The 54695-nt window shown below is 63.8% G+C and carries 60 protein-coding genes and 1 tRNA gene (2 of these 61 only partly in view); 33 read left to right on the top strand and 28 right to left on the bottom strand.

Annotated features, from left to right (window positions below; genetic code table 11):
• Nucleotides 1-1853 carry the 3' portion of a sodium-translocating pyrophosphatase gene (locus tag LB535_RS25955; protein WP_224530671.1) on the top strand. 289 nt of this gene lie to the left of the window's left edge, so 1853 of the gene's 2142 nt are visible here — the last part of the coding sequence; its start codon lies beyond the left edge, outside the window; it ends in the stop codon at nt 1851-1853.
• An 82-nt stretch (nt 1854-1935) separates the two neighbouring features.
• Here the strand turns inward: LB535_RS25955 and LB535_RS25960 are convergent, their stop codons facing one another.
• From LB535_RS25960 to LB535_RS25970, 4 genes are all read right to left on the bottom strand, one after another.
• On the bottom strand, nt 1936-2625 hold the full coding sequence (locus LB535_RS25960) for a glycosyltransferase family 2 protein (protein WP_263490946.1): 690 nt from the start codon (nt 2623-2625) through the stop codon (nt 1936-1938).
• On the bottom strand, nt 2622-2924 hold the full coding sequence (locus LB535_RS28915) for a glycosyltransferase family 2 protein (RefSeq protein WP_318012351.1): 303 nt from the start codon (nt 2922-2924) through the stop codon (nt 2622-2624). The genes LB535_RS25960 and LB535_RS28915 overlap by 4 nt, the downstream gene beginning before the upstream one ends.
• 1 nt (nt 2925) lies before the next feature.
• Nucleotides 2926-3471 (bottom strand): dTDP-4-dehydrorhamnose 3,5-epimerase family protein, encoded by a 546-nt coding sequence (locus tag LB535_RS25965; RefSeq protein ID WP_176477025.1) that lies wholly within the window; start codon nt 3469-3471, stop codon nt 2926-2928.
• Between the two features lie 138 nt (nt 3472-3609).
• Complete coding sequence (locus LB535_RS25970) at nt 3610-4134, bottom strand: outer membrane protein assembly factor BamE (RefSeq protein WP_095767674.1); 525 nt, start codon at nt 4132-4134, stop codon at nt 3610-3612.
• Nucleotides 4135-4251: 117 nt separating this feature from the next.
• On the opposite strand from LB535_RS25970, the gene LB535_RS25975 reads away from it, so the two are divergent.
• The 7 genes from LB535_RS25975 to LB535_RS26005 all read left to right on the top strand — a co-directional run bounded on the left by LB535_RS25975 (nt 4252) and on the right by LB535_RS26005 (nt 9031).
• Complete coding sequence (locus tag LB535_RS25975; RefSeq protein ID WP_140541296.1) at nt 4252-4794, top strand: ubiquinol-cytochrome C chaperone family protein; 543 nt, start codon at nt 4252-4254, stop codon at nt 4792-4794.
• Nucleotides 4795-4805: 11 nt separating this feature from the next.
• Nucleotides 4806-5354 (top strand): YceD family protein, encoded by a 549-nt coding sequence (locus LB535_RS25980; protein WP_224608409.1) that lies wholly within the window; start codon nt 4806-4808, stop codon nt 5352-5354.
• A gap of 129 nt (nt 5355-5483) precedes the next feature.
• Entirely contained in the window at nt 5484-6551 is a 1068-nt protein-coding gene (gene plsX / locus LB535_RS25985) for a phosphate acyltransferase PlsX (RefSeq protein ID WP_224634204.1), read from the top strand.
• A gap of 9 nt (nt 6552-6560) precedes the next feature.
• Entirely contained in the window at nt 6561-7532 is a 972-nt protein-coding gene (locus tag LB535_RS25990) for a beta-ketoacyl-ACP synthase III (protein ID WP_095767671.1), read from the top strand.
• A gap of 104 nt (nt 7533-7636) precedes the next feature.
• Nucleotides 7637-7960 carry an integration host factor subunit alpha gene (locus LB535_RS25995; protein WP_040983242.1) on the top strand — a complete coding sequence of 108 codons (324 nt, stop codon included), beginning with the start codon at nt 7637-7639 and terminating at the stop codon, nt 7958-7960.
• Nucleotides 7961-8091: 131 nt separating this feature from the next.
• Nucleotides 8092-8631, top strand: coding sequence for a MerR family transcriptional regulator (locus LB535_RS26000; protein WP_140842716.1), 540 nt, complete (start codon nt 8092-8094; stop codon nt 8629-8631).
• Nucleotides 8632-8728: 97 nt separating this feature from the next.
• Nucleotides 8729-9031: a YqjD family protein gene (locus LB535_RS26005; protein ID WP_095767669.1), complete on the top strand. Its 303-nt coding sequence runs from the start codon at nt 8729-8731 to the stop codon at nt 9029-9031.
• A gap of 71 nt (nt 9032-9102) precedes the next feature.
• On the opposite strand, the gene LB535_RS26010 is transcribed toward LB535_RS26005, so the two are convergent.
• Nucleotides 9103-9363: a hypothetical protein gene (locus tag LB535_RS26010; RefSeq protein WP_095767668.1), complete on the bottom strand. Its 261-nt coding sequence runs from the start codon at nt 9361-9363 to the stop codon at nt 9103-9105.
• Between the two features lie 302 nt (nt 9364-9665).
• Nucleotides 9666-10274, bottom strand: a complete 609-nt coding sequence (locus LB535_RS26015; protein ID WP_224634205.1) for a hypothetical protein — start codon at nt 10272-10274, stop codon at nt 9666-9668.
• 298 nt (nt 10275-10572) lie between these two features.
• Here LB535_RS26015 and LB535_RS26020 point away from each other — a divergent pair, with 298 nt between their 5' ends.
• From LB535_RS26020 to LB535_RS26050, 7 genes are all read left to right on the top strand, one after another.
• On the top strand, nt 10573-10839 hold the full coding sequence (locus tag LB535_RS26020; RefSeq protein WP_095767666.1) for a helix-turn-helix domain-containing protein: 267 nt from the start codon (nt 10573-10575) through the stop codon (nt 10837-10839).
• A 189-nt stretch (nt 10840-11028) separates the two neighbouring features.
• Entirely contained in the window at nt 11029-11487 is a 459-nt protein-coding gene (locus LB535_RS26025) for a YbaK/EbsC family protein (RefSeq protein WP_224634206.1), read from the top strand.
• Nucleotides 11488-11729: 242 nt separating this feature from the next.
• The gene (locus tag LB535_RS26030; RefSeq protein WP_224530637.1) at nt 11730-13058 is read left to right on the top strand and encodes an NAD(P)H-dependent oxidoreductase; all 1329 of its coding nucleotides are present in this window, start codon (nt 11730-11732) and stop codon (nt 13056-13058) included.
• A gap of 2 nt (nt 13059-13060) precedes the next feature.
• Nucleotides 13061-14092, top strand: coding sequence for a thiamine pyrophosphate-dependent dehydrogenase E1 component subunit alpha (locus LB535_RS26035; RefSeq protein WP_224634207.1), 1032 nt, complete (start codon nt 13061-13063; stop codon nt 14090-14092).
• Entirely contained in the window at nt 14092-15090 is a 999-nt protein-coding gene (locus LB535_RS26040; protein WP_224634208.1) for an alpha-ketoacid dehydrogenase subunit beta, read from the top strand. Before LB535_RS26035 ends, LB535_RS26040 begins: the two co-directional genes overlap by 1 nt.
• A gap of 3 nt (nt 15091-15093) precedes the next feature.
• Nucleotides 15094-16467 carry a pyruvate dehydrogenase complex dihydrolipoamide acetyltransferase gene (locus LB535_RS26045; RefSeq protein WP_224634209.1) on the top strand — a complete coding sequence of 458 codons (1374 nt, stop codon included), beginning with the start codon at nt 15094-15096 and terminating at the stop codon, nt 16465-16467.
• A gap of 127 nt (nt 16468-16594) precedes the next feature.
• The gene (locus LB535_RS26050) at nt 16595-17761 is read left to right on the top strand and encodes a DUF930 domain-containing protein (RefSeq protein ID WP_224634210.1); all 1167 of its coding nucleotides are present in this window, start codon (nt 16595-16597) and stop codon (nt 17759-17761) included.
• A 1-nt stretch (nt 17762) separates the two neighbouring features.
• Here LB535_RS26050 and LB535_RS26055 read toward each other — a convergent pair whose 3' ends face one another.
• Nucleotides 17763-18434: an HAD family hydrolase gene (locus LB535_RS26055; protein WP_224634211.1), complete on the bottom strand. Its 672-nt coding sequence runs from the start codon at nt 18432-18434 to the stop codon at nt 17763-17765.
• 89 nt (nt 18435-18523) lie between these two features.
• A complete protein-coding gene (locus tag LB535_RS26060; RefSeq protein WP_140541309.1) occupies nt 18524-19165 on the bottom strand; it encodes a hypothetical protein in 642 nt (213 codons plus the stop codon).
• Between the two features lie 189 nt (nt 19166-19354).
• Between LB535_RS26060 and LB535_RS26065 the strand changes: the two genes are divergently transcribed.
• The 5 genes from LB535_RS26065 to ptsP are packed head-to-tail and all read left to right on the top strand — an operon-like array spanning nt 19355 to nt 24071.
• The gene (locus tag LB535_RS26065) at nt 19355-19792 is read left to right on the top strand and encodes a transcriptional regulator GutM (protein ID WP_095767894.1); all 438 of its coding nucleotides are present in this window, start codon (nt 19355-19357) and stop codon (nt 19790-19792) included.
• Nucleotides 19793-19844: 52 nt separating this feature from the next.
• Entirely contained in the window at nt 19845-20612 is a 768-nt protein-coding gene (locus LB535_RS26070) for a PTS glucitol/sorbitol transporter subunit IIC (protein ID WP_224608379.1), read from the top strand.
• Between the two features lie 15 nt (nt 20613-20627).
• On the top strand, nt 20628-21632 hold the full coding sequence (locus LB535_RS26075; RefSeq protein ID WP_224634212.1) for a PTS glucitol/sorbitol transporter subunit IIB: 1005 nt from the start codon (nt 20628-20630) through the stop codon (nt 21630-21632).
• 25 nt (nt 21633-21657) lie between these two features.
• The gene (locus tag LB535_RS26080) at nt 21658-22038 is read left to right on the top strand and encodes a PTS glucitol/sorbitol transporter subunit IIA (protein WP_140842734.1); all 381 of its coding nucleotides are present in this window, start codon (nt 21658-21660) and stop codon (nt 22036-22038) included.
• 47 nt (nt 22039-22085) lie between these two features.
• Nucleotides 22086-24071, top strand: a complete 1986-nt coding sequence (gene ptsP, locus LB535_RS26085) for a phosphoenolpyruvate--protein phosphotransferase (protein ID WP_224634213.1) — start codon at nt 22086-22088, stop codon at nt 24069-24071.
• Nucleotides 24072-24087: 16 nt separating this feature from the next.
• On the opposite strand, the gene LB535_RS26090 is transcribed toward ptsP, so the two are convergent.
• The gene (locus LB535_RS26090) at nt 24088-24864 is read right to left on the bottom strand and encodes a hypothetical protein (protein ID WP_224634214.1); all 777 of its coding nucleotides are present in this window, start codon (nt 24862-24864) and stop codon (nt 24088-24090) included.
• A gap of 153 nt (nt 24865-25017) precedes the next feature.
• Between LB535_RS26090 and LB535_RS26095 the strand changes: the two genes are divergently transcribed.
• The gene (locus tag LB535_RS26095) at nt 25018-26031 is read left to right on the top strand and encodes a sugar-binding transcriptional regulator (protein ID WP_224634215.1); all 1014 of its coding nucleotides are present in this window, start codon (nt 25018-25020) and stop codon (nt 26029-26031) included.
• A gap of 63 nt (nt 26032-26094) precedes the next feature.
• Here LB535_RS26095 and LB535_RS26100 read toward each other — a convergent pair.
• The 5 genes from LB535_RS26100 to LB535_RS26120 all read right to left on the bottom strand — a co-directional run bounded on the left by LB535_RS26100 (nt 26095) and on the right by LB535_RS26120 (nt 30875).
• Nucleotides 26095-26171: transfer RNA gene (locus LB535_RS26100), tRNA-Pro, on the bottom strand.
• Nucleotides 26172-26225: 54 nt separating this feature from the next.
• On the bottom strand, nt 26226-27473 hold the full coding sequence (locus tag LB535_RS26105; protein ID WP_224634240.1) for an O-antigen ligase family protein: 1248 nt from the start codon (nt 27471-27473) through the stop codon (nt 26226-26228).
• A gap of 65 nt (nt 27474-27538) precedes the next feature.
• Entirely contained in the window at nt 27539-29074 is a 1536-nt protein-coding gene (locus LB535_RS26110; protein WP_224634216.1) for an undecaprenyl-phosphate glucose phosphotransferase, read from the bottom strand.
• A gap of 96 nt (nt 29075-29170) precedes the next feature.
• The gene (locus LB535_RS26115; protein WP_224634217.1) at nt 29171-30301 is read right to left on the bottom strand and encodes a glycosyltransferase family 4 protein; all 1131 of its coding nucleotides are present in this window, start codon (nt 30299-30301) and stop codon (nt 29171-29173) included.
• 10 nt (nt 30302-30311) lie between these two features.
• Nucleotides 30312-30875, bottom strand: a complete 564-nt coding sequence (locus LB535_RS26120; protein ID WP_095767646.1) for a polysaccharide biosynthesis/export family protein — start codon at nt 30873-30875, stop codon at nt 30312-30314.
• A 263-nt stretch (nt 30876-31138) separates the two neighbouring features.
• Here LB535_RS26120 and LB535_RS26125 point away from each other — a divergent pair, with 263 nt between their 5' ends.
• The gene (locus LB535_RS26125) at nt 31139-33370 is read left to right on the top strand and encodes a GumC family protein (protein ID WP_224634218.1); all 2232 of its coding nucleotides are present in this window, start codon (nt 31139-31141) and stop codon (nt 33368-33370) included.
• Nucleotides 33371-33739: 369 nt separating this feature from the next.
• Here the strand turns inward: LB535_RS26125 and LB535_RS26130 are convergent, their stop codons facing one another.
• Entirely contained in the window at nt 33740-33976 is a 237-nt protein-coding gene (locus LB535_RS26130; protein WP_073989633.1) for a hypothetical protein, read from the bottom strand.
• 122 nt (nt 33977-34098) lie between these two features.
• Nucleotides 34099-35328, bottom strand: coding sequence for a GNAT family N-acetyltransferase (locus tag LB535_RS26135; RefSeq protein WP_224634219.1), 1230 nt, complete (start codon nt 35326-35328; stop codon nt 34099-34101).
• Nucleotides 35329-35418: 90 nt separating this feature from the next.
• Between LB535_RS26135 and LB535_RS26140 the strand changes: the two genes are divergently transcribed.
• The gene (locus tag LB535_RS26140) at nt 35419-36477 is read left to right on the top strand and encodes a polysaccharide deacetylase family protein (protein ID WP_224634220.1); all 1059 of its coding nucleotides are present in this window, start codon (nt 35419-35421) and stop codon (nt 36475-36477) included.
• Nucleotides 36478-36529: 52 nt separating this feature from the next.
• Here LB535_RS26140 and LB535_RS26145 read toward each other — a convergent pair whose 3' ends face one another.
• On the bottom strand, nt 36530-36745 hold the full coding sequence (locus LB535_RS26145) for a DUF2842 domain-containing protein (protein ID WP_040999884.1): 216 nt from the start codon (nt 36743-36745) through the stop codon (nt 36530-36532).
• Between the two features lie 151 nt (nt 36746-36896).
• On the opposite strand from LB535_RS26145, the gene LB535_RS26150 reads away from it, so the two are divergent.
• A complete protein-coding gene (locus LB535_RS26150; RefSeq protein WP_224634221.1) occupies nt 36897-37988 on the top strand; it encodes a COX15/CtaA family protein in 1092 nt (363 codons plus the stop codon).
• Nucleotides 37989-38040: 52 nt separating this feature from the next.
• Here the strand turns inward: LB535_RS26150 and argC are convergent, their stop codons facing one another.
• Both argC and speB read right to left on the bottom strand, forming a co-directional pair.
• Nucleotides 38041-38973: an N-acetyl-gamma-glutamyl-phosphate reductase gene (gene argC, locus LB535_RS26155; protein WP_224634222.1), complete on the bottom strand. Its 933-nt coding sequence runs from the start codon at nt 38971-38973 to the stop codon at nt 38041-38043.
• Nucleotides 38974-39002: 29 nt separating this feature from the next.
• Nucleotides 39003-40004, bottom strand: a complete 1002-nt coding sequence (gene speB / locus LB535_RS26160) for an agmatinase (RefSeq protein WP_140842756.1) — start codon at nt 40002-40004, stop codon at nt 39003-39005.
• Between the two features lie 124 nt (nt 40005-40128).
• Here speB and LB535_RS26165 point away from each other — a divergent pair, with 124 nt between their 5' ends.
• Both LB535_RS26165 and LB535_RS26170 read left to right on the top strand, forming a co-directional pair.
• Entirely contained in the window at nt 40129-41343 is a 1215-nt protein-coding gene (locus tag LB535_RS26165) for an acyltransferase family protein (RefSeq protein WP_224634223.1), read from the top strand.
• Between the two features lie 83 nt (nt 41344-41426).
• A complete protein-coding gene (locus LB535_RS26170; protein ID WP_224634224.1) occupies nt 41427-42485 on the top strand; it encodes a glycerophosphodiester phosphodiesterase family protein in 1059 nt (352 codons plus the stop codon).
• A 312-nt stretch (nt 42486-42797) separates the two neighbouring features.
• Here LB535_RS26170 and LB535_RS26175 read toward each other — a convergent pair whose 3' ends face one another.
• Nucleotides 42798-43670, bottom strand: coding sequence for an aldo/keto reductase family oxidoreductase (locus tag LB535_RS26175; RefSeq protein ID WP_224634225.1), 873 nt, complete (start codon nt 43668-43670; stop codon nt 42798-42800).
• Between the two features lie 95 nt (nt 43671-43765).
• On the opposite strand from LB535_RS26175, the gene LB535_RS26180 reads away from it, so the two are divergent.
• A complete protein-coding gene (locus tag LB535_RS26180; protein ID WP_224548238.1) occupies nt 43766-44674 on the top strand; it encodes a LysR family transcriptional regulator in 909 nt (302 codons plus the stop codon).
• Nucleotides 44675-44731: 57 nt separating this feature from the next.
• Here the strand turns inward: LB535_RS26180 and rpsI are convergent, their stop codons facing one another.
• The 4 genes from rpsI to LB535_RS26200 form a co-directional block, all read right to left on the bottom strand.
• Nucleotides 44732-45202 carry a 30S ribosomal protein S9 gene (gene rpsI, locus LB535_RS26185; RefSeq protein WP_040983171.1) on the bottom strand — a complete coding sequence of 157 codons (471 nt, stop codon included), beginning with the start codon at nt 45200-45202 and terminating at the stop codon, nt 44732-44734.
• Nucleotides 45202-45666, bottom strand: a complete 465-nt coding sequence (rplM, locus tag LB535_RS26190; protein WP_040983169.1) for a 50S ribosomal protein L13 — start codon at nt 45664-45666, stop codon at nt 45202-45204. The genes rpsI and rplM overlap by 1 nt, the downstream gene beginning before the upstream one ends.
• Nucleotides 45667-45937: 271 nt before the next feature.
• Nucleotides 45938-46588, bottom strand: a complete 651-nt coding sequence (locus LB535_RS26195; RefSeq protein WP_224634226.1) for a LysE family translocator — start codon at nt 46586-46588, stop codon at nt 45938-45940.
• A 41-nt stretch (nt 46589-46629) separates the two neighbouring features.
• Nucleotides 46630-47094: a PaaI family thioesterase gene (locus tag LB535_RS26200; RefSeq protein WP_224634227.1), complete on the bottom strand. Its 465-nt coding sequence runs from the start codon at nt 47092-47094 to the stop codon at nt 46630-46632.
• A 138-nt stretch (nt 47095-47232) separates the two neighbouring features.
• On the opposite strand from LB535_RS26200, the gene LB535_RS26205 reads away from it, so the two are divergent.
• From LB535_RS26205 to LB535_RS26220, 4 genes are all read left to right on the top strand, one after another.
• The gene (locus LB535_RS26205) at nt 47233-48054 is read left to right on the top strand and encodes an enoyl-CoA hydratase (protein WP_224634228.1); all 822 of its coding nucleotides are present in this window, start codon (nt 47233-47235) and stop codon (nt 48052-48054) included.
• 117 nt (nt 48055-48171) lie between these two features.
• Nucleotides 48172-48693, top strand: a complete 522-nt coding sequence (locus LB535_RS26210; RefSeq protein WP_224634229.1) for a CoA-binding protein — start codon at nt 48172-48174, stop codon at nt 48691-48693.
• A 157-nt stretch (nt 48694-48850) separates the two neighbouring features.
• A complete protein-coding gene (locus LB535_RS26215; protein WP_224634230.1) occupies nt 48851-50131 on the top strand; it encodes an O-acetylhomoserine aminocarboxypropyltransferase in 1281 nt (426 codons plus the stop codon).
• A gap of 1 nt (nt 50132) precedes the next feature.
• Entirely contained in the window at nt 50133-50477 is a 345-nt protein-coding gene (locus LB535_RS26220) for a cupin domain-containing protein (RefSeq protein WP_224634231.1), read from the top strand.
• A gap of 13 nt (nt 50478-50490) precedes the next feature.
• Here the strand turns inward: LB535_RS26220 and LB535_RS26225 are convergent, their stop codons facing one another.
• The 3 genes from LB535_RS26225 to LB535_RS26235 form a co-directional block, all read right to left on the bottom strand.
• Nucleotides 50491-51198: a transporter substrate-binding domain-containing protein gene (locus LB535_RS26225; protein WP_224634232.1), complete on the bottom strand. Its 708-nt coding sequence runs from the start codon at nt 51196-51198 to the stop codon at nt 50491-50493.
• A gap of 51 nt (nt 51199-51249) precedes the next feature.
• A complete protein-coding gene (locus LB535_RS26230) occupies nt 51250-52488 on the bottom strand; it encodes a cytochrome P450 (protein ID WP_224634233.1) in 1239 nt (412 codons plus the stop codon).
• 172 nt (nt 52489-52660) lie between these two features.
• Nucleotides 52661-53389, bottom strand: coding sequence for a hypothetical protein (locus LB535_RS26235; RefSeq protein WP_224609087.1), 729 nt, complete (start codon nt 53387-53389; stop codon nt 52661-52663).
• Between the two features lie 110 nt (nt 53390-53499).
• Between LB535_RS26235 and LB535_RS26240 the strand changes: the two genes are divergently transcribed.
• Complete coding sequence (locus LB535_RS26240) at nt 53500-53844, top strand: DUF6949 family protein (protein WP_224630403.1); 345 nt, start codon at nt 53500-53502, stop codon at nt 53842-53844.
• 19 nt (nt 53845-53863) lie between these two features.
• Complete coding sequence (locus LB535_RS26245; RefSeq protein WP_224634234.1) at nt 53864-54391, top strand: gamma carbonic anhydrase family protein; 528 nt, start codon at nt 53864-53866, stop codon at nt 54389-54391.
• A gap of 28 nt (nt 54392-54419) precedes the next feature.
• Here LB535_RS26245 and LB535_RS26250 read toward each other — a convergent pair whose 3' ends face one another.
• Nucleotides 54420-54695, bottom strand: partial view of an ankyrin repeat domain-containing protein gene (locus LB535_RS26250; RefSeq protein ID WP_224634235.1) — the 3' end only. Its footprint extends 276 nt past the window's final position; only the last 276 of its 552 coding nucleotides appear in the window; the start codon falls outside the window, past its right edge; its stop codon occupies nt 54420-54422.

Consider the following 54695-nt stretch of genomic DNA (forward strand, 5'->3'; position numbering starts at 1 on the left):
TCTCGGTGCGCGCCAATGTGCGAACCGCGCAAGCCGCTTCGAACAGCCTTGCCGCCGGCCTCGACATCGCCTTCAAGTCGGGCGCCATCACCGGCATGCTGGTCGCGGGCCTGGCGCTGCTTGGCGTCTCGATCTACTATTTCATCCTGACCGGCCCGATGGGCCTGCAGCCGAACGACCGCGTCGTCATCGACTCGCTGGTCGCCCTCGGCTTCGGCGCCTCGCTGATCTCGATCTTCGCCCGTCTCGGCGGCGGCATCTTCACCAAGGGCGCCGACGTCGGCGGCGATCTCGTCGGCAAGGTCGAGGCCGGTATCCCCGAAGACGATCCGCGCAACCCGGCCACCATCGCCGACAATGTCGGCGACAATGTCGGCGACTGCGCCGGCATGGCCGCCGATCTGTTCGAGACCTATGCGGTGACCGTCGTCGCCACCATGGTGCTCGCCGCCATCTTCTTCGGCGGTACCGCGATGCTGGGGGCCGCGATGCTCTATCCGCTGGCCATCTGCGGCGCCTGCATCCTGACCTCGATCGTCGGCACCTTCTTCGTCAAGCTGGGTTCCAACGGCTCGATCATGGGCGCGCTCTACAAGGGCCTGATCGTCACCGGCCTGCTGTCGATCGTCGGCCTCGCCGCCGCTACATCGGCCACGCTCGGCTGGGGCGAGGTCGGCACGGTCGCCGGCATCGTCATCACCGGCAAGAACCTGTTCATCTGCGGCCTGATCGGCTTGGCTGTGACCGGCTTGATTGTCGTGATCACGGAATACTACACCGGCACCAACAAGCGTCCGGTGAACTCGATCGCTCAGGCGTCGGTGACCGGCCACGGCACCAACGTGATCCAGGGCCTCGCGGTCTCGCTGGAATCGACGGCGCTGCCGGCCATCGTCATCGTCGGCGGCATCATCGCCACCTATCAGCTCGGCGGCCTTTTCGGCACAGCGATCGCCGTCACCACCATGCTCGGGCTGGCCGGCATGATTGTGGCGCTCGACGCTTTCGGCCCGGTCACCGACAATGCCGGCGGCATTGCCGAAATGGCCGGCCTGCCCAAGGAAGTCCGCCACTCGACCGACGCGCTCGACGCGGTCGGCAACACCACCAAGGCGGTGACCAAGGGCTATGCCATCGGCTCGGCCGGCCTCGGCGCGCTGGTGCTGTTCGCCGCCTACTCGAATGATCTCAGGTTCTTTGCCGCCAATGGCGATAAGTACCCCTACTTCCAGGGCATGGGCGAGATCTCGTTCGATCTCTCCAACCCGTATGTCGTCGCCGGCCTCATCTTCGGCGGCCTGATTCCCTATCTGTTCGGCGGTATCGCGATGACCGCGGTCGGTCGCGCCGCCGGCTCGATCGTCGAGGAAGTGCGCAAGCAGTTCCGCGAGGACAAGGGCATCATGGCCGGCACCTCGAAGCCGAACTATGCGCGCGCCGTCGACATCCTGACCAGGGCGGCGATCCGGGAAATGATCATTCCGTCGCTGCTCCCGGTGCTGGCGCCGCTCGTCGTCTATTTCGGCGTGCTGCTGATCTCGGGCTCGAAGGCCTCGGCCTTCGCGGCGCTCGGCGCCTCGCTGCTCGGCGTCATCGTCAACGGCCTCTTCGTCGCCATCTCGATGACCTCCGGAGGCGGCGCCTGGGACAACGCCAAGAAGTCGTTCGAGGACGGCTTTACCGACAAGGACGGCGTCAAGCACCTGAAGGGTTCGGAAGCGCACAAGGCCTCGGTCACCGGCGACACCGTCGGCGATCCCTACAAGGACACCGCCGGCCCGGCCGTCAACCCGGCGATCAAGATCACCAACATCGTCGCGCTGCTTCTGCTCGCCGTGCTCGCGCACGGCTGATTGCGGCTATTCCACGACAAAGCCCGCGGGAGTGATCCCGCGGGCTTTGTGTTTCGGCATGACATCATGCATTCCGGGGCACTCAACCGGCTTCCGGCCTTTCGCCGTCACGGCGATAGCGGGCCAGCAACGCGTTGGCGTCTGGTTCTCGTTCGGGCATCGGCGGCAAGCCGCGTGTCCGGCGCAACATGGCAATGAACGCGCCGCGGCGATATTGGCGACGGAAGGACCGCGCCCGCGGATGTATGCCAAGCATCGCCAGAAGCCTGCGTTTGAGATAGCGGGAGCGCTTGAGGGGGGCGGGTTCCTCGGCGTTGCCTAGAATCCTGACCCGCAACGCGTCTGGCGCATCCATCGCGTCCATCAGTTCTTCCTGCTCCCGCGCCGTATCTCGCGCATAGCTGCCTTCGCGCTTGCCCGAATGCAGCATGAGCACGGTCAGATGGGGCATTGTTGCAATCACCGCACCCTTGCGCCAGGCACGGAACAGCCAGTCCTGGGAACTCTCGCAAACGCACTGGCTGGCCGGGCGCCATGGCCCAAGCCTTGGCAGCGACGCGCGCCGGATCATTTGCGCGGAGCCGAATCCGACAGTGGTGACTGGGTCGTAGAAGCCGTCCCGGCCCATCCCGAGGATCATATGCCTGGAGCCTTTGCTCGCGGACGACTCGATGACTGCACCTCGGGCGATCAGCACATCGGCACCGGTGGCGTCGATCCAGCCGCACATGGACGCCAGATGGTCGGGAAACCACAGGTCGTCATGGTTCAAGATGGCGATGAAGCGGCCGCGGGCCGAGCAAAGCCGATATTGTTCGGACCCGACTGCTCGCCGAAGTTCACGGGAAGGTCGATATAGCAGATGCGGGCGTCTTCGAATGCAGCGACCGTGGCCGCGGTGTCAGGGCGGCACGCGTCACCGATGACTATGGCTTCCCAGTCCTGCAGGGTCTGACCAATGAGGCTCTTCAGCGCCTGATGCAGCACCGCCGGACGATTGTGCGTCGCCATCACGATCGAGACCAGCGGTTCGATCGGTCCGATTGGCGCGCCTTGACCGGCCTGTTCCACACTACACCAGCTTGTAGGGGATTTGTTCCGTATCGGGCGGCAGGCGCCAATGGTCGGGCGCGTCATAGGCGTAAGCCTTGTCGACGAGGTTGAGCAGCAACGCTGTCTCCGGTCCGAGGGCGACGACACCGTGCCAGACGCCGGGCGGAATGGTGACGATTGCCGGTCGCGATGCGCCCACGATCTTGTGCCAGACCGTGCCGAAGCTGGGCGAAGCCTTGCGTCCGTCGAAAAGCGATATCCGCACGCTGCCGGCGCAGCAGAACAGGCGGTCGAGAGTCACCGCATGTGCGTGCCAGCCCGTCACTGCGCCCGGATACATTGTGCGCTGAAACACTTGCCCGACCGGCGATTGATCGAGAGCCCATTCCTCGCGAAAGATCTCGGTCAGGTAGCCGTTGGAAGTCGCGACGGGTCTGATTTCCTTGAATGTGACGCCCTCGATCGGCGGCGCATCGACGGCGAGCCAGTCCGGCGTCACCGTCTGTTGGTCAGGCGTGCCGGTGGCCATCCAGCCCTGCGGTACGGTACGATCGTTGTTGCTCATATCCAGCCCCCCGGAAATCGCCAAAGCGTCATACGTGGCTATACGGGCATAGGCAAGCGCAGTCGGACGGTCGCCGGCAGGCGACGAAAGACCGTCGATCGAAGTCTTTCGTTCAGTCAGGTTGCCGGGCGAGCGAACTCAGGGCGTACCGCCGCTACCGCCGCCGGGAATGCCGGGCGCCAGCTTGCTGGCGCCACTGATGACCTGGCTCAGGAAGTTCTGGTCCTTGCCGCCGGTCGGCGTCGTCCGCGAGATGAAGTCGAAGACCTTGCCGTCCTTGAGGCCGTAATTGGCGATCTGGGTGACGCGGCCGTCAGCGCCGAAATAGACCGCCAGCACGTGCTGGTCGATGATGCGCGGGTTGTCGAAGGCGACGTAGCGCTTGCGCGTTTGCGAGATGTAGTAGAAGGCCTCGTTGTCGAAGGTCGCCGTCGTCGACGGCGTGCCCAGCGCCAGAAGCACCTGCTCGCGGCTCGATCCGACCGGCACCGAATCGATCGCCTGCTGGTCGATGACGTAGCCTTTCGTCAGCGTCTCGCTCGGATGGAGATCTCCGAACATCTTGGACGAATTGCAGGCGGAAAGCGCTGACACCATTACCAGCAGCGAAGCCGCGCCCACTGGGGCGGGCGCAAAGAACGACTTGAATTTCAGCGCACCCAACAACAAATCTCCATCACATCCCCGCAACTTGCGCTGGGCCGCAAAACCGGTAAACCAGCTTGCATGCCGATGCAACAAGGCCAAATCAAACAACAGGTCCCCGGGAGACCGCCCTCAATGTTCCAGCGCCTTTTTGGCCGCGAACGCAATGCCAACCGCGCTATCACCGACGCGCTCTACGCACAAATCGTGGCGGCGGCGCGGCAAACGGTGTTTTATTCCGACTGGAATGTGCCGGATACGCCGCTCGGCCGCTTCGAGATGCTGTCGCTGCATATGTATCTCGTCCAGCACCGGCTGCATGGCGGGCAAGGCGTGGCCGCCGAGGTCGCGCAAGTGCTGATCGACGAGTTCTTCCTCGATGTCGAGCATTCGCTGCGCGAACTTGGCATTGGCGATGTCGGCGTGCCCAAACGCATGAAGAAGCTGGCAAAGATGTTTTACGGCCGTACGGCTGCCTATGACGAGGCGCTCAAGGAAGACGATCGGGTGGCGCTTGCGGCGGCGCTCGCCCGCAACGTCAGGCCGGACTCCGGCCCCTGGCCGCAGGCGCCGCTGCTGGCGGACTATGTCTGCGAGGCCTCGCACAAGCTTGCCGCCCAGCCGACCGAATCGATCGCCGCCGGCACCGCCGCGTTCCCGGCGGCGGGGGCAGCGTGAAGGAGGCCGGCATGAAAGACGCCGAACTGCGCAGCCCGGTATCCTTCGTCGCCAATGTCGCGCGCTTGCCGCAAAAGGGCTTGCCTGTCCTTGTCGAGGCCGATGAGCGCCAGCGCGAGGCGCTTGCCGCCGACTATGATCTGCTTTCGGTCGAGAGCTATCGCGCCGAACTGCTTGTGGTCCCCTGGAAGCGCAATGGCGTCAAGGTCACCGGTCGCGTCGCGGCCGACATCACGCAAGCCTGCATCGTCACCCTGGATCCGGTCGCCGCGCATATCGACGAGCCCGTCGAGGCGCTGTTTCTGCCCGAGCAGTCGAAGCTTGGGCGCGAAGGTTTCGAAGGCGGCGGCGAGATCGTCCTTGACGCCGACGGGCCGGACAGTCCGGAGACATTTTCCGGCGACACCATCGACGTCGGCGGGCTGGCCGAACAGTTTTTCGGTCTGGCCATCGACCCTTATCCTCGCAAGTCGGGAGCCTCGCTCGACGTCGCCGGCGACGATCAGACCGAGGAAAGCGAATTCCAGAAAAAGCTGCGTTCGCTACTTGGAAAATCCTGAGGTGGTCCGGATTTTGGAAAAGTTGGTTGTGCGCAGGCACAAAACCGTTATTTTCGCCGAACCTTCGCGAGGCCCCTTACCTCGGCAGGCGTCCGCCGCAAGCCAGGCAAACCGTGAGAAAAGCACTACGTGATCAGGATTTCCATCGATGCCATGGGCGGCGATCACGGACCAAGCGTGGTCATCCCGGCGCTGATGACCGTCGCCATCCGCCGCCCTGACATCCGCTTCGTCGTCTATGGCCGCGAGGACGTGGTGCGCCCAGAGCTCGCCAAGTTCCCGAAACTCGCCGAGATATGCGAGTTCGTCCATTGCGAGATCGCCGTGCGCATGGATGACAAGCCGAGCCAGGCGCTTCGCCACGGCCGCTGGAAGTCGTCGATGTGGAAGGCCGTCGAAGCGGTCAAGAACGGCGGCGCGCAGGCCTGCGTCTCGGCCGGCAACACCGGCGCGCTGATGGCGATGTCGAAATTCTGCCTGCGCACGATGGCCACCATCGACCGTCCGGCGATCGCGGCGCTCTGGCCGACGACGCGCGGCGAAAGCGTGGTGCTCGATGTCGGCGCCACCATCGGCGCGGATGCGCACCAGCTTATCGATTTCGCCATTCTGGGTACCGGCATGGCGCGCTCGGTGTTTGGCGTCGAGCGGCCGAGCGTCGGCCTGCTCAATGTCGGCGTCGAGGAGATCAAGGGCCAGGAAGAGGTCAAGGAAGCCGGCCGCATGTTGCGCGAGGCCAACATGGCCTCGATGAATTATCGCGGCTTCGTCGAGGGCGACGATATCGGCAAGGGCACGGTCGACGTGGTGGTCACCGAGGGCTTCGCCGGCAACATCGCGCTCAAGACCGCCGAGGGCACCGCAAGGCAGATCGCCGGCTATCTGCGCGCCGCCATGAGCCGCACGCTCATGGCCAAGATCGGCTACGTCTTCGCCAAGGGCGCCTTCGACAGGCTGCGCGAGAAGATGGATGTCGGTCGCTCCAATGGTGGCGTCTTCCTGGGGTTGAACGGCATCGTCGTGAAGAGCCATGGCGGCGCCGATTCGGACGGATTCGCGGCCGCCATCGAGCTCGGCTACGATATGGTACGCAACAATCTGCTTGACCGGATCGAGGCCGACCTCGATCTGTTCCATGCGCGCAACCCGACCGCGCAGGCAAACAGGAAGTCCGGCGTCGCCGACGCCGAGGGATAGGAAAGAGCCTTGATCAGATCAGTCGTGCGCGGCAACGGTGCCGCGTTGCCCCGCCGCATCATGAAGAATGCCGACTTCGAAGGCATGGTCGAGACCTCCGACGAGTGGATCGTCCAGCGCACCGGCATTCGCCAGCGCCACGTCGCCGCCGACGACGAGACGACTGCCTCACTTGGAGAGGATGCGGCGCGGGCCGCGCTCGACAGCGCCGGCATGACGCCGGCCGATATCGATCTCATCATCCTGGCGACCTCGACGCCCAACAACACGTTCCCGGCGACGGCTGTCGAAATCCAGAACCGGCTCGGCATGCATCACGGCTTTGCCTTCGACATGCAGGCCGTGTGCTCTGGCTTCGTTTACGCCGTTGCCACTGCCGATCTCTATATCCGCGGCGGCCTGGCCAAACGCGTCCTGGTGATCGGCTCGGAGACATTCTCGCGCATCCTCGACTGGAGCGACCGCTCGACCTGTGTGCTGTTCGGCGACGGCGCCGGCGCGCTGGTTCTCGAAGCGGAAGACGGAGCCGGCGCGATAACCGATCGCGGCGTGCTGGCCGCGAGCCTGCGCTCCGACGGCGTGCACAAGGACAAGCTCTTCGTCGACGGGGGTCCTTCGACCACGGGAACGGTCGGCCATCTGAGGATGGAAGGCCGTGAAGTGTTCAAGCATGCCGTCGGCATGATCACCGACGTCATCGAAGCGACCTTCAGCGAGGCCGGCATAACGGCCGAGGACCTCGACTGGTTCGTGCCGCATCAGGCCAATAAACGGATTATTGACGCTTCCGCCAAGAAGCTCGGGATTGCAGAGCAGAAAGTGGTGGTCACCGTCGATTTACACGGTAACACCTCGGCTGCCTCGGTGCCGCTCGCTTTGTCGGTGGCCGTCGCCGACGGTCGCATCAAGAAGGGCGACCTGGTTCTTCTCGAGGCGATGGGTGGAGGCTTCACCTGGGGCGCGGTGTTGCTCCGCTGGTAAGTGCCGAACTCGCCGGTTCGGTCCTTGACCTTGCCGGATCAATTACTTAGGCTCAGCCTTTGCCTGTATCGATTTACGTTTTTGCGAGCAGATGGGACGGTCGCATGGGGGGAAAGACACTTACGCGTGCCGACCTTGCTGAAGCCGTTTACCGGAAGGTTGGTTTGTCGCGAACGGAATCGGCGGAACTCGTCGAGGCTGTGCTGGACGAAATCTGCGAAGCCATCGTTCGCGGTGAGACGGTCAAGCTGTCGTCCTTCGCCACCTTCCATGTCCGCTCCAAGAACGAGCGCATCGGCCGCAATCCCAAGACGGGCGAGGAAGTGCCGATCTTGCCGCGCCGGGTGATGACGTTCAAGTCCTCGAACGTGCTCAAGAACCGGATCCTGCGTTCGCATCAGAACAGCAAGGGCAAGGGCGGCAAGTAGTTTGCTGGCGAATGCGGTTGAAAACCGCTGGCGGTTTTGAAGCTGGGCTTGAATATCGTTTCATAAATCGCTGAAATAAGGCGCGATTCGGCACCATGCCAGGATCGTGGTCCAGTGTGGAGGATTGGCCCATGGACAAAAGCCCCGATGCTTTCCGCACCATCAGCGAAGTCGCGGAAGATCTTGACCTGCCGCAGCACGTGCTGCGTTTTTGGGAGACCCGCTTCACCCAGATCAAGCCGATGAAGCGTGGCGGCGGCCGGCGCTACTACCGGCCGCAGGACGTCGAGCTCATCAAGGGCATCCGGCATATGCTCTACGATCAGGGCTATACGATCAAAGGCGTGCAGAAGCTGTTGCGCGAGAACGGCAACCATTTCCTGGTCGCCATCGGCAATGGCGACATGGCCGCGGTGGAGGCCATCGCCCAGCGCCGCCAGGCCGAGCAGGTGCCGCTGACGGCGGCCGCGCAGCCGCGCGGCGACGAGGACGCGCTGGTCGGCCAGCCGAAAGTGAAGCCCAGCCGCCGTTTCTTCGGCCTCGGCAAGAGCGACGACGAAGGTCCGGTTCAACCCGACTCGTCGAGATTGTCGCGTGACAATCGCGCCTTGCTGCAGGAGGCGCTGTTCGACTTGCTGGAATGCAAGCGCCTGCTCGACCAGGTTCGTTGAACGGTCATATTCGACTTGACGGTGCTCGGTCGGTCGGTCGGCCGGAACGGGCTCTTCGCCCGTGCGTTAGGCCTTCTCGAAGAGAAGGACAACAAGCATGGCATCGTTTTCGACCCTCTCCGACGTTGATATCGACAAGCAGGTCGCGGCACTTTCGCGACAACTGCACGACCTGAAGAAGGTTCTGGCCAGGCGCGGCGACGCCTACTACGAGGATGGCCGCGAGGCGGCGTCCGACTATTATTCGCAACTTGCCGATCGCCTCCACGAGGCGCTTCCGGCAATAAGGCGCAGGGGCAGGGCGATCGAGCGCACGGCGCGCGATCATCCGGCGACGGCCGCCGCCGTCGGGCTGGTTGTGGTCGGACTGCTTGCCGGCCTTTTGATCGGCCGGCGCTGATCGACCGACGGGAGATAAACAGAAATGGCGGCCGTTCTCGACGGCCGCCATTTCCGTGCCGCTACAGGTGATCAGTTCGCAAGCTTGAGCCGCGTCTTCGGGTCGACCTTCATGACCTGGCTGCACTTGCCGTAGACGGTGCCGTTCTTGTCGGTGGCATCGGTATAGGTGCCTTTGCAATCCAGCTGCAGCACCAGGCAAGAGCCATGGCCCTTACAGACCGCGCCGCCGTCGCCGGTCGGATGCGTGCCAGCAAAGGCCGGAGCCGAGACCGAGCCGAAAGCCGAGACGACAAGAGCCGCGGCCAGGGTGATACGCTTGAAGTTGGTCATTGAGCATTTCCTTCCATTGGTTTGGGATCGCCGTCCTGGCGTCCCGTTGGGGTGAGGAGCACCTTGCGGCGCCCATGACCGCTTAGTGCTGCGGCCAATGGAAAGGTTCATATGCCGCGCGATTTTTTCATTTGACCGGCGATATCGGCGGATTGGGAAAAGCCGGGCGCGGCTCTCCTCGGCGCGCGCCACGCATCCGGCGCGCGGCACCCGAAATGGAGGCGGCTCACTCCGCGATGCCGCCGCCTCAGATAGGCCGAGTGTTCAAGCGGTCAAAGCTGTTCGAGCCGCTCGCTGCCTCCTCACATCGGCGGCGCGATGCCGTGATTCCCGACAACGACCCGGTTCGCGACCAGCTTGCCGTCGCCGCCATGCTCGGCATTGACGAACACTGCGATGCCCGGCGTGAGATCTGCCGGCGTGGCGGTGGCGAATGTCACGATCGGTGTCGTCTGCGGGATAGCGATCTGCTTCTTCTGGCCGTTGTCATAGGTGAGCGTGACGGTGCGGCCTTCGATCTCGGTGACATCGGCGACGGTGCCGTTGGTCATGCGGCTGTTGGGCTGCAGATCCCAGTCGCGATCGCCTTCTCCGGTACCCTTCAGAGCAGCCGGAAAGATCACGACTTCCAGCGCGCCGCTGCCGCCGTCGGCCTTGGATATCGAGGCGATGCCGAGAAAATCGCCCTGTTTAATGTCGGCTGCCGAGGCCGTGGCTACGCCTGAAATCTTCCACCCGTTGCCGAGCGTGATCGCATTGGTTTTGCCATCGCGATCCTTGACCGTCAGCGTCGATCCGGCAACGCTGACGACAGTGCCTCGAACACGTATGGCATCCGCGGCCCACGCTTGCGTCGCGCCGATGACGCTTGAGACTGTGCCGAGCACAATTGCGAACGATTTCAAATTCATGGCATCCGATCCTTCTGAGAAACGCCCGGCGTCGGCCTGTCTGCCGCCGGTGACGGCAAGCTAACGAATCGAGACGTCGAAAATGCCGGCGGATCCGGCCGCGGACCTTCAAAAGAACTTGATTGAGCGCTGCGCGACCTTACATGTACGCAGCCCGAGGCATCAGCCGAAACGCAGCTTCACGAACGCGTGACGCCGCATGGGTGCTCTTGGCAAATCATTTGTTAACGAGCATTCTCCCGCCCGTCTCAGGCAACACCACATTTCATCCGACCCTGTTTCATCTCAAGGAGTTGCCATGCCCAACACCGTACGAAACGCTGTTTCCAACGACATTATTGCCGCGTCCGGCCTCAACCCGTTCAAAGCCGCGCGCGAAACCAGGGGATACACGATCGAGGAACTCTCTTTGACCTGCGGCCTCGCCGTGGGCGAGATCGTCGACATCGAGGACGGCAAGGATGCCGACCCCGCCAAGCTTCGGCGCATCGCTTCCGCCCTGCAGGTGCCGGAAGAGGAATTGATCAGAGTGCCGGCCGCCGAGAACCGGCCCACGCAGCAATAGGACGCAAGCAAGCGTCCATGTGAAAGCCCGCCAAGGCATGCCTGGCGGGCTTTTTGATGCATGTCGCCCAACTATGCGCTGCGGTTTTGGGGAAACGGGATGCGCAACGCACGGCCGTGGCTCTTGTCAATGACCGCGCCGCCATGCGATTCGCCAGCCGGTGTTCGACAGGTCTGACGAGGGGTCGCCATGAGTTTGGAATCGGCTCGCGCCTTTTTTGCCGAGCATGCGCCCGATGTCGAAGTCATCGTCACCGAGGCAAGTTCGGCCACGGTCGCGCTTGCCGCCGAAGCCCATGGCGTCATGCCGGCGCAGATCGCCAAGACGATCTGCCTGCGCGTGGGCGACGAGGCCATGCTGGTCGTGACCAGCGGCATCGCCAGGCTCGACAACCGCAAATTCAAGGACAGCATGGGCGGCAAGCCGCGCATGCTGGGCGGCGAGGAGGTGCTGGCAATCACCAGCCACCCGCCTGGCGGCGTCTGCCCGTTCGGCCTGCCGTCGCCGCTACCCGTCTATTGCGATCTGTCGCTCAAGGCCTTCGACGAAGTCGTTCCCGCAGCCGGCGCCACCAATGCCGCGGTGCGCATCACACCGCAGCGCATGGCCGATCTGGTCGGCGCCGTATGGGTCGACGTTTGCCAGTAGCAATTGCCGCCTAGATATCCCGTCATGGTTCGTCGCGGGCCGTAGCGCGGCTTTGACCGACATTCGGCGCGGCCCGCTCATTTGGTTTGGTATAGGCATCCGCGCCTTTCGCCGTCGCGCGTCAACCGACTCGAAAAGCGTCGAAGACGGTCAAAGATTTGGACATTAGTCTTGACAGAAATACAGATGTTCAATACCCGTCAAGCGATCAAACAGCATGCGATGTGGGAGGAATAAGCGGCATGGCTTCCAATATTTCGTTGACGGGCCTTGCCCGTGACCTCGAGGAGCGCGCCAAGTCCGGCAAGCCCATTCGCATCGGCCTGATCGGCTCGGGCGAAATGGGCACCGACATCGTCACCCGCGTCGCCCACATGTCCGGCATCGAGATCGGCGCCATTTCCGAACTTAACCTGCCGGCCGCCGGCAAGGCCGTCGATATCGCCTTCCAGGAGACCGGCCATGCGCGCGAGGTTTCGAGCGCATCGGCCATGACGTCGGCCATGGAGGCCGGCAAGATCGCCGTCACCAACGATTCCAGCCTCGTCATCGGCAACGACCTCATCGACGTCGTCATCGATGCGACCGGCGTTCCGGCCGTCGGCGCCGAGATCGGCCTGCGCGCCATGGAGCATGGCAAGCATCTGGTGATGATGAATGTCGAGGCCGACGTCACCATAGGCGCCTATCTCAAGAGCGAAGCCGACCGCCTCGGCGTCACCTACTCGCTGGGCGCCGGCGACGAGCCGTCTTCATGCATGGAGCTGATCGAGTTCGTCTCCGCCATGGGCCACCCGATCGTTGCCGCCGGCAAGGGCAAGAACAATCCGCTCAACATCGACGCCACGCCTCCGGACTATGAGGAGGAGGCGAAGCGCCGGCACATGAACGTGCGCATGCTGGTCGAATTCGTCGACGGTTCGAAGACCATGGTCGAGATGGCGGCGATCGCCAATGCGACCGGGCTGGTTCCCGACAAGCCCGGCATGCACGGTCCGGCGGCGACGCTCGGCGAATTATCGAAAGTGCTGGTGCCCGAGAAGGACGGCGGCGTGCTGTCGAAGGTCGGCGTCGTCGACTATTCAATCGGCAAGGGTGTGGCGCCCGGCGTCTTCGTCGTCGCCGACATGTCGCATCCGCGCATCTCGGAGCGCATGGAAGACCTGAAGATGGGCAAGGGTCCGTATTTCACCTTCCACCGTCCCTATCACCTCACCTCGCTGGAAGTGCCGCTTACCTGCGCCCGTGTCGTGCTTTATGGCAAGGCCGACATGGTTCCGCTGGCCAAGCCCGTGGCCGAAGTCTGCGCCGTTGCCAAGAAGGATCTGAAGCCCGGCGACAAGCTCGATGCCATCGGCGAATATTGCTACCGCGCCTGGATCATGACGGCTCCGGAAGCCCATGCGGCGCGCGCCGTTCCCTGCGGCCTTCTGCAGGGCGGCTCCGTGACTGCACCCATCAAGAAGGGCGAGCTCATCACCTATGCCAACGCGGCGCCCGCGCCGGGCTCGAAGATCGCCGAGCTGCGTGCCCGCCAGGACAAGCTCGTTTACGGCGCCGTGGAGGCGTGATCATGGCTGGAGCCAGCAAAGCCGCCGTCGTGGATAGCCGGGCCAACCTGCCTTTCGTCTATCGCCAGTACAGTCCGGAGCAGCTGAGGGAGGTGCTTCATAAGATGTACCTCATCCGCCGCTTCGAAGAGGGCGCGGAAGAGTGCTACACGCGCGGCCTCATCCACGGCACCATGCACCTGTCGATCGGCCAGGAAGCCAGCGCCATGGGCATCTGCATGCCGCTCGCCGAGGATGATCAGATCACCTCGACGCATCGCGGCCATGGCCATTGCATCGCCAAGGGTGCCGAGGTCAGCCGCATGTTCGCGGAGTTCTTCGGCAAGACCACCGGCTACTGCAAGGGCCGCGGCGGCTCCATGCATATCGCCGATGTCGCCAAGGGCAATCTCGGTGCCAATGGCATCGTTGCCGGCGGCATCCCGATCGCGGTGGGCGCCGCGCTCTCGTCCAAGATGATGAAGACCGGCAAGGTCGTGGTTTCCTTCTTCGGCGACGGCGCCAACAATGAGGGCGCCTTCCACGAGGCGCTGAACATGGCGGCGGTCTGGAAACTGCCGGTGATCTTCGTGTGCGAGAACAACGGTTACGGCATGTCGACATCGACGGCGCGCTCGACCGCGGTCAAGAACATCGCCGAGCGCGCGGCCGCCTATTCGATGCCGGGCGTCATCGTCAACGGCAATATCTTCTCCGAGGTCGCCGAGGCGTCCTTCAAGGCCGTGGAGCGGGCGCGGGCCGGCGAGGGGCCGACGCTGATCGAATCCAAGACCTACCGCCATCGTGGCCATTCCAAGAGCGACCGCAACCGTTACCGCACCAAGGAAGAGATCGAGGATTGGATGGCGAACCGCGATCCGATCACGCTCTTCGAGACGGAACTCCGCGATTTCGGCTTCATCGACGACCAGGGTATCCAGGCGATCCGCGACGCGGTCGCTCAGGAGATCGCCGACGGCATCGAGTTCGCCAAGGCGAGCCCGGCGCCCGAGATCGCCACCCTTCAGAATTACGTTTACACGGAGCCTGCGTGATGGACGCCACGCTGCGTGAACTGAGCTACGCCCAGGCGATCCAGGAAGCCATGGCGATCGCCATGGACATGGACGAACGCGTCTTTCTGATGGGTGAGGACATCGGCGTCTATGGCGGCGCCTTCCAGGTGACCGGCGATCTGGTCGAGCGCTACGGCACCGATCGGGTGATCGACACGCCGATCTCCGAACTGGGTGGCGCTGGCGTCGCAGTGGGCGCGGCCGTCACCGGCATGCGGCCGATCTTCGAATTCCAGTTCTCGGATTTCGCCACGCTCGGCATGGAGCAGATCGTCAACCAGGCGGCCAAGATGCGCTTCATGCTCGGCGGCGAGGTTTCGGTACCCGTGGTGATGCGTTTCCCCGCGGGCTCCGGCACGGGTGCCGCCGCGCAGCACAGCCAGAGCTTAGAGGCCTGGCTCGGCCATGTGCCCGGCCTCAAGGTCATCCAGCCGGCGACGCCGCACGATGCCAAGGGCATGCTGCTTGCCGCGGTCGCCGATCCTGACCCGGTCATGATCTTCGAGCACAAGCTGCTCTACAAGATGAAGGGCCATGTGCCGGAGGGCCATTACACCGTTCCGATCGGCAAGGCCGAGATCCGCCGCGAAGGCCGCGACCTCACCATCGTCGCTACATCGATCATGGTGCAGAAGGCGCTCGACGCCGCGGCTGTGCTTGAAGGCGAGGGCATCGACATCGAAGTGGTCGATCTGCGCACGATCCGCCCAATCGACAGGCAGACCGTGATCGACAGCGTGAAGAAGACATCGAGATTGCTCTGCGTCTACGAAGCGGTGAAAACGCTCGGCATCGGCGCGGAGGTGAGCGCGCTGGTCGCCGAGAGCGAGGCGTTCGACTATCTCGATGCGCCGATCGTGCGCCTTGGCGGCGCCGAGACGCCGATCCCCTACAATCCGGATCTGGAAAAGGCCACGGTGCCGCAGGTTCCCGACGTCATCGCCGCCGCGCGCGACCTAGTGAAAGGGGTCCGCTGAGCGATGCCGACCGAAGTCATTCTTCCCAAGGTCGACATGGATATGGCGACCGGACAGATCTCGCGCTGGTTCGCCGAGGAGGGCGCGCACGTCAAGAAAGGCGACGTGCTTTTCGAGATCGAGACCGACAAGGCGGCGATGGAGATCGATGCGCCGGCCAGCGGCACGCTGCGCGACGTCACCGGCAAGGAGCGCGTCGACATTCCGGTCGGTGAGCCGGTCGCCTGGATTTATGCAGACGACGAAGTCTATGAATCAGGAACGACGCCGCAGAACGGAGCGCCACTCTCCCCCCTAGTGGGGGAGATGTCAGCGAAGCCGACAGAAGGGGGCGCTGTCCCGCCAACGTCTCGTTCCTTTGCGCCCCCCTCTGCCCTGCCGGGCATCTCCCCCACGAGGGGGGAGATCGGCCAATCGCAGGGCGAGCGCGCAACGCCGCTGGCGCGCCGCTTGGCTCGCGAAGCCGGTCTTAAGATAGCCGAAATACATGGCAGCGGTCCGCGCGGTCGCGTCGTGCGCGCCGACGTCGAAGCCGCAGTCGCCGCGAAAGGCGCGGCCACCCCTGGTCAGCCAGCCGCCGAGATTCCGGTCGAAATCCCGTCCGCTCCGGCCGCGGCGCCCAAACCGATGTCGGACGACCAGGTGCTGAAGCTGTTCGCCGAAGGCTCCTACGAGCTCGTGCCGCATGACAACATGCGCAAGACCATCGCGCGTCGCCTGGTCGAGGCGAAGTCCACCATTCCGCATTTCTATTTGACGCTGGACTGCGAGCTCGACGCGCTGCTTGCGCTGCGCACGCAGCTCAATACCGCAGCCCCGATGAAAAAGACCGAGAAGGGCGAGGTTCCGGCCTACAAGCTCTCGGTCAACGACATGGTCATCAAGGCCATGGCCATGGCGCTGATGGCGGTGCCGGATGCCAACGCCTCCTGGACGGAGAACGCCATGGTCAAGCACAAGCACGCCGATGTCGGCGTCGCCGTGTCGATTCCCGGCGGCCTGATCACGCCGATCATCCGCCATGCAGACGAAAAGACGCTGTCAGTCATCTCCAACGAGATGAAGGACCTGGCCAGCCGCGCCCGCAACCGCAAGCTGAAGCCGGAAGAATATCAGGGCGGCACGACGGCGGTATCCAATCTCGGTATGTTCGGCATCAAGGACTTTGCCGCCGTCATCAACCCGCCGCATGCGACGATCCTGGCGGTCGGCGCCGGCGAGGAGCGGGCGGTGGTCAAGAAGGGCGAGATCAGAATAGCCACCGTGATGTCGGTGACCTTGTCGACCGATCACCGCGCCGTCGACGGCGCGCTCGGCGCGGAGCTGCTCGGCGCCTTCAAGCGCATGATCGAAAACCCGATGGGCATGCTGGTGTAAGCCATCCCTGCAGGGGTTTGATCCGGGTTGCTCTTACGCCTCCGATCACTGACTTGTCAGGCCTGCAGCTCGCGCAAATCCCGGCAAATGCTTGAAGCCGCCGTCATTTCGTTCCACATCGGGCGCAATGAACGGCAAGATGCGGGAATGGTTTCGGAATTGGCGGTGGGCCCTGGCCGCATCGCTATTCCTGCATGCTCTGATTGCAGCGTTCTTGTTCTTCGGCTTGCCGAGACCAGACCAGCAGCCGGATCAGCAGGAACAGCCGGTCAATGTCGCAATCGTGCCGCCGCCCGATCAGCCCAAGCCGAAGCCCGCCCCAAAGCCGCCGGAGCCGACGCCTGAAAAGAAGGCCGAAAAGCCGCCCGAGCAGGCCGTGCAAAAGCCACCGTCTCCGCAGCCGCCGAAACCGCAGAACATCCCGGTTCTGAAACGCGTTTTTCAGTATGGCGAGAAGGATACCGGCCCGGAGAAATCTCTCAACGGCGGCAGCGCGCCAGCCAACGCCCCGTCACCAGCCCAGGATGAACCAGCGAAGCAGCCCGTCACCTCGAAGCCCGCGCCCAGCCAGCCCGCTCCGCCTGTGACGCCAACGCAGCAGGCGGACACCAATAAGGCTCAAGAGAAGCCGGCAACCGCCACGCCGGACGAAGAACCCGCGCAAACCGAGGAGAAGCAGGCGACCGAGGACACCGATAAACAGCAGCCGGAAAAGCAGGAAGCAGCTCCGCAACCCGCCGAAAAGCAAGCTGCGGAAGCGCCAAAGCCATTGACGGCCGATGCCGGCGACAAGCCTGCGCCGGCCGAAAAAGCAAAGCCCAAGCCTCCCAAGGCGATGAAGTTCAAATCCGCAAGAGCTCTGAGAGCGCCAAGCGGGAACCCGGGAAGATCAAGCCCCGCCGACAGCGAGGTTGCGGGATCGCCGATCTATTCCGGCCTGCCGGGCGTCAGAAAGCTTTACTCGCCGGGTGCGACCGGCAACGCGTTTGCCACAAGCTCGATGGAGAACGTGCCGCGCGATCAGCGCGTTGCCAATCTTTGCGCCAATGTTCTGAACCAGGAATTGCAGAGTGCCGATTACTCGCCCAAATGGCTGCCGACCATTCCCCTGAAGCAGGGCAATGTTCTTAACCCTCCGCAGGCTGCCTTCAGCACGACAACCCAGTGGTATGATCTGAGCTTCCGCTGCGAGGTCGACGCCGATGCAACGAGGGTCCTGTCCTTCAACTTCCGCGTGGGGGGATTGGTCCCGCCTGGGGAGTGGACGCGGCGTCGCTTCCCAAGTCTCCGCTAGTTCAGGCCGGGACACCAAGCCCGGCCAACTGCCGGCTGACGTCGTGCCAGTCGGCGCAGACGAAATCCGCGCCTGCGGCCTTCAGCCGGGCGCCGTGCTCGGGATAGGTATGCCCGCCGCCGGTATAGCCGATCGCGATCATGCCGGCCGCCACTGCGCCCTGGACGCCGAACGGCGAATCCTCGACCACAATGCAATCGGCCGGTTTCGCGCCCATCTTCTCGGCGGCAAAGAGGAAAATGTCGGGCGCCGGCTTGCCGTTCTTGACCATCGAGGAGGAAAAGATCGCCTCGCCGAAGAAGCGCGACAGTCCGGTCACCGACAGGCTGTGGTTGATGCGTTCGACCGAAGATGACGAGGCGACGCAGCGGTCGCCGGCAAGCGCGCTCAGGAACGGCAGGATCCCCGGTGTCGGCTTCAGCTCCTCCGAAAAGAGCAGCTTGGTCTCGGCCCAGATGTCGCCGTCGGCGGTGGGCGGGAACTGATGGCCGGTCAGTTCCTTGATTTTGATGATGATGTCGGCCTGCTTCATGCCGATGCATTGCGCGATGATGCCGCCATGGACGCCGGGCATGCCGTGTTTCTCGTAAACGCGCTCATAGGCCTTGGCGGCCAGCGGCTCGCTGTCGACGAGAACGCCGTCGCAATCAAAAATCAGTCTAGGTTGCGCCACGCGCTTCTCCCGGCCTCTGTGCCAATACGCACATCGCTATCGATAAAAAGTCAGATGTTCAATAGTGAGGCGGATGCATCTCCTGCCCATCAAAGCTGGCGCAGCGCCTCGCTGACCGGCGTGGATCCAAGCGCGCGTTGCATGGCCTGGCGCGACTGCGCGCGGTCGGGTGTGATCCAGTTGGGCTCGGCGCCGAGGAAGCGGTCGAGGAAGGCCACGGCATAGGCGGGCATTTCCGTCGCGTTCTCGCGGTAGGACCACCAGGTGCGCAGGTCGTCGGCGCATTTGTCGATGCTGGGCGCCGTGCCGAACTCCTGCTCGTGCACAGCCAGAATCGCCGACACGCAGTAGTTGGTATAGAGAAAACCTTCCGGCCAGAAGCGCACGATTTCCGCCGTGCCGGCATTGGCTTCCGTCTCGATCATTTCGGTAAGACCGGAGACCTCTCGCGCTGGCGCCTGCCGGATCAGCTCGCGCAGCACCAGCCCGGCGGCGAACACGATGAAGTCCGCGCGGTCGACAGCTGCGAATCGCTTCTGCGCCTCCATGACGTCGATCCAGTCGAGAAAGGCGCGCGTCAGCTTGGCCTCGTCGATCTCGAAACGAACGCCGAAGGTTTCCGACACCACCTTCGCGCTGCTGCGGAAGGTGGCGCGAAACCAGCGCAGCTGCCGCAGTCGGTGACGAAGGTCCGGCATAAGCGCCAGTTCGTGCCTGAAAGGCAGATCCATGTCTCATATCCCGTTTAGCGACAGGCTAGCACAGGCGCTGCCGTTGCCGAAATCGGTCAGCCGCCTGTGGAGCGTTACGGCGGCTAATATAATACATGTTGACATTCTAGGAAACAAATGTTCTCACTTTCGGGTCATCTCGCCTCCGTCCAATATGTGCCGGAGGAAGAGAATCGGGAGGAAACCGAAATGGCGATCTGGCAGTGGGCGCTGCTTCTGCTGTTTGTCGTCTGGGCGCTGCAATCGCTCGGCGTCTGGCTGCAGATGCGGCATTATGCGGACGTCTTCAAAGGCGTCACCGGAGAGTTCAAGGACGGCTTTGTCGGAGCCGGCAATTTCCGCGGCCGGCTCGCCAAGGGCACCATCGCGCTCGTTGTCGTGACGCCCGATCTCATCGTGCGCCGCATGATGGTCATGAGCGGCCGTTCGGTGCTCACCAAGTTCAAGCGACATGAAGAATTCGAGGGTATCCCCCTCGATCGACTCCGGTCCAACCCTGCGATCATGGGGGAGGGGGAACCCGGTGTGGCCGAGGCCGTGAAACGGGCGATCGAGCAGATCGACCGCGCGCGGTCGGAGCCGGGGAAGAAGCCGGGCCTGTCCGGTTTGAACGTAGCAAGGGCTTAAGCGACGCCGGCAGCCGGCTGGGAATGACCGGCGGGGGTCATAAGGAGGAGAAATGTCTGTAATTTCGTTATTGGCGCAGCATGCCGACCTGGCGGTGCACAACCTGCATGTCGCAGGCACCATGGTCTCGGATGCTGCCTGGCACGGCAAGCTCGGCGTCGAGCATGCCACCGATCATCTCGTGATCCTGGCGCAGGCGACGACCGACAATGCGCCGGTCACCGCCGATCAGCTCAAGGAACAGCTGAAGAATGTGCAGCAGGAAGAGCAGCTCGGCTGGCTGACTGCGATCGGCAAGTATTTCATCGGCATCTTCCAGAAGGGCGGCGAAGTGTTCGCCGGCTTCGTCACCGGCATCATCCCGACCTTGGTCGTGCTGATGACCGCGTTCTACGCCGTCACCGAACTGGTCGGCGAGGAGCGCGTCCACGGCCTGGCGCGCGGCGCCGGCCGCATCGCCCTGACCCGCTACACCGTGCTGCCGGTCCTGTCGGTGTTCTTCCTCACCAACCCGATGGCCTACACCTTCGGCTCCTTCCTGGAAGAAAAGCACAAGCCTGCCTTCTACGACGCGGCAGTGTCTTACGTGCATCCGCCGCTCGGCCTGTTCCCGCACATAAACCCCGGCGAATATTTCGTCTGGGGCGGCATGCTGGTCGCGCTGCTCGACCTCGAGAAGCGGGGCGTCATCGCCAATGGCTACCATGTCAAGGTGGCGATCTGGTACGCCATCGTCGGCCTCGTCGTCATCCTGCTGAAGGGCATCCTGACCGAGCGCATCACGGCCATCATGGCACGCCGCCAGGGCGTCGAGCTCTAAGGGCGGGAGGACACCATGGCCAAGACATACAAGGCAGTAAAGATCTCGAAGGGTTCGACCGGCTGGGGCGGGCCTCTGGTGATCGAGCCGACCGAACAGCGCAATAAGGTCGTGTCGGTAACCGGCGGCGGCATTCATCCGGTGGCGCAGCTCATCGCCGACATGACCGGCGCCCAGGCCGTCGACGGCTTCAAGTCGCCGCCGATCGAAAGCGAGATGGCGGTCGTCGTCGTCGACTGCGGCGGCACCGCGCGCTGCGGGGTCTATCCGCGCAAGCGTATCCCGACCGTCAACCTGACGCCAGTCGGCCAGGCGGGTCCGCTCGCCCAGTTCATCACGGAAGACATCTACGTTTCGGGCGTGAAGCCGGCCAACGTCACAATGGCGGACGGATCCGAAGCGGTCACCACTGCGGGGGGAGCAGCATCGATGAGTTCAAGCAACAACACCACTGCCAGGGCGGCCGAGCCGCTGCCGAGCGAAGGCGGGCTTATCGGCCTGATCAGCTCGATCGGCCGCGTCATGGGCCGTGTGGTCGGCATCTTCTTCAATTCCGGCCGCCGCACCATCGATCAGGTCGTCCGCAACGTGCTGCCCTTCATGGCCTTCGTGACCATGCTGATCGGCCTGATCCTCTATACCGGCATCGGCGACGTGCTGGCGCAGCCGATGGGGCCTTTAGCCAACAACATCGTCGGCCTGCTGGTCATCTCGGCCATCTGCGGCCTGCCGTTCCTGTCGCCTATCCTGGGACCGGGCGCCGTTATCGCCCAGGTCATCGGCGTCGCCATCATCGGCCCGCAGATCGCCAACGGCACCATCTCGCCAGCAATGGCCCTGCCGGCGCTGTTTGCCTACAACACGCAGGTGGGCTGCGACTTCGTTCCCGTCGGTCTGGCGCTCGGTGAGGCCAAGCCGAAGACGATCGAAATCGGCGTGCCGGCGGTGCTCATCAGCCGCCAGATCATGGGCCCGGTTTCCGTGCTGATCGCATGGATCGTCTCCCTGATCGTGTTCTAAAAAGCGTAACAACGAGGTTCGCCATATGTCGGTTCTTCTCAAGACACGGGTCACAGCAATAGGACCCGAAGTGGCGGACCTCGCCGAGGGCGGCGTGGTCATCCTTTTCGCGGATGGCTCGCCTCCCGAACTGGCCGAAGTTTCCGTACTGCATAGGACGGAAGAAGGCCCGAGCGACGATGCGCCGGCGACAGGCGCCTCGATCACGCTCGGACCGGTTTCGGCGACGATAACGGCGGTTGGCTCCACGGCCTGGAGCAAGGTCCGCGAAATGGGTCATGTCGTGATCTCCTTCAACGGAGCATCCGAGGCCGAAAGGCCGGGCGAGGTTTGCGCATCCGCGGTCGATACCGGAGCGCTCGTAGCGGCGCTGACGCCAGGCGCTGTCATCACCATCGCCGCCTGATAATATCCGCGCTGTCTGTCGACGGCGCCCAAACCTAGAGTATTGCCATGGAACGCTCGACCATCGTCAGAGTGCACGAAGGTTTGCATGCCCGTCCCGCCACGCGGTTCGTGAAACTCGCCAAGGGTTTCGAATCCGATGTCGAGCTCGTCAAGGACGGAAAGGCGGTCAGCGCCAAGAGCTCGGTCAAGCTGATGCTCCTGGCTGTCAAGGAAAACCAGGAAGTCACCGTGCGCGCCAACGGCGCCGACGCGATCGAGGCGATCGAGGCGCTGATCGGCTATCTGGAGAACCCGCGCGCCGGCCTCGACGATGAGGGCGAGGCAGGTGATGAGGGCTCGCAAGCCGCAGCCGCAGCGCCCGCTCGTGAGGCCGCGCAGCCTTCTACCGCAGCGGTGGATGGAACCCCGAAACTTCAAGGCGTCGCCGCAAGCGAGGGCGTGGCGATCGGGCCGGCCTTTGCCCATTTCCCGCCGGAGATCGCGGGACCGGGCAGACGCCTGCAGGCCGATGAGATCGAGGGCGAGCTCGACCGCTTTCGCGGCGCCGTCGCCAGCGTCCAGTCCCGAATGGACCGCACGCTTGCCGGGAACAATCTCTCCGCCGGCGACCGTGGCATCGTCGCGGCCCTGCGCGACATCGCCGCCGACGACAGCCTGACCGGCGAAGTCGAAAGGCTGATCAAAGGCGGTGAGGATGCGGTCTCGGCGGTCATCGCGGCCGCGGCCACCATCGCCGCCGATTTCAGCGCGGTCGACGACCACTATCTCAACGCCCGGGCCGACGACGTCCATGCCGTCGGCCGGCAGATCTGCCTGGCGCTGCTCGGCCAGGACGAAGTCAGTCTGGAAACCATCCCGCAGGGCGCGATCCTGATTGCCGACGACATCGGCGCCTGGGATCTGGCGCGCGCGCCGCTGAAGCGCATCGGCGGCGTGGTCTGCGGCCATGGCGGCGCCACCTCGCACATCGCCATCATCGCTCGCTCGCACGGCATCCCGGCGGTGCTGGGTCTCGGCGACAAGATCAACGAACTGCGCACCGCCAAAGAGGTGGCGATCGACGGCAATGCCGGGCATGTGGTCGTCGATCCGAACGAGGCCGCGCGGGCCGACTTCACCCGGCGCGTCGAGGCTGCCGCGCAGGAGCGCGCCGGGTTGAAAGTGTTCAAGGGCCTAACGCCGACGCGCGCGGACGGCACGGTGATCGAGGTCGCGGCCAATATCGGCTCGCTGGAGGAGATCGAGGCGGCGCAGGAGGCCGGCGCCATGGGCGTAGGCCTGTTCCGCACCGAGCTGCTTTTCATGCGCCACATGCATCTGCCGTCGGAGGACATGCAGGCCGAGACCTACAGCGCGCTGGCCAAGGCGTTTGCGCCGCATCCGGTCATCGTGCGCACGCTCGACATCGGCGGCGACAAGCCGATCGCCGGCATCGAGTTTCCGGACGAGGAAAATCCCTTCCTCGGCTGGCGCGGCATCCGCATGTGCCTGGACCGGCCCGATATCTTCAAGAAGCAGCTGCGGGCGCTGTTGCGCGCCGCCGTCCACGGTAACATCAAGGTGATGCTGCCGATGGTCTCGGAGATCGCGGAGGTCACGCGCACGCGCGCGCTGGTCGACGAATGCGCGGCTGAATTGAAGGCCGAAGGCGTGCCGTATGCGGACTTCGAACTCGGCGTGATGATCGAGACGCCAGCCGCCGTGCTGATCGCGCCCGCGTTGGCGAAGGAGGTGGCGTTCTTTTCGATCGGCACCAACGACCTGACCCAGTACATCATGGCCGCCGACCGACTCAATCCGACGGTCGCCAAGCTCAACGACGTCACCAATCCGGCTGTGATGTCGGCGATCGAGCTGACGGCGAAGGCGGGTGTCGCCGCCGGCATCATGGTGGGCATGTGCGGCGAGGCCGCCGGCCGTCCGGACCTGATCCCCACCTTCATCGGGATGGGCCTGACCGAGCTCAGCATGAGCCCGGCCTCGATCCAGCGCGCCAAGAAGACGATCGCGGCCATGGCGGCAGAACGGTAGCGGATAATCGCGGCGGTCACGCTAGATGCGCGAGCAGGGTGGCGAGAACCGGTGTCAGTTCCTGGACGGCGTTGGGCTGGGCACAGGCCTGCCGGATGCGGTCCTCCCGCACTTCGGCAGCCAGCACCGCGATCTCGAGAATGTCGGGCTCGGGCGTTCCGTCCGCCTTGGTCGCCAGTCCGCAGGCAAGCGCCACGGGCGCAAGGCACCTGATGTCGAGAGACCGGTCGCCGGCGATCGCCGGGCCTGTCCCGGTTTCGCCAGGCTGAACCGGACGGTGATTGAGGCATTCGACGAGGAGAGCCGCGCAGGCCGCCGCAACCTGGTCCGTGGAGGCCGTTTCCGCCGTCGCGCCAGCCAGAAGATCCGCGTGGCGCTTGCGCATCGCGACATGCACGGCCGAAAAACTTGCCTCGTGAACACGGGGATTGTCGATGCCGTAGCCGGCGAGAACCGCGCGGGTCAGATAATACATGTCACGCCTGAACTGACGCTCGCCGCCGATCTGCCGGTCTTCATCGCCGTGCGGGAAATAGACCCGCAGGCTTTTGACGGTCGTGCCGTCGACCTTGAGCGGCCGGGAATGCGGTACGAAGGATTCGGCGATCGTCAGCGCCTCGTCGACGGCGCTCGCGGCGTGGCCGAGCAGGCTGCGGCCAGGGAAGGAAGGCAAATTGCCAGCGACATCGTGCGAGCCGGCGCTGTCGTGGCGGTTCTGGCGGATGGCGTCGCGCAGTTCCCGAAGCCGGTCCTTCAGGTTGGCGCGGACGTCTTCGGAAATTTGTCGCAGCATCGCCATTTGCCTCGAAATGCTGAAGCCTGTCACGGCTTTGGGCGCCAGCCGCCCTCTCTAGATTGTTCGTCTCGATTGGTAGATCAATAGGCGATATTTAACCAGCATGCAGAATCGGCGACGGCAGTGTCATCGCCGGGGTTGGAGGGGAAATTGGGCAGGCGACGGCAGGGTGAATCCGAAAACGGCAGGGTGGCGGCCGAGGCATCCGAGCAGGTCGTCAGCGAAAGCCGAACCGACCGCCTCAGGATCCGCGCCGCCTGGATGTATTTCGTCGAGCAGATGACGCAAAACGAGATCGCCGACGTGCTCGGCGTCGGCCGCGTTACCATCGTGCGCATGCTGGCCGAGGCCAGGGCACGCAACGAGGTGAAGATCTCCATCGAGAGCGAGCTTTTGGAGATCGTGCGGCTGGAGCGCGCGCTCGAACAGACCTTCGGACTACAGCAGGCGCTGGTGGCGCCGCTCACCGATCCCAACGCCGACCCGATCCCGGCAATCGCCGCCAAGACCGGCATGTTCCTGTCCGACGCGATGAAATCCGGCATGCGGGTCGGCGTCGGCTGGGGCGTGACGCTGTTCAACACCTTGCCCTTCATCAGCGCCAAATCGCTAACCGATTTCAGCGTGATTTCGCTGCTTGGCGGCGTCGGCGTCGCGCGCCGGGTCAACCCGGCCGAGTTCGCCTGGCGCTTCGCCCAGATCTTCCAGGGTGATGGCTATCTGATGCCGACGCCTGCGGTCGTCGACAGCGTCGAGACAAAAATCGCGCTGGTCGAGCGCTGCGGCCTGCAGGAGATTTTCGAGATGGCCGATGCGCTCGACGCCGTGCTGCTCAGCGTCGGCGGGATCGCTTCGGCCACCACCTTCTCGCGCGGCGGCTTCTTGAAGGAAGCGGACCGCGAGGCGCTGCTTGCGCGCGGCGCCGTCGGCGATCTCCTGTTCCATTTCTATGACCGTAATGGCGATCTGGTCGACCATCCCGTCAACAGCCATGTGATGTCGGTGGATGTCGACCGCCTGCGCAAGGCGCCGATCCGCATCCTCACCTCCGGCGGCGCGGAAAAGACCGAGGCGCTGCTCGGCGCCATGAACCTGATTGCGCCGACCATCCTGATCACCGACGAGGAAAGCGCACGCCGCATGCTCGCGGCGCATGGCGCTTAGGCGCGGGCATAAACTCGCCTGGCATGTTCGTGCAGCCTTCGCTGGGGATTTCAAGGATTTAAATGGTCGGAGTGGCCGGATTCGAACCGACGACCCCTTGACCCCCAGTCAAGTGCGCTACCGGGCTGCGCTACACTCCGGACCGGGTGGCGATGTATCGTGATAAGGCGGTGCGGGTCAACCGAATTCGGTGCCTATCGCAAAGGTGAAATTGCAGGCAGGGATGCAGACCTCGCCAGCCGCAATTCCCGCTGGTGCCGGTACTCCAGCGCGATCGCGCCCCAGACCAGGCCGAGCAGCAAATAGAGATGGCGCCAGTGGTCGATGTCGATGAAGGTGCCGAGGCCGATATTGCCGAGATAGGCGACATAGGCGCAGAGCAGATAGGGCTGCCACGGCCGGTCGCGCAGAAGGATGCGGAAGCCGGCGCCGATCGTCCATAGCGTCAGCGTCAGGAACGAGACGAAGCCGAGCCAGCCATAATCCATCAGCGCCTTCAGCCAGATGTCATGCGTGTCCTCGCCATAGATCGTGCCGAAGACCAGCGGGCCGATGCCGAACGGGTGCTCCATCGCCAGCTGGAAGCCGATCGAATAGCGGGCGAAGCGGCCGAGCCGCGCCGAATCGTAGCTCTGCTCGAGCTGCGCGCGCTGCGTGAACATGTCCGACACGCCGGGCAACTGCAGGATGACGATGAAGGCGATGACCAGCAGCGCCATGGCCGCGATCGTCATCACCACGACCCGCAGCCGGAACTTGCCGCTGGCGCTCTGCAGGAAAAGGCATGCGGTGAGCAGCACTGCCGACACGGCGAACATGCCCCAGGCGCCGCGCGAGAAGGAGAAGAAGACGCCGGCGCTGATGATGAGCAGCTGCACGGCCAGAAGCGGCATCCGCGACACCGGGCCGGTCAGGAGCAGGTAGAGCAGGTAGGTGCCGGGCAGCACCAGGAACGGCCCGAACACGTTCGGATCCTGGAAGGCACCGGCGGCGCGGTCGTATTTGGTGAACATTTCCGCGCCCGGAAAGGCATGGAAGTATCCGGCGATGCCGAGCAGCGACGTCGCCACCGCCGACACGACATAGGCGATGAAGATCAGCCGGTAGAGGCTCGGCTGGACCGAGGTCACCGAAGCGAAGAACACCGCGCTGAAGGCCAAAAAAAGGGAGACGGAGAGATAGAGCGGGGTGTTGGCGAGGTCGGCCATCTGGGTCATCGCGATCATGCCGCCGATGTTCATCGCCACCAGAAGCACCAGCAAGGGCACGATCGCGCGCGAGATCCGAAGCCCGAAAAGCGCCCATACCGCAATCAGCCCGGCCATGTAGATTTCATAGGGCGCCGGCTCGCTGATGACGAAGCCGGAAAGCAGGATGCCGACGCCGATCGCAGCCGATGCGATCAGCGAAATCAACTTGGCGTTGACCGCCCCAGGCGGCAACTGGTTGACAGCCGATGGCTGCAACTGGTTGACAGCCCGCGGCGGCAACTCATGGGCGACGGCGCTCAATAGGCGTTTTCCGTGTTGAGCAGGCGGATCGGTGTCAGGAACAGGATGCGCAGGTCGAACAGCATCGACCAGTTCTCGATGTAATAGAGGTCGTATTCGGTGCGCATGCGGATCTTTTCGTTGGTGTCCATCTCGCCGCGCCATCCGTTGATCTGCGCCCAGCCAGTGACGCCGGGCTTGACCTTGTGGCGGGCGAAGTAGCCGTCCACCACCTCGTTGTAGAGAAGGTTGTGCGACTGCGCGGCGATGGCATGCGGGCGCGGCCCAACCAGCGACAGTGAGCCGAACAGCGAGTTGAAGAACTGCGGCAGCTCGTCGATCGAGGTCTTGCGGATGAAGCGGCCGACGCGGGTGACGCGCGGATCGTTCTTGGTCACTGTCTGCTTGGCGGTCGGATCGGACCGGTCGGTGAACATCGAGCGGAACTTGTAGACTTCGATGATCTCGTTGTTGAAGCCGTGCCGCTTCTGCTTGAACAGCACCGGACCCTTGCTGTCGAGCTTGATCGTGATCGCGGTGACGAGCATCACCGGCGAGAAGACGATGATCCCGATGAGTGAAAAGACGATGTCGAAGGCGCGCTTGGCGACCGAGTCCCAGTCGTTGATCGGCTTGTCGAAGATGTCGAGCATCGGCACCGAGCCGATATAGGAATACGCGCGCGGCCGGAACTGCAGCGCGTTGGAATGTGCCGAAAGCCGGATATCGACCGGCAGCACCCAGAGTTTCTTCAGAAGCTGCAGGACGCGCGATTCGGCGGTCAGCGGCAGCGACACGATCAGCATGTCGATGCGTGCGATGCGGGCGAATTCGATGAGCTCGGAGATGGTGCCGAGCTTCGGATAGCCGGCGACGATCGGCGGCGAGCGCTTGTCGTTGCGGTCGTCGAAGATGCCGCAGATGCGGATGTCGTTGTAGGGCTGCTTCTCGACCGAGCGGATCAGCTGCTCGGCCGCCTTGCCGCCGCCGACGATGAGCGCGCGGCGCTCCATGCGGCCGTCGCGCGCCCAGCGCCGGATGAGGCTGGACATCACGAGTCTCAGGCCGAAGATCAGCGCGAAGCCGGCCACGAACCAGGTGCCGAACAACAGGCGCGAATAGTCTTCCGACGCCTTGATGGCGAAGGCGGTGAGCGCCATCAGCGCGAAGCTGCCTGCCCAGACCAGCAGGACGCGGCCGAAATTCGCGAGGGGGCGCATCAGCGCCGCGATCTGGTAGCAATCGGTCACGTCGAGCAGCACCACGGCCAGGAACGACGTAGCCGCGATCGCCAACGGATACTGCCAGGCCAGATAGCTGAAGAAGCCGACATAGTAGAAATAGACGCCGAGCCCAGACAGGAACAGCATCGCGAACTCGACCATGCGCAGCACGCCGCTGACCATGATCGGGGACATGGTATCACGCCGGTATTGCGAAGCGACCTGGCGCGCCACATCGTTGATGCCGCCAGGCTTTTCGCCATCGGCGGGAGCATCGTAGTTGCGCACCGCATCCATGGAAAAGCGGCGCGCGGGGTCGATCTCATTCATGGGAACTGTCCGCAAGCTTCGCGCAACTGCATAGCAAAAGAGAGCTAAGAAAGCCTTGAAACAACCGGTGGTTTTGGAGTTGTTGCGGCCCGCGGCCTATTTGTTCAGTGCCGCGAAATAGGCCTTTTCGATATCGGCGGCCATGACGTCAGCACCGAATCGGGTCTTCAGCTCATCGGCTTGCGGCATCAGTTTTCGATAGCCGTCGAAGTCGCTGAGCGCCGTCCCCATTTTGGCGGCGAGCTGGGATGCGTCGGGGCGGATCAGGGCAGGGGAGCCTTCGCCGAAGATTTCCGGAATGCCGCCGACCGCGGTCGCGATCATCGGCATGCCAGCGGCTAAAGCTTCGAGCACGATATAGGGCATCGCCTCCGCGCGGGATGGCACCACAATCAACTCGGCCAGAGCGAAAGCCTGTCTCGCCGGCATGGGCGGCAGGAATCGGACGTGGCTTTTCAGGCCGAGTCGCTCCACTTGCGCGTGGTAGCGCGGCAGGTCGTCGCCGTCGCCGACCATCACGGCGCTCAAGGGGCGTCCGAGCTCGTCGCCGGCCATAGCCAGCGCATCGATGAAGATATCCGGGCCCTTCAGGTCGCGCATCATGCCGATGTACAGGAAATCGGCGGCATTCGCCGCCGCCGTCACCGGTTCGAATTCGGCGGCGCGCAGGCCGTTATAGACAAGCGTGTTGGGTATGGGCGGCTCGCCGACCTTGCGGCGATAGGTGTTGCGCTCGTAGTCGGAAACGAACAGCAGGCAATCGGTGAAGCGCGCCATGAAACGCTCCAGGCCGAAGAACAGCTTCCCCATCGCCGTCGTTTCGTCATAGTGGAGGGAGCCGCCATGCGGCGAATAGAGGCGGGCAACGCGAAACCTTGATACCCGCAACAGTGAGCCGAACAGCCGGGCATAGGCGCCACCCTTGGCGCCGTGCCCGTGCAGCACGTCCGGCCGCAATTCCTGGATGATTCGATAGGTACGCCAGGCCGAGGCGAGGTCGCCGGGCCCGACATGACGCTGCATCGGCGTGCGATGGATCCCGAGCGCGAGGCTGTCCTTCATCGCCTCGAACAAGCGCTCCTCATAGTCGCCGCCGGTGGTCGAGTCGCAGACGATTCCCACCGCATGGCCGGCGGCGACCTGCGCCTCGGTCAGGTCGCGCACGTGCCGGAAGATTCCTCCGACAGGTGAGCGAAAGCAGTGCACGATCCTGAGGTTCACCGCCACGACGGGTTTTTCAGAACAGCCGTTCGCGGACGTAGACGGTGTCGCCGGGCAGGAGTGGATCGGATGTCAGCACCCGCCCGGTCATCACCTTGCCGTTGATATCGCGGGTGATGTCGACGCTCTCCTGATTGGCGCGCGGCGTGAAGCCGCCGGCAATGGCGACCGCCTTTTGCACGGTGAGTCCCGGCACGTAGGAATACTGCCCGGCAGCGCCCACTTCGCCCATGACGAAGATCGGCCGGTAGCGGTCGATTTCGACCGAAACGTCGGGATCGCGCAGATAGCCTTGGCGCAGCTTGTCGGCGATCGCCTTTTCCAACTGCTGCGCGGTGTGGCCGCGCGCCGGCACCGCGCCGACCAGCGGAAAGGACAGATAGCCGGACTGGTCGACGCTGTAGGTGTTGGTCAACCCGTCCTGCTCGAACACCGTGACACGGACGCGGTCGCCGGCGCCGAGTCGGTAGGGCTGATCGAGCACTTCATGAAAGGCGGCGGGTGTCGGGCGGTAGCTCGAGCAGCCGGTGAGCAGCGACAGGGCAAGCAAAGCGCGAAAGAGGGAAGCAGTGCTTTTCATGACCGGCCAGGAACCTTCATCGCTCTTGCCGCAAGCCGCGGCACAACCCCAGGAAAGTGCGACCGTTATCATCCTGTTAGGGTTAATGGGCGGTAAAGGAGCGCGGTCCGGGAGAGCGGAGATCGGTAAAAAGCCCAATTGTTCTATTGCTTTCGAGCAATCTTCTTTGAGTGCCCTCTAATAAGCATTCATTCTGATCTTAACGGGTGAGTTACCATAGTTCTTTACGGTCCAGCTTCGACTCAAAGCTCGGAGCAGGATGCATGTCCGTTCAGTCAGCGGCCGCAGACGTCGATGTCGATCTGAGACAGCTTTTCGCCAGCCTGGCGAGGAACTGGCTGCGCATTGTTTTTGTCACGCTTTTGGTCACCGGGCTGGCCTTCGCCTTCGCCTGGCTCGCGACGCCCTATTATAAAGCGACAGCCAAGCTGGAGATCGGCTCGCGCGAATCGGAATACACCCGGCCGCCGGGCACCAACGACGACGATAAGCCGATTCTCGACGAGCAGGGCGTGGCCACCCAGGTCCAGATCATTTCCTCGCCCGACATCCTCAAGCAGGTGGCGACCAAGCTCAACCTGGACAAGTTGCCGGAGTTCGACGAAACGCTGAAAATGTCGTCGCTCGGGCGTGTGCTTGTGCTCGTCGGCTTGAAAAGCGATCCCTTCGATATCCCGCCGGACGAGCGTGTGCTGAACGCCATGCACGACAAGCTCAATGTTTACGCCGTTGAAAAGACGCGCGCGATCGCGATCGAGTTCGCCTCGAAGGATCCCAAGCTTGCCGCAGCGGTCGCGAATGGCATTGCCGAGGCCTATATCGCCTCGAAGAGTGACGCCAAGCTCGAATCGAACGCCGCCGCGACCAACTTTCTGGCGCCGGAAATCGCCGATCTGCAGAATCGCGTGAGGGATGCCGAGGCCAAGGTCGCCGCGTTCCGCGCCCAGTCCGACCTGCTGATGGGCGGTAACAATTCGGTGCTTCCGACTCAGCAGCTCTCCGAGCTGTCGAGCGAATTGTCGCGTGTGCGCGCCAGCCGCGCCGCCGCCGAGGCGAGTGCCGAGAGCGTGCGCCGGGCGCTGCAGAATGGCGGTTCGCTGGACAGCGTGCCGGAGGTCCTGTCTTCCGATTTGATCCAGCGCCTGCGCGAGCGCCAGGTGGAGCTGAGGGCCAATATCGCCGATCTTTCCACAACCCTGCTGGACAATCATCCGCGCATCCGGGCGCTGAAGTCGCAGCTTGCCGATCTCGACGGCCAGATTCGCAACGAGGCGCAAAAGATCATCCGGGGGTTGTCGGCTCAGGCTCAGACGGCGAAGGCCCGCGAGGATCAGCTGATCGCGGACGTCAACACCTTGAAGGCCGCGTCAGCGCGCGCTGGCGAGCAGCAGGTGCAGCTGGATGCCTTGCAGCGCGACGCGAACGTTCAGCGCCAACAGCTTGAATCCTATATGGCAAGTTACAATGCGGTAGCCTCGCGCAAGGATCGCAGATACTCGCCTGTGGCGGCGAGCCTGATCGCGCAGGCCCAGGTGCCGTCGCAACCTTATTTTCCGAAGATCGGGCCGATCACCGGGGCCGCCGCCGCCGCTTCGCTGCTGCTGATGGCGATCGGCACGCTGCTTGGCGAGCTGTTCTCGGGCCGTGCCATGCGTCCGGCCGCCGGCGCCCGTTTCACCGATATCGAGCAGGTGGCGATGCCCGCTGCGCGCACCGAGCCGGTTGTGGCCGAAATCGAGGACGACCACAGTCCTTTCGCGTCCTATGAGACGTCCATGGCCAGCGAGCGACGTCCGGAGAGACAGCCGCCGATCGCGCAGAATGAGACATTTGAAGCCGACACCGTTGCGGCAGAGCAACCAATGCCCGAGCCGGAACCCAAGCCGGGTCCGTCCAGACTCGGCGAGATAGATGTCGACAGGGCTGCCGAGAAGTTGATCGGTTCCGGCGCCGCGCGCGCGATCTTCGTATCGCCGGAAGGCGACGAGGCGGCCGCCTCCGCCGTGCTCGTGGCGCGTGAAGTAGCTGACGCCGGCCTGCGCGTGCTGCTGCTTGACCTCACGGCATCGGGCGCCGCATCGCGGCCGATGCTGGACTCGAGCCTTTTCCCGGGTATCACCAATCTGCTTGCTTCCGAAGCGCAGTTCAGCGACGTCATCCACCCCGATCTTTATTCCGACGCGCATGTCATTCCGGTCGGCACCGCCGACCCCGTCCGCGCGATGCGCGCCGCCGATCGGCTGCCGATCATCATGCAGTCGCTGACCACGGCCTACGATCTCGTCGTGGTCGAATGCGGCCCGGCCGACGCGCAAGGCATCGGCCGCCTGGTCGGTGACGGCACCGAAGTCTTCCTGTCCATGCTGGAAGCCGACGACCAGGTGACGCAGGCCGCGGTCAAGCTGATCGAGAACGGCTATCCCAACCTGACACTGGTCACACCGGTCGGCCATGAACCGGGAGACCCATTGCCCCGACGCCGGTCGGCCGCATAAGACCGGAGGCCGGCACCGCGACGAATGGGACACGGCTCAGCCCCGGGGCAATTCTTAGCTACAAGGGCGAACCGCGGCATTTCTCGGCGACTCCTGCACTTTACATCGGCGGCGAGGCACCTAGTTTTGATCTTCGCGCTGCGCATTTTCGTGCGTGGATGATCGAGAGCGGGACCGTGAACCCTAGGCCGGCCCTCGCCGCAGCCTTCCGGCTGGAATTGCGTCAAAGACAAAGAGACAGCGCGGTTCGCCGTTTCCGTGAAACGGTGCAACCGCTCCAGAACTGAACGCCTGCCGCAGGGTCGCGGTCAAGGGCGCGTTCGGAAAGGCATTCTCGCGTGGCCTGAAGGGGCAGCGGAATCGCGATTGTCACGGCGCGCGATCGGTCAGAGCGTTGGCCCCTTCCTGCCCGGCGCAGTGCGCGCAGCAATAGATGACATCGCCCTGCTCGACGCCATGTCCCATGATCCGCACCCTGCAGTGAGGGCAGGTCGGCGCAAGCTTTTGGACCGCGCACTCGAAGCTGTCGAACGTGTAGGTTTGCCCGCCCAGGCTCACAAGAAATGCCTTGTCATAGTCGTTGCCGCACTGGTCGCACTTAGCCATGGCCATTCTCCTTCTGGGTGCGAAAACCTCCCGGCGCTCGATAGGTTCCGTTGAGTCCCTCAGGTCCCGCTTGCGCGCATCGCGCCGGGAACACGACGGCGATTGTGCGACTCTGACCAGGCCTAGCTGTCGTCTTCGGCCGCGACAGGCGCCGCCTGTCCGGCAGCCTTGCGGCGCAGCATCTTGGTCAGCTTCCAGACCGTCGGGTTGTTCTTGATGAAGGCCTTGGCGTGCGCGCCTTGTCGCAGCCCTGCCGCCAGCACCCGGCCCTTCAGCGTCAGCGGCGCAAGCACCTCGAAATGCTGGACCTCGATGTCGCACCAGAGCCGCTTGTAAGGCTCGTCGCCGACCGAGAAATCATACACATCGAAGCCAAGCTCGCAGGCTTCCTGGATGTTGTCGAAGAACAGGAAGTCGCCCGGGCTGGTGAAGGAGAGATCGTCCTCGGCGATGGCGCCGAACTCGCAGATCAGCCGCTTGCCGGACCGGCTGGAGCCGGTCACCGCGCGCAGCTTGCCCGCCACATCCAGGCCGTGCAGCAGGAAGGGCGGCTTTTCCTCGGCCAGCGCATCGGCGAACAGTGCCCGGAAGAAGTCGCGTATTTGTCTGTCGCCGAAGACATTGGCGATGCCCATCTTGGCGAAACGCACCTCCTTCATCGAGAGGAAGGCATCGAGCAGCCTGTCGACCTCCTCGGGTGTGCGCGCCTCGATGCGGCGGAAGGTGCCGACCGCCTCGAACTTGCGCGTCTGCGAGCGGTGCTTCTTGCGCTTGCGCTTGCCGCTCGCGCGCGACAGCAGCGCGTCGAACCCGCCGCCGAGATCGACCGCAAGCGCAAGGTTCGGACTTGGAAAGCCGGGCAGCGCGGCCAGCGGGTTGGCGACGCCGTCGAGGTCTGGCAGCAGCCTTTCAAGCGAGATCAGGTCGATGTCCGGCCGCGCTCGCGCGATTGCCTTGAACATCGAGCGGATCGCCTGGCCGTCGATAGCAGGCAGGAAACGCGGGTCGGCGGCGGCGAAATTGCCGTTGGCGTGGCGCCCGCCGGCGAAACGGGCAACCTTGAACGGGCCGCGTCGCACGATCTCCAGGGCCAGCGACAGCGCGGGGCGGCCATCGCAGGACAGCGTCGCGACGACCATGTCGGCGCCGGTCGCGGCCGCCCAGTTGCTCACCCAGGATGCGCTTTGCGCCGGCGCGAACAGCGCCGAGGCGCAGAATGGCACATAGTCGGCAAGGCCGGTGCCGCCGCTCGCGGTCGCAATCCACCGGTCCCGGTCGGCTCGCACCGGGCGCGCGGAAGCCTCGTTGGCCGCGACCCGATTGCCATCAAATGACGCGGTGGCGTCAACCATCCCTCAATCCTTAAGACGTATTGGTTGCAACCTGGGGTTCGCATAGGCGAATGTCGTGCTTGAATAAGCCTAGGCGCAAAAGGTGAAGGAATGATCGACGGGGGCGATGCAATCCGGAAGCTGGCGCTGAACCTTGCCCGCTACTCCGGCCTTGCGCCTCTGGCGCGGCCGTTTGTCGGCGGCATCGGCGCTATCCTGATGCTGCACCGCGTCACCGCGACACCGGAGAAGCCGAACAGCGTCAATCGGCATCTGAACATCGCTCCCACTTTCCTCGACAAGCTGATCTCGGACATGAAGGGGCAGGGTTATGCCTTTGTTTCCCTTGATGAAGCGATCGAACGCATCAAGACGGGCGGGAAAGGCGGCCAGTTCGCCACGATCACGGCCGACGACGCCTATCGCGACAACATGACCGAGGCGCTTCCGATCCTGGAAAAACACGGCGCGCCGATCGCCATCTACGTCGCCCCCGGCCTGATCGACGGCGCCGTCGATCTCTGGTGGGACGTGATCGAGGACATCGTCGACACCAGCTCGCGCCTGACGCTGACGATGGGGGGCAAGTCGACGGCGATCGATTGCTCGACACAAGGCCGAAAGATCCAGGCCGTCGCGCGGCTGAACGCCTGGCTGACCTTGGAAGTCCCCGAGGAAGAGCAAGGCGCAGCGCTGCGCGAGCTCGCCCGTTCGACTGGGTTCAAAATCGGCTCGGGCCGCCCATGCACGTTGATGAACTGGGATGAGCTTCGCATCATGGCCGCGCACCCGTTGGTGACCATCGGCGCGCACACCGTCAATCATCGGAACTTGAAGCGGCTGTCCGAGGCCGATGCGCGCCATGAGATCGGCGACGTCCGCCGCGTCCTCGCGGAAAAACTCGGCGAGGAGCCGCGTCATCTGGCTTACCCTTATGGCTATGCCAGCGCGGTCGGCTGCCGCGAGGTGGGCTTTGCCCGCGACGCAGGCTATGCCTCGGCGGTGACCACGCGGCACGGCGTGCTGCGCGCCGAGCACGCCGGCTTCCTGCACGCGCTGCCGCGCATCTCTATCAATGGCCGCTATCAGAGCCTTGCGCATATTCGCACGATGCTGTCCGGCATCACGACACCGCTGGCTAATGCGGGCAAGATGGTCGTGACGATCTGAAGTCTGCCTCGCTCTGCGCCTTGGTCAGCACTATGGCCTGATGCCTTTGAGGTCAGCCCTTCGGGCGCGGCTCGATGATCAGCCATTTAATGATGGCCATGGCCGGCAGAACCCAGAGAAAGCCGCTGAGCAGGAAGAACAGGAGATGCGCCGTGGGCCCGTATTCGGCGAGCCTGGTGACCGCGACGGCGGAGGCGATCAGCGCGTAGATGACGACCAGCGCCACCAGCAATATGGTTCCGATCAGCTTTTTCAGGCGAATGGGCATGTCGCGGTTCCGTTGACCCGCCCCGCTTAGGCCGAATGACAAGAGCGCGCAACCGTCGCGACCCGGCGCGACGGCGTGCCGCGCTGTCCAGTCTTGCCAGTTGAGCGGCCTTGGTCCACCAATCTCGCGTTTCAACCGCCGGGAATGCGAAATGGCTGCCATCACCGCCACAGCCCCCTATGCCACACGCGACCGCGACCTGCACAACCGCGCTTTGGTGCGCGGCTGGCTCTACGTCGTGCTGCTCGTGCTGGTCGCGCTGGTGCTGGTCGGCGGTTCCACTCGTCTCACCGGCTCGGGTCTGTCGATCACTGAGTGGCAGCCGATACACGGCGTCATCCCGCCGCTCAACGACGCCGAATGGCAGGAAGAGTTCCAGCGCTACCAGCAGATCCCGCAATATGCCGAGATCAACAAGGGCATGAGCGTCGAGGATTTCAAATCGATCTTCTGGTGGGAGTGGGCGCACCGCATCCTGGCGCGCAGCGTCGGGGTGGTCTTTGCCTTGCCGCTGCTGTTCTTCTGGGCGACGCGCCGCATCGAGCGCGGCCTCGGGCTGAAGCTCCTCGGCATCCTTCTGCTCGGCGGACTGCAAGGTGCCATCGGCTGGTGGATGGTAGCTTCGGGCCTGGTCGACCGCGTCTCGGTCAGCCAATACCGGCTGGCGACGCATCTGACGCTTGCCGCGCTAATCTTCACGGCGACAATGGTGGTGGCGCGAGGCTTGGCGCCGCATTCCGAGCCCGCCGCCGACCGGTCGACGCAGCGGCTCGCCGGCGTCATCGTGCTTTTGGCGCTGATCCAGATCTATCTCGGCGGGTTGGTCGCCGGGCTGCACGCGGGCCTTTCCTACAACACATGGCCGCTGATGGATGGAAAGGTGATCCCCTCCGATCTGCTTCTGCTGAAGCCCGCCTGGCTGAACTTCTTTGAAAACCCAAAGACGGTGCAGTTCGTCCACCGACTGGGCGCCTATACGATCTTTGTCGTGGCACTCTGGCATATGGTCGCGACGTGGCGGCGCCAGCCTGGCACCACCCATGCCCGCCGGGCCACGCTTCTGTTCGCGCTGGTGGTCGTCCAGGCCTCGATCGGCATCGGCACGCTAGTGATGCAGGTGCCGCTGCACATGGCATTGACGCATCAGACGATCGCGCTTGTGTTGCTTGGCTTCGCTGCCGCGCATTGGTGCGGCACCAAGGGCGCCTATCCGCTGCCGACCGATATACGCGTCAGAGGCTGAGGCGAACCTTGCGGATCGCCTCGGCGGTAGCAAGCTCCAGGTTCACGACCGCTCAGTGCTTGATGCCGAGCATCAGGTCGAGGTTCTGCACCGCGGCGCCCGACGCGCCCTTGCCGAGATTGTCGTAGACGGCCATCAGCAGTGCTTGCGCCCTCTCATCATTGGCGAAGACGTAGACCTTCATCCGGTTGGTGCCGTTATAGATCTCCGGATCGATCTCCGGCATGCGCTCCATATGGGTGTAGGGCGCGACCTCGACCACGCCGCCATCGATCGACGCATAATGGTCGGCAATCGCCGCGTGAAGCTCGGCGCCAGTCGGCACGCGGTCGAGACCGCCGAGTTGCAGCGGCACCACGGTGATCATGCCTTGCGCGAAATTGCCCACCGCCGGCTGCATGATCGGGTCGTGCGACAGCTTTGCATAGGTGCGGAGCTCCGGCACATGCTTGTGCTGCAGCGTCAGCCCGTAGGGTAGGAACTCGGGCGCGTCCTCGCCCTTGCCGACATAGTCCTCGATCATCGGGCGGCCGCCGCCGGAATAGCCGGAAATGCCGTTGACGGTGACCGGGAAGTCGGCAGGCAGCAGGCCCGCCGCAACCAGTGGCCGCAGCGTCGCGATCGGCCCCTGCGGCCAGCAGCCCGGATTGGCTATGCGTTTCGCGCTGCCGATCTTCTTCGCCTGGTCCTTGTCCATTTCGGCGAAGCCATACTCCCACCCCTCGGCCACGCGATGCGCGGTCGAGGCGTCGATCACCTTGGTCGTATCGTTCGTAATCAGTGACACGCTTTCCTTGGCCGCCGCATCCGGCAGGCAAAGGATCGCGACATCCGCCGCGTTGAGCATCTCGGCGCGGGCGGCAGTCTCCTTGCGGCGTTCCGTCGGGATGGAGATGATCTCCAGGTCGTCACGGTTGGCCAGCAGCGCCCTGATCTGCAGGCCTGTCGTGCCGTGCTCGCCGTCAATGAAGATTTTCGGTTTCATCCCTTGCCAAATTCCTCGCGATTCCAATGTCATATGCCGTAGGCGTGATTTGCCGCGGCATGATTGCCGTTGCTCAGTTCGTCGAGCCGCGCCTTTCGCTCTGCCAGCAGACCGAGATAATGCATGGCGATGATCGATCCGGCGATCGCCGTTATATCGGCATGATCGTAGGCCGGCGCAACCTCCACGATGTCGGCGCCGACGATGTCGATCTGGCCGAGTTGGCGCAGTGTCGACAGCATCTTGGCCGAGGAGGGGCCGCCTGCCACCGGCGTGCCGGTGCCCGGCGCGAAGGCCGGGTCGAGACAGTCGATGTCAAAGGTGAGATAGGTCTTCTTGCCACCGGTGCGCTCGACGATCGCATAGGCGATATCGGAGGCGCGCATCTCCTCGACCTCATGGCCGTAGAGGATCTTGATGCCGAACGTGTCGGGCGCATGCGTGCGGATGCCGACCTGGATCGAGCGATCGGGGTCGATGATCCCCTCCTTCACCGCGCGGGCGACGAAGGAGCCGTGATCGATGCGCTTGCCGTCGTCGGGCCAGGTGTCCTGGTGCGCGTCGAACTGCACGAGCGCCAGCGGCCCGTGGACGGCGGCATGCGCCTTTAGCAGCGGCCAGGTGACGAAATGGTCGCCGCCCAGCGTCAAAAGGAACGCGCCTGATTTCAGGATCTTGGCCGCCTCGCGCTCGATCGTGCCGGGAGTTTTCTGGTGATTGCCGCTGTCGAGCAGGCAATCGCCATAGTCCACCACCGAAAGGTGCTCGAAGAGGTCGCGCGAGAATGGATATTGCGGATCGTTGTCGAGGATCGCCGAGGCGCGGCGGATCGCCTGCGGCCCGAAGCGAGCGCCGGGCCGGTTGGTGACGGCGGCGTCGAAGGGAATGCCCCACACGACCGCGTCCGCGCCCTTCACGTCCTTCGTATATTTGCGCCGCATGAACGACAGCGCGCCGGCATAGGTCGGCTCGAACGACGCGCCCGTCTTGGAGCGGGCGGTGAAGGCGTGGTCGATCTCATTGTTCGCCATTAGGAATCCTCGGTTTCGTCGGGGCAGCCACAACTACAGAACCGGCACGCAACATGCCAGTCACAGCTTGCGGAAACGAAGCGGCGCTCGGCGAGTGCCGCGGCAACACAGGATCTGTATCATTATGGCTGAGACTGCCTTGCTCAATCTTGCATCCGCGCCCGCCGCGACCCGTGTCGGCACGACGGCCGGAGAGCGTTTCCTGGTGCTGGATTCCTGGCGCGGCATCTGCGCGCTGCTGGTGGCGCTGTTCCACTTCCCGACCACCTCGATAGTGTCGCAGAGCGCCTTTGTCGGCGGTTCCTATCTGTTCGTCGATTTCTTCTTCGTGCTCTCCGGCTTCGTCGTTGCCAAGGCCTATGGCGGGCGGCTCGCCGGGCAGGACGACCTTGCACGGTTCGCGTTCGTGCGTTTCGGCCGCATCTATCCGTTGCATCTCCTGATGCTTGCCGCCTTCGCCGGCTTCGAGGCGCTGCGGCTCGTGCTGCCGGCGCTTCACGGAACGGGCCCGGCGCCCTTCACCGCAGGCTTCGACCTGAAGAGCCTGGTCGCCAACCTTTTCCTTCTGCAGGGCATGGGCGTTGAGGATCATCTGAGCTGGAATGCGCCGAGCTGGAGCATTTCGGCCGAGTTCTTCACCTATCTGCTTTTCGCCGCCGTCGTGTTCACCGCCGGCCAGCGCGCCTGGATATGGCTCGTTGCCGCAGCCGCGACGGCGCCGCTTTTCCTGCTCGCGGTCTCGACGCGTCATATGGACGTGTCCTTCGATTTCGGCTTCCTCCGCTGTCTTTACGGCTTCTCGCTCGGCGCGCTGCTTGCCTGGTTTCAGCACGATTCCATTGCAGAGGCGCGACAGGCGCTGAGCGGCGGGGCAGGGCGCCTCGCCTGGACGCTGGCGGAGCTGGCGATGATCGTCGTGACCGCGCTGTTCGTTTCGGTGGCGGGAACGAATGACGCCGGCATTGCCGCGCCGGTCATCTTCGCGCTGGCGCTTTATCTCTTTGCCCATGAGGGCGGGTGGGTCAGCTTGGCCTTGCGCAGCCGGCCGATGCTGCTGCTCGGCTCGCTCTCCTATTCGATCTACATGGTCCACATCTTCGTCCAGGCCCGCATGATCAATGTCGGCGGCCTGATCGAACGCAAGCTCGGGCTCGGCATAGTCGGCGACCTGATGCTGCGCGGCGACCATGCGACCGGCTTCGGCCCCGGCTCGCCCTGGATCGGCTTCGCGGCTTTGGCCGCGATGTTGATCGCCGTCATTGCCGCGTCGTGGTTCACATGGCGCTTCGTCGAAATGCCGGCGCTGGCCTGGTTCCGCCGCATTTCCAAGCGGATCTGATCCAAAAAATAGCCGGCTTCGTTCACTGCGCTGTCATCGGCATCGCCTAACCGGGTCCCAACCCGGAACGGAGCGATTCCCCGATGCGAACACTCTGGCTGAGCCTTGCCTTTTCCGCCGCCCTTGCCACCGTTGCGGGGCAAAGCTTAGCCGGTGAAAGCCGCGCCAGCCAGATCCTCGCCCGCTTCGAGCATGCCAACCAGTGGCGTGACCATGTGATGATCGCCGCGCATCGCGCCGGCAGCATGCAGGCCGGCAAGACGCTTTACGCCGAGAATTCGCTGGCCGCGGTCGAGGGCTCGATCGCGATCGGCGCCGAGATCGTCGAGGTCGACGTCCGGCGCGCGAAAGACGGCGAGTTCGTCATCATGCATGACAGCTGGCTCGACCGCACGACCACGTGCAAGGGCGAGGTGGTGAAATACACGTTGGCCGAGCTTAAGAAATGCCGGTTGGTCGTCGAGGGTACGGGCGTCGTCACCAACGAGACCGTGTCGACCCTGCGCGAGATGCTGCTGACGACCAGGGACAGGATCCTGATCAACCTCGACAACAAGCTGGAGGTGACCGACCTGCCTGGCATGGTCGCGGAGGCGCGCGATCTCGGCATGGTCGATCAGGTGATCGTCAAGGAGAATCTCTGGAACCGGCAGCGCATCGATGCCGCGAGCGCGGCACTTGCCCAGGCCGGCGGCGGCTTCCAGTTCATGCCGATCCTTGCCGACGACGCCGTGCATGATGCAGTTTTTGCCAGCGAGGTCGACAAGGCCTTCGCGCCGCGCGCCGTCGAATTGATCACTTGGCGCAACGGCGCCGAGACGCTGACATCGACCGGCGGGCCGCTGTTCAGCACCCGCATGCGGGCAGAAGCGGCGCGGGGCGACTGGCACCTCTGGGCCGACACCTACGCCGTCGTCAACAAGCCCGGCGGCTTCCTTGCCGGCGGCCGTGGCGACGAGCTTGCCGTCGCCGCCAGCTTGCCGCGCGAAGCCTGGGGTTTCTGGGTCGACCGCGGCGCCACCATCATCCAGACCGACGAGCCGAAAGCGGCAATCGCGTGGCTGACGGCCAATGGTTATCGCGTGCCTTATACGACGGACATCAAGCAAGCCGAGCCGGCGCATACGGCGAGCATTAATTAGAGGCGGCGCGGATACAGCCAATCTCCCCCCTTGTGGGGGAGATGCCCGGCAGGGCAGAGGGGGGCGCTGTCCCGCCGGCGTAACGGTGCTTGGGTTCCTCGCCCCCGCCAAAGGTGGGGGAGAGGTGTCCGCGAAGCGGACGGAGAGGGGGTCTTCGTAGGGCGCTCCCCTCTCCGTCTCGGCTACGCCGAGCCACCTCTCCCCACATTCGTGGGGCGAGGAACCTTGATCCTGCAGCGCCGCGTTCCTTCACGCCCCCCTCTGGCCTGCCGGCCATCTCCCCCACAAGAGGGGAAATCAGCTAATCGTCCATCACGCCGCTTTCGCCACGCCCTCCAGCTCCCGCAGCACCGCCCCCGACAGCTCGAGTTCCGCCGCCGCCAGATTCTCGCGCAGATGCTCGATCGACGACGTACCCGGGATAAGCAGGATGTTGGGCGAACGCTGCAGCAGCCATGCCAGCGCAACCTGCATCGGCGTCGCACCGAGCCGTTCCGCGACGTCCGAGAGCGTCGACGACTGCAGCGGGCTGAAGCCGCCGAGCGGGAAGAACGGCACATAGGCGACACCGTCGCGCGCGAGCTCATCGATCAGCGCGTCGTCGTCCCTGTGCGCGAGATTGTACTGGTTCTGCACGCAGACGATGTCGCAGATCTTGCGGCCTTCCGCGATCTGCGCGCGCGTGACGTTGCTCAGGCCGATATGGCGTACCAGGCCCTTGCGCTGAAGCTCGGCAAGCTTGGTGACCTGCGCCTCGATGGAGCCCTCCGCTGGACCGTGCACACCGAACATGATGCGTAGATTGACGACGTCCATCACCTCGAGGCCAAGGTTGCGAAGATTATCGTGCACGGCCTGTTCGAGCTCATCAGCTGTAAAAGCCGGCAGCCAGGAGGCGTCTTCCCCACGACGGGCGCCGATCTTGGTGACGATGGTGAGGTTGTCGGGGTAGGGCGCCAACGCCTCGCGGATCAGCTTGTTGGTGACATAAGGCCCGTAGTAGTCGCTGGTGTCGATATGGTTCACACCTTGCGACACCGCTTCGCGCAGCACGGCAATCGCCGCGTCATGGTCTTTCGGCGGGCCGAACACGCCTTTGCCCGCAAGCTGCATGGCGCCATAGCCGAGGCGATGCACCGAGCGGTCGCCGAGTTTATAAGTACCGGATTTGTCTACACTGGACATTGTTGTTCTCCTTCGCTGTCGTCGAGGGAGATAAGGGATGGCTGCTGTCCTGATAACCGGGTATAACCGGCACGACCTGTGCGGAAATAAGAACAATGGCGGCTGATCTCAACGATCTCCAAGCATTCATGGCCGTCGCTCGCGCCGGCGGCTTTCGCGAAGCGGCCCGCGTGACTGCAGGCAGCGCCTCAGTGCTCAGCGAAGCCGTCCGCCGTCTGGAAACCCAGCTTGGTGTGCGGCTCTTCAATCGCACCACGCGCAGTGTTGCACTGACCGAGGCAGGCGCCAGCCTGCTGGCGCGTCTTGGCCCCGCGCTGGGTGAGGTGCAGGCCGCGCTCGACGTCGTGAACGGTTTTCGTGACCGACCTGCCGGCACCTTGCGCCTCAACGTGCCGATAAGTGCGTCGCGGCTGGTGCTGCCGAAGATTGTTCCGGGATTTCTCGCTGCATATCCGGCCATCCGGCTGGAGGTGATCGCGGAGGAGAACTTTGTCGACCTGCTGGTGGCCGGCTGCGATGCGGGCATCCGCTATGACGAACGGCTGGAGCAGGACATGATCGCCGTGCCGATCGGGCCGCGCACGCAGCGTTTCACCACCTCGGCCGCGCCGGCCTACCTTGATCGGCACGGTCGGCCGCAGCATCCGCGTGACCTGCTTGGCCATGCGTGCGTGCGCGGCCGCTTCCCGAGTGGGGTCATGACGCCCTGGGAGTTCGAACGGGATGGTGAAGTGGTGCGGGTCGATACCACGGGGCCATTGGTCGTCAGCATCGGCGGCGGCGTCGATCTCGCTATCGATGCGGCGATCGCCGGCGTCGGTATTCTCTGGCTCTTCGAGGACTGGGTACGCCCGCATTTCGAGAGCGGCGCGCTGGAACCTGTGCTGGAACCGTGGTGGCAGGAATTCTCCGGGCCGTTTCTCTATTATCCCGGGCGCCGCTTGGTGCCGGCGCCGCTGCGCGCCTTCATCGACTACATCAGGACGCCGGCCGGGCACTGGTAAGTAGAACAAAAAAGGCCGCCCGGAGGCGGCCTTTCGTAAACTTGGATATCGTATCGCTTAGCGCTTCGAGAACTGGAAGCTGCGGCGGGCCTTGGCTTTGCCGTACTTCTTGCGCTCGACCACGCGGCTGTCGCGGGTCAGGAAGCCGCCCTTCTTCAGCACCGAGCGCAGGCCCGGCTCATAGTAGGTCAGCGCCTTGGAGATGCCGTGACGCACCGCACCCGCCTGGCCGGAGAGGCCGCCGCCGATGACGGTGGCGACGATGTCGTACTGGCCGGCGCGGTTGGCCGCGACGATCGGCTGGTTGAGGATCATCTGCAGCACCGGACGCGCGAAATAGCTCGCGAATTCCTTGTCGTTGACGGTGATCTTGCCGGAGCCCGGCTTCACCCAGACGCGCGCGATGGCGTTCTTGCGCTTGCCGGTGGCATAGGCGCGGCCCGACTTGTCGAGCTTCTGGACATGCACGGGCGCGGCCGGCTGCGCGGCGACTGTGCCGAGTTCTGCGAGCGAGGAAAGCTCAGCCATTACGAGGCCCTCTTGTTCTTGGAGTTCAGCTTGGCCACGTCGAGCGTGACGGGCTGCTGGGCGGTGTGCGGATGCTCGGCGCCGGCATAGACGCGGAGATTCTTCATCTGGCGGCGGCCAAGCGGGCCGCGCGGGATCATGCGCTCGACGGCCTTCTCGACGACACGCTCGGGGAAACGGCCCTCGAGCAGCTGGCGCGCGGTGCGCTCCTTGATGCCGCCGGGGTGGCCGGTGTGCCAGTAATAGACCTTGTCGGTGTATTTCTTGCCGGTGAACACCACCTTGTCGGCATTGATGACGATGACATTGTCGCCGTCATCGACATGCGGGGTGAAGGTGGGCTTGTGCTTGCCGCGCAGATGGTTGGCGATGACAGTGGCCAGACGACCGACGACGAGACCTTCGGCGTCGATCAGCACCCACTTCTTCACCACATCCGCAGGCTTCTGCGAAAAGGTAGCCATGTTTTGCTCTCAGGTTTGACCTTTCCCGTCCAGGAGGGACAAAGAAGGCGTTTCTTGTTGCTTGGATTGACGGGATGACCGGAGCCGCTCCGCCAATAACAAAACGGCGGCCTTTGCGGGCCGCTGCTTCGGGTCGGCTTATAGGCGAGGGTGTTTGGCGCGTCAAGCGCCGGTTACGGTTTATGGTCGCGAAAAGCCTTTTAAATTCAATAGCTAAAGTAGAAGGTACTATTTTACCTCACACCTATTTGTCAAAATAGCTCTCTTTCGTTCACCGCCGCCCGGTCACGGCGGCAAGGAGAAGCTTGACGCCGATCGCGATCATCAAGGCTCCTGCCAGCCTTTCTTGCCAAACGACGAACGTGCCTCGGCGCCCCAGCCAGCCGCCAACCGCGCCGGAGGTTAACGCGACGGCGCTGAGGACAACCAGTCCCATCATCTTCATGGTCGTACCGAGAATGATGAACTGCAGTGCAGGCGAACCGACCCAGGGATGAACGAATTGCGGCAGCACCGCCAGCATGAAAGCGAGCGTCGTCGGATTGGTGAGATTGCAGATCACGCCTTGCCGGAAAGCGGCTGGGATACTGCTCGTCTCGGCAAAGGTAGACGCGCCGCCACGTTTGCCCGACCGACGGGCCAACAGGAATTTGATCCCGATGGCGATCAGATAGATGGCGCCGGCGATCTGAAGGAAGCTGTAAAGAGATGGGGAGGATGTGATCAGCGAGGCAAGCCCCATTGCCAGTAATGGAATCTGGACGACGCCGGCCGATACGCAGCCCGCTGCAGTCGCCAGGGCATGGCGCCAGCCTTGCCCGACGCCGCGGCTGATCACCAGCATCATGTCCGGACCGACACCAGAAAGCTGATAGGCGAGCACGGCGCCGACGAAGGCAAGGTAGGTCGTAACATCGGGCATGCCGCAGAACGAACCTATCGACTGGGAGTTCCGGCAAGATGTCAGGCCGGCTTGTCGCTTATTCGCTTCCTCGGGATCGAATAGGTGCCGGTGGCGTGCGCGACAGTGTGTCCGTCCAGGCCCGCGACAATATCGATATCGAACACCATCAGGCTCTTGCCAAGCTTCAGGATACGGCAATGGCCGTCGATCGGACCGGCTTCGGCCTTGCGCATGAAATTGATGTCGAGGTTGACCGTCACCGAAAGCGCGTCCGGGCCGGCATGGCTGAGCACGCAGACATAGCCGCCGATGTCGGCCAACGTGAACAGCGCCGGACCGGATACCGTGCCGCCGGGACGCAGATGCCGCTCGTCAGCGTTCAGCCGCACCGTGCAGCCGCCCGGAAAAACGTCGATCGCCTCATAGGAGGTGAAATTGTCGTTGAGCTGCGGATAGACGCTTGCCATCAGTGCATTGACTTCCGCCGCGTTAAGCGTTGGCTTCAGATCGCTTTGGGCGGGCATGGCGACGTCCTATATGAATGAGCAGCTCCGGGCGGTGCGCCTGGACCAAACGGTGCGACGGAGAAAACACGTCTCGCGGCTGTTCTTCAACTGACAGCGTGCTAGTTCTGTTGCTCCATAAGCATGAGGTTTTTGAAAGTGGCCGAAGTCGTCGCCATCAAGCCCGCCGTCGCCGACGGTCCTGTTCTTGTCAGCCATGACAAGGGCATCCTGCGCCTCACGCTCGCCAGCCCGCCGGCCAATGCGTTATCGCTGGCGACCATGGCGGCGCTGCAGGCCGAATTCGATCGCGTTAAGACCGACAGATCCGTGCGCGTCATCATCCTGGCGGCGTCGGGAAAAGTGTTCTGTGCCGGCCATGACCTCAAGGAAATGACGGCGCACCGCGCCGAGCCGGATCGGGGCAAGGCCTTCTTCGAAAGGACCTTCGCGGCTTGCGCGAACCTGATGCAGACGATCGTGCGCCACCCGAAACCGGTGATCGCTGAGGTCGACGGCCTCGCCACCGCCGCCGGCCTGCAACTGGTCGCCAGCTGCGACCTTGCCATCGCTTCGCACGAGGCGAGTTTCTGCACGCCTGGCGTCAACATCGGCCTGTTCTGCTCGACGCCGATGGTGGCCCTGTCGCGCAACGTCTCACGCAAGCAGGCGATGGAAATGCTGCTCACCGGCGAGACGATCGATGCGGCGACCGCCAAGGAGTTCGGGCTGATCAACCGCATCGTGCCGCGCGAATATCTGATTCAGGTTGTCAACAAATACGCGCAAACCATTGCATCCAAATCCTCTTTGGTGATCAAAACCGGCAAGGAGGCTTTCTATGCCCAGGCCGAAATGGGGTTGGCCGACGCTTATGCCCATACCGGCCGCGTGATGGTGGAAAACATGCTGGCGCGCGACGCCGAGGAAGGCATCGGCGCCTTCATCGGCAAGCGCAAGCCAGAATGGACCGACGAGTAGTTCTTCCGCATGCCCGGCTTTTCTATCGCTGAACACGCCCGCACGCGCGCTCTACGCCTCGCTCGGCTTCAATCGCGAGCTCTATCGTTACCATTACCGCAGGAAGACCATCGCAGCATGAATCACGATAGCTACGACAACGCCTACATTGCCGGCATCCTCAACTCGGTGAAGACGATCGCCATGGTCGGCGCTTCGCCCAACGATGTGCGGCCAAGCTACTTCGTGCTGAAATACCTCTTGGCCAAGGGCTTTTCGGTGTTCCCGATCAATCCCGGCCATGCCGGCAAGGAAATCCTTGGCCGCACTGTCTACGCCAGCCTCGCCGACCTGCCTCAGCCGGTCGACATGGTCGATATTTTTCGAGGCTCGGCGGCGGTGCCCGGCGTCGTCGACCAGGTGCTGAAGCTCGATCCGCTGCCCAAGGTCGTCTGGATGCAGCTTGGCGTGCGCAACGATGAGGCGGCTGCCCGCGCCGAAGCCGTCGGTATCAAGGTGGTGATGAACCGCTGCCCGAAGATCGAATACGGCAAGCTGTCCGGCGAGATCGGCTGGACCGGCGTCAACTCCGGCGTGCTGTCGTCGAAAAAACCCCTGATGCGCCAGGGATTTCAGAGCTTTGGCGTAAGACAGAAATAAGCATGCGGTAGTTCGCGCAAAATTATTCCGGGACGAAATGGATTTTCCCGGGCGTTCGTCTCAGATCGCGCCCCGAACGGTATTTTCTTCTTTGCATTCCCCGCCGCGCTTCGCCAAGAATGCCCGGCGATTTTCGAACGTTAGGAGAGGGATTTCGATGACCCGTACGCCTGGTTTCAGCACTTTAGCCGTTCATGCAGGCGCAAAGCCCGATCCGGCGACCGGCGCCCGCGCCACGCCGATCTACCAGACCACCTCCTTCGTCTTCGACGACGCCGACCATGCCGCCTCGCTGTTCGGGCTGAAGGCCTTCGGCAACATCTACACGCGTATCATGAATCCGACCCAAGCGGTTCTCGAGGAACGCGTCGCGGCGCTCGAAGGCGGCACCGCAGCACTTGCCGTCGCCTCGGGCCACGCCGCGCAGGTCATCGTCTTCCACAATCTGATGCAGCCGGGCGACAACTTCGTCGCTGCCAACAAGCTTTATGGCGGCTCGATCAACCAGTTCGGCCATGCCTTCAAGAACTTCGGCTGGGAAGTTCGCTGGGCAGAGGCAAACGACCCTGCGACTTTCGAGAGCCAGATCGACGACAGGACCAAGGCGATATTCATCGAGAGCCTTGCCAACCCTGGCGGCGTCTTCGTCGACATCGAGAAGATCGGCGATATTGCCCGCAAGCACGGCCTGCCGCTGATCGTCGACAACACGCTGGCCTCGCCGTATCTGGTCCGGCCCATCGAGCACGGCGCCGACATCGTCGTGCACTCGCTAACCAAGTTCATCGGCGGCCACGGCAATTCGATCGGCGGCGTCATCGTCGATGGCGGCACCTTCGACTGGTCGAAGTCCGGCAAATACCCGATGCTGTCGGAGCCGCGCCCTGAATATGGCGGCCTCGTCCTGCACGAGACTTTCGGCAACTTCGCCTTCGCGATTGCCGCCCGCGTGCTTGGTCTGCGCGACATCGGCCCGGCGATCTCGCCCTTCAACGCCTTCCTGATCCTGACCGGCCTGGAAACGCTGCCGCTGCGCATGCAGCGTCATTGCGACAATGCCGCGAGCGTTGCCGGCTGGCTGTCGAACCATCCGAAGGTAGCCTGGGTGAACTATCCCGGCCTTCCAGGCGACAAGAACAACGCGCTGCAGAAGAAATATTCGCCGCAGGGCGCAGGCGCGGTGTTCACCTTCGGCCTCAAGGGTGGCTACGAGGCCGGCATCAAATTCGTCGAGGCGCTCGAACTGTTCTCGCACCTCGCCAATGTCGGCGACACCAAATCGCTGGTCATTCATCCGGCCTCGACCACGCACCGCCAGCTTTCCGACGAGCAGAAGGTCAAGGCCGGCGCCGGACCTGACACCGTCCGCCTTTCGGTCGGCATCGAGGACGTCAACGATATCGTTGCCGATCTCGAGCAGGCACTCGGCAAGGTCTGATATGTCGGCCTTTCTTGCGCTCAACATCGATGCGGTCGAACCTGAGGCCGGCGCGCCGCCGCCGGACCGGGTGATTTCGGGTGATCCCAAATTCCGCACCTGGAATGTCGAGGAGCGCGACGGCGGCCTCTATGCCGGCGTCTGGGAAGCGACGCCGGGCAAATGGCGCATCGCCTATGACGAATGGGAGTTCTGCCACATCCTGTCCGGTGTCTCGGTGATCGCCGAGGATGGCGGCGAGGCGCGCACCGTGCGGGCCGGCGACAGTTTCGTGCTGAGGCCCGGGTTCAAGGGCACATGGGAAGTGCTCGAGAAGACGCGCAAAGAATACGTGATCCGGCTTTGAATGCTTCCAGCAATCAAAGCAGCCGATCGACATCGTCGTCGGAAAAGCCGTGTTGGCTCATGATCTCCCGGTGCCAGGCACTTCCGAGCAGATCGCCGAGGCATTGATCGACGCGCCGGCGCAGCGCGTCGTTGCCCTTGGCGAGGGCGAAAGCGCCTGCCGCAGGCTGCTTTTCAAAGGCCGGGATGTCGATGACAGCAAGCGGTGCGCCAGTCCGTCCGTTGACATAGCCGCGATGCGCCATGGCGACGCTGGCATACGCGTCGGCATGGCCTGCCGCAACGGCTTCGGCTGCTTCGGCCTGCGTGGCGAATATCCTGATCCGCTGGGGCGGAACGCCGTTCTGCAGCGCGGTCTGGTGCTGGATCTGGCCCGATATGACTGCGAGCACGGCGGAAGGATGTTGGGCGACGGAGCGATAGCCGTTCAGCTCCAGCGGATTGCCTTTGGCGACCATCAACCCGTCCGGCAGTGACCAGATCGGCCGCGTGAAGTCCACGAGCTTGCTGCGCTCCTCGGAGATGAACAGGCCGGTCGTCATGTCCCAGCGGCCGTCCACCAAACCGGGGAGCAGTTCGGCGAATTCCGCCTCGATCGGCGAGAAGTTCTCCAGGTCAACCATCTGGCAAACTTTCTCGGCGAGCACCGCGTCGCAACCGCCGAGCTTGCCCGCGGCATCGGTGAAGCAGAAGGGTGGCTCTTGCAGGTAAGCGAATTTCATATCTGAGTTCCGAACAATAATTTCAGCTGTTCGAGGCGGATCCTTCGCCGGTCAAAAGGTAACGGCGACCCGTTCCAGCCCGTGAAAATGGTAAGTGTCGCGGAAGCGCGGTGTCTCCGCTAAGCGTAAGTTGGGCAGCCGATCGAGCAGCGTCTTCAGCGACACCTGCAGCTCCAGCCTGGCCAGCGGCGCGCCGATGCAGAAATGGATGCCGGCGCCGAAGGAGACGTTCTTCTGATCCGTGCGGGCCGGATTGAATATGCCGGGCTCGGCAAAAGCCAGGGGATCGTGATTGGCCATGCCTAGCAGCAGCGCCACCATCTCCCCGGGCTTGACCAGGATGCCCGGCGAAACCTCGATCTCCTCATAGGCATAGCGCAGGAACATATGCAGCGGCGCGTCGTAGCGCAGGCACTCCTCGATCGCCGCGACATTTTTCTCAGGCGTCTCGAAAAAACGGCGCGGGTCGCCGCCTTGCGCGAGGATCGAGCGCACTGCATTGCCGGTCTGGTGCACGGTCGCTTCATGGCCGGCATTGAGAAGCAGGATCGCCGAGGATACCAGCTCGTCTTCCGAGAGCTTCTGGCCGTTGTCCTGGGCCTCGATCAGCAGCGACAGCAGATCGTCGCCAGGTTTCTTGCGCCGCTCCGCAATGTAGCCCCGCAGAAAGTCGGAAAAATCGCGCGCGGCGCGGTTCGCCATCTCCTCGGTCTCGCGTGTGCGGCCATGCATGTACATGGCGACCATCCGATGCGACCAGTCGAGCAGTTGCGGCCCCATCTCGACCGGCACGCCGAGCATCTCGGCGATGATGGTGATCGGCAAGGGCGAGGCGTAGGCGGGCAGAAGGTCGACGCCGCTTGGCGCGAAGCGGTCGACCAGCTCGTTGGCGAGCACCTCGATGCGTGGCCTGAGCCGCTCGACCTGACGTGAGACGAAGGCGCGATTGACCAGCGTTCTGAGCCGCGTATGCACCGGCGGCTCGAGCTCCAGCATGGAATTGGCCTCGATCGCGTCGAAGGCGACGAGGTGCGAGCGGTCGTCGCCGACGCCCCGGCTGTCGGGAATCCCCGCCGGATTCTGGCGGCCGAAACGGCGGTCGCGCAGCAGACGGTTGACGTCATCGAAGCCGCCAAAGCACCAGAACCCGTAGTCTTCCCAGAAAAACGCGTTGGCAGTGCCGTGCAGGAAGGCGTAGGCTTCATAAGGGTTCTGCACGAAGGTCGGCTCGTGCGGGTCGAGACGCAGGCGACGACTGGTCGGGTCGAAGGCGAGATAAGTTGGCATCATGCTTGACCATTAGCGCGTCTTGTCAGCTTGATGCCAGACCGTATCCAGGCGCCCGTGAAGCTGAAGCGTTGAGCCAGGCGAGCCGGGAAGGGTCTTTCGATGAATGTGATCGTCGTCGGCTGTGCGCCGAAATGATCTAGTTTGATGGCCGGCTAATTGATTGGGTGAGTTCTCAATGGCCCGTCTTCAAGATGCTCGCCACTTTGGCTGCAATCGCTGCGTCGAGCGCCGGCCAGTTCGCGAGCAGCTCGCGCGGAAAGCGATAGGTGAGGCTGAGATCGTCGCCGACCTGGGTGTCGCGCTCGCAGGGCGCCAGCGATTCCTCGGCACTCGGGCCGCTCAGGCAGCGGGCGACGAACGGATCCTTGCCGGGACGCTCGGCGACAGCCAGCACTTCGTTGAGATAACCTGATTTTTCGCTGAAGGCGTAAACCGTGGTGCCGCCAGGGCCGGGCGTCCCCGGCTTTTCGATCAGAGCGCTGTAGATGGGCGCGAAACGGCCGCTCATGTCGCGCGACATCATGCGCGGCTCGAACGACAGGAAGATGATCTTCCTGGTCGTCGCATGGTTGAAGTCGTCGCGCGCGGCCGTGCTGTAGCCGTCCATTTCGGGATAGCGCAGATAGAGGTCGAGCCGCGAGGCGATGCCGTCGCGCCTCGCCTGGTCGAAGCGGATGAAGTTTGCCGGCACGTTGATCAGATTGTTGCCCATGACGATCCGGCGCACCGTCGTGTCATCGGTATAGCCGGCCATGGCGATCGATCGTCCAAGCCATTTGCCGCCGACGCTGATGGCAATCGAAAGCAGCGCCAGCGCCGCGAAGATATAAAAGACCCGCTTCATCAAGGTCGAGTTGACGACCTCGAAGTCAGCGCTCTTGGCAACATTTGCCTCTCTCATTTGCTCTTCCCCGATCCGCCCACCTGTCCTTCGGCGGCACAGCTTGCGCGGCATGGCTCTTGCAGCGCGGTGGCACGACTGTGCGTTTTCATGGTAAACGGTTGGTAAACATGGATCCCGTTGTGCTTGTTCTTTACGCTTTCGCGGTTGGTCTCACGGCTTGCGGACTGGCCGGATCGGCCATGGAATTGCTGGCCGGCCGACGCCTGGCCTTTGCCGAGCCTTATGTTTCGCACGTCCATATCCTGCGTTCGCTCGCGGCAACAGCCTGCGCCGGGCCGTTCATGCTCACCAACGAGGCCTTAGCCGCCCGGCGCGAAGGCCGCATCGGCACGATGGCGCTGTTGTCCTGCGGCTGCACGGCCATCGCCTGGGCGCTGGCGCTAGGCGTCGTCCTCATCGCCATTGCATCCTGGGCGACAGCCAACTTAGGGTCTTTCGAATTCGCTGGTTGAGACGATTCGGAGACGAACAATGCCGGTCTATGCGATCGATGGGAAAGCGCCCGACTTCGAGGACGCCGATACGAACTGGATCGCGCCCGACGCCACGCTGATCGGCAATATCCGGATCGGCCGCAATGCCGGCTTCTGGTTCGGCGTCGCCATCCGCGGTGACGGCGAACCGATCATCATCGGCGCCGATACCAATGTGCAGGAACACACGATCATGCACACCGATCCCGGCTTTCCGCTGACCATCGGCGAAGGCTGCACGATCGGCCACCGCGCTCTGCTGCATGGCTGCACGATCGGCGACAACAGCCTGATCGGCATGGGCGCCATCGTGCTGAACGGCGCCAGGATCGGCAACAACTCGCTGGTCGGCGCCGGCGCCCTGGTGACGGAAAACAAGGTTTTCCCCGACAATTCGCTGATCGTCGGCTCGCCCGCCAAGGTGATAAGGACGCTGGACGAAGCGGCGATCGCGCGGCTGCGCGTCTCGGCCGCCCACTATGTGACCAATGCCAAACGCTTCAAGACCAAGCTCAAGACAGTGTGACGGCGGCAGGCGGCAACTCCACCTGTCTTCATCCGCGGCGGCTGTTCATCGCTTCACGCAACAGAAGGGCGCCCGCTTCGAAGCCGGCCTGCTCGGCGCCTTCCAGGGCCGTCTCATAGTCGTCGATGCGGGTCCTCAGCGAAGCGTCCGCGCCTGACAGGAGCAGCAGACGGATCGCCTCGGCGTCGCGCCGGGACACCGCGTAGTGCAGGGCGGTCCAGTCGTTCACGCCGCGCATATCCGGGTCGGCGCCATGCGCGAGCAGGATATGGATGACGTCCAACCGGTCCGGCCGTTCCGTCGA

The organism is Mesorhizobium sp. CA10, assembly GCF_020165285.1.
GTDB lineage: Bacteria > Pseudomonadota > Alphaproteobacteria > Rhizobiales > Rhizobiaceae > Mesorhizobium.

Excerpts from the sequence above, each read along its gene's own strand:
- LB535_RS25965 (WP_176477025.1), bottom strand. The coding sequence starts at position 3,471 with ATGAGCAACAACGATCGTACCGTACCGCAGGGCTGGATGGCCACCGGC.
- LB535_RS25975 (WP_140541296.1), top strand. The coding sequence starts at position 4,252 with ATGTTCCAGCGCCTTTTTGGCCGCGAACGCAATGCCAACCGCGCTATC.
- LB535_RS25980 (WP_224608409.1), top strand. The coding sequence starts at position 4,806 with ATGAAAGACGCCGAACTGCGCAGCCCGGTATCCTTCGTCGCCAATGTC.
- LB535_RS25995 (WP_040983242.1), top strand. The coding sequence starts at position 7,637 with ATGGGGGGAAAGACACTTACGCGTGCCGACCTTGCTGAAGCCGTTTAC.
- LB535_RS26000 (WP_140842716.1), top strand. The coding sequence starts at position 8,092 with ATGGACAAAAGCCCCGATGCTTTCCGCACCATCAGCGAAGTCGCGGAA.
- LB535_RS26005 (WP_095767669.1), top strand. The coding sequence starts at position 8,729 with ATGGCATCGTTTTCGACCCTCTCCGACGTTGATATCGACAAGCAGGTC.
- LB535_RS26010 (WP_095767668.1), bottom strand. The coding sequence starts at position 9,363 with ATGACCAACTTCAAGCGTATCACCCTGGCCGCGGCTCTTGTCGTCTCG.
- LB535_RS26015 (WP_224634205.1), bottom strand. The coding sequence starts at position 10,274 with ATGAATTTGAAATCGTTCGCAATTGTGCTCGGCACAGTCTCAAGCGTC.
- LB535_RS26020 (WP_095767666.1), top strand. The coding sequence starts at position 10,573 with ATGCCCAACACCGTACGAAACGCTGTTTCCAACGACATTATTGCCGCG.
- LB535_RS26025 (WP_224634206.1), top strand. The coding sequence starts at position 11,029 with ATGAGTTTGGAATCGGCTCGCGCCTTTTTTGCCGAGCATGCGCCCGAT.
- LB535_RS26030 (WP_224530637.1), top strand. The coding sequence starts at position 11,730 with ATGGCTTCCAATATTTCGTTGACGGGCCTTGCCCGTGACCTCGAGGAG.
- LB535_RS26035 (WP_224634207.1), top strand. The coding sequence starts at position 13,061 with ATGGCTGGAGCCAGCAAAGCCGCCGTCGTGGATAGCCGGGCCAACCTG.
- LB535_RS26040 (WP_224634208.1), top strand. The coding sequence starts at position 14,092 with ATGGACGCCACGCTGCGTGAACTGAGCTACGCCCAGGCGATCCAGGAA.
- LB535_RS26045 (WP_224634209.1), top strand. The coding sequence starts at position 15,094 with ATGCCGACCGAAGTCATTCTTCCCAAGGTCGACATGGATATGGCGACC.
- LB535_RS26050 (WP_224634210.1), top strand. The coding sequence starts at position 16,595 with ATGAACGGCAAGATGCGGGAATGGTTTCGGAATTGGCGGTGGGCCCTG.
- LB535_RS26060 (WP_140541309.1), bottom strand. The coding sequence starts at position 19,165 with ATGGATCTGCCTTTCAGGCACGAACTGGCGCTTATGCCGGACCTTCGT.
- LB535_RS26065 (WP_095767894.1), top strand. The coding sequence starts at position 19,355 with ATGGCGATCTGGCAGTGGGCGCTGCTTCTGCTGTTTGTCGTCTGGGCG.
- LB535_RS26070 (WP_224608379.1), top strand. The coding sequence starts at position 19,845 with ATGTCTGTAATTTCGTTATTGGCGCAGCATGCCGACCTGGCGGTGCAC.
- LB535_RS26075 (WP_224634212.1), top strand. The coding sequence starts at position 20,628 with ATGGCCAAGACATACAAGGCAGTAAAGATCTCGAAGGGTTCGACCGGC.
- LB535_RS26080 (WP_140842734.1), top strand. The coding sequence starts at position 21,658 with ATGTCGGTTCTTCTCAAGACACGGGTCACAGCAATAGGACCCGAAGTG.
- ptsP (WP_224634213.1), top strand. The coding sequence starts at position 22,086 with ATGGAACGCTCGACCATCGTCAGAGTGCACGAAGGTTTGCATGCCCGT.
- LB535_RS26090 (WP_224634214.1), bottom strand. The coding sequence starts at position 24,864 with ATGCTGCGACAAATTTCCGAAGACGTCCGCGCCAACCTGAAGGACCGG.
- LB535_RS26110 (WP_224634216.1), bottom strand. The coding sequence starts at position 29,074 with ATGAATGAGATCGACCCCGCGCGCCGCTTTTCCATGGATGCGGTGCGC.
- LB535_RS26120 (WP_095767646.1), bottom strand. The coding sequence starts at position 30,875 with ATGAAAAGCACTGCTTCCCTCTTTCGCGCTTTGCTTGCCCTGTCGCTG.
- LB535_RS26125 (WP_224634218.1), top strand. The coding sequence starts at position 31,139 with ATGTCCGTTCAGTCAGCGGCCGCAGACGTCGATGTCGATCTGAGACAG.
- LB535_RS26130 (WP_073989633.1), bottom strand. The coding sequence starts at position 33,976 with ATGGCTAAGTGCGACCAGTGCGGCAACGACTATGACAAGGCATTTCTT.
- LB535_RS26135 (WP_224634219.1), bottom strand. The coding sequence starts at position 35,328 with ATGGTTGACGCCACCGCGTCATTTGATGGCAATCGGGTCGCGGCCAAC.
- LB535_RS26140 (WP_224634220.1), top strand. The coding sequence starts at position 35,419 with ATGATCGACGGGGGCGATGCAATCCGGAAGCTGGCGCTGAACCTTGCC.
- LB535_RS26145 (WP_040999884.1), bottom strand. The coding sequence starts at position 36,745 with ATGCCCATTCGCCTGAAAAAGCTGATCGGAACCATATTGCTGGTGGCG.
- LB535_RS26150 (WP_224634221.1), top strand. The coding sequence starts at position 36,897 with ATGGCTGCCATCACCGCCACAGCCCCCTATGCCACACGCGACCGCGAC.
- argC (WP_224634222.1), bottom strand. The coding sequence starts at position 38,973 with ATGAAACCGAAAATCTTCATTGACGGCGAGCACGGCACGACAGGCCTG.
- speB (WP_140842756.1), bottom strand. The coding sequence starts at position 40,004 with ATGGCGAACAATGAGATCGACCACGCCTTCACCGCCCGCTCCAAGACG.
- LB535_RS26165 (WP_224634223.1), top strand. The coding sequence starts at position 40,129 with ATGGCTGAGACTGCCTTGCTCAATCTTGCATCCGCGCCCGCCGCGACC.
- LB535_RS26170 (WP_224634224.1), top strand. The coding sequence starts at position 41,427 with ATGCGAACACTCTGGCTGAGCCTTGCCTTTTCCGCCGCCCTTGCCACC.
- LB535_RS26175 (WP_224634225.1), bottom strand. The coding sequence starts at position 43,670 with ATGTCCAGTGTAGACAAATCCGGTACTTATAAACTCGGCGACCGCTCG.
- LB535_RS26180 (WP_224548238.1), top strand. The coding sequence starts at position 43,766 with ATGGCGGCTGATCTCAACGATCTCCAAGCATTCATGGCCGTCGCTCGC.
- rpsI (WP_040983171.1), bottom strand. The coding sequence starts at position 45,202 with ATGGCTGAGCTTTCCTCGCTCGCAGAACTCGGCACAGTCGCCGCGCAG.
- rplM (WP_040983169.1), bottom strand. The coding sequence starts at position 45,666 with ATGGCTACCTTTTCGCAGAAGCCTGCGGATGTGGTGAAGAAGTGGGTG.
- LB535_RS26195 (WP_224634226.1), bottom strand. The coding sequence starts at position 46,588 with ATGCCCGATGTTACGACCTACCTTGCCTTCGTCGGCGCCGTGCTCGCC.
- LB535_RS26200 (WP_224634227.1), bottom strand. The coding sequence starts at position 47,094 with ATGCCCGCCCAAAGCGATCTGAAGCCAACGCTTAACGCGGCGGAAGTC.
- LB535_RS26210 (WP_224634229.1), top strand. The coding sequence starts at position 48,172 with ATGAATCACGATAGCTACGACAACGCCTACATTGCCGGCATCCTCAAC.
- LB535_RS26215 (WP_224634230.1), top strand. The coding sequence starts at position 48,851 with ATGACCCGTACGCCTGGTTTCAGCACTTTAGCCGTTCATGCAGGCGCA.
- LB535_RS26220 (WP_224634231.1), top strand. The coding sequence starts at position 50,133 with ATGTCGGCCTTTCTTGCGCTCAACATCGATGCGGTCGAACCTGAGGCC.
- LB535_RS26225 (WP_224634232.1), bottom strand. The coding sequence starts at position 51,198 with ATGAAATTCGCTTACCTGCAAGAGCCACCCTTCTGCTTCACCGATGCC.
- LB535_RS26230 (WP_224634233.1), bottom strand. The coding sequence starts at position 52,488 with ATGATGCCAACTTATCTCGCCTTCGACCCGACCAGTCGTCGCCTGCGT.
- LB535_RS26235 (WP_224609087.1), bottom strand. The coding sequence starts at position 53,389 with ATGAGAGAGGCAAATGTTGCCAAGAGCGCTGACTTCGAGGTCGTCAAC.
- LB535_RS26240 (WP_224630403.1), top strand. The coding sequence starts at position 53,500 with ATGGATCCCGTTGTGCTTGTTCTTTACGCTTTCGCGGTTGGTCTCACG.
- LB535_RS26245 (WP_224634234.1), top strand. The coding sequence starts at position 53,864 with ATGCCGGTCTATGCGATCGATGGGAAAGCGCCCGACTTCGAGGACGCC.